This is a genomic window from Polynucleobacter sp. 73C-SIWE (genome assembly GCF_018882465.1).
Lineage (GTDB): Bacteria > Pseudomonadota > Gammaproteobacteria > Burkholderiales > Burkholderiaceae > Polynucleobacter.
The window spans coordinates 1-57,671 of sequence record NZ_JACVOK010000002.1 but is presented as its reverse complement, the minus strand read 5'-3'; the positions used below and the strand labels follow the sequence as shown (position 1 = coordinate 57,671).

Annotated in this window: 57 protein-coding genes and 1 pseudogene (1 of these 58 running past the window's edge); 11 read left to right on the top strand and 47 right to left on the bottom strand. The window is 44.4% G+C overall.

All coding sequences use genetic code 11. The features are described 5' to 3' along the window. The 3 genes in view from ICN17_RS06485 to ICN17_RS06475 are tightly spaced (at most 6 nt apart) and all read left to right on the top strand, a layout consistent with a single transcriptional unit that may run on beyond the window. On the top strand, nt 1–889 hold the 3' portion of the coding sequence (locus ICN17_RS06485; protein ID WP_216236729.1) for a glycosyltransferase family 9 protein. Its footprint begins 371 nt before the window's first position; the window shows 889 of its 1,260 coding nt (coding positions 372–1,260); the start codon falls outside the window, past its left edge; the stop codon is at nt 887–889. Nucleotides 890–894: 5 nt separating this feature from the next. Continuing rightward, nucleotides 895–1,686 (top strand): phosphatase PAP2 family protein, encoded by a 792-nt coding sequence (locus ICN17_RS06480; RefSeq protein ID WP_216236728.1) that lies wholly within the window; start codon nt 895–897, stop codon nt 1,684–1,686. A 6-nt stretch (nt 1,687–1,692) separates the two neighbouring features. Further along, on the top strand, nt 1,693–2,562 hold the full coding sequence (locus ICN17_RS06475) for a 23S rRNA (adenine(2030)-N(6))-methyltransferase RlmJ (protein ID WP_216236727.1): 870 nt from the start codon (nt 1,693–1,695) through the stop codon (nt 2,560–2,562). Between the two features lie 19 nt (nt 2,563–2,581). Here the strand turns inward: ICN17_RS06475 and ICN17_RS06470 are convergent, their stop codons facing one another. The 31 genes from ICN17_RS06470 to bchF form a co-directional block, all read right to left on the bottom strand. After that, nucleotides 2,582–3,148, bottom strand: a complete 567-nt coding sequence (locus ICN17_RS06470) for a heme-binding protein (protein ID WP_216236726.1) — start codon at nt 3,146–3,148, stop codon at nt 2,582–2,584. Between the two features lie 69 nt (nt 3,149–3,217). Further along, the gene (locus ICN17_RS06465; protein ID WP_216236725.1) at nt 3,218–4,162 is read right to left on the bottom strand and encodes an LD-carboxypeptidase; all 945 of its coding nucleotides are present in this window, start codon (nt 4,160–4,162) and stop codon (nt 3,218–3,220) included. After that, nucleotides 4,159–4,617: a tRNA adenosine(34) deaminase TadA gene (gene tadA, locus ICN17_RS06460; RefSeq protein ID WP_216236724.1), complete on the bottom strand. Its 459-nt coding sequence runs from the start codon at nt 4,615–4,617 to the stop codon at nt 4,159–4,161. Before tadA ends, ICN17_RS06465 begins: the two co-directional genes overlap by 4 nt. Continuing rightward, a complete protein-coding gene (gene queD / locus ICN17_RS06455; protein WP_216236723.1) occupies nt 4,618–5,082 on the bottom strand; it encodes a 6-carboxytetrahydropterin synthase QueD in 465 nt (154 codons plus the stop codon). It abuts the gene before it with no gap. A gap of 39 nt (nt 5,083–5,121) precedes the next feature. Further along, complete coding sequence (gene queE / locus ICN17_RS06450) at nt 5,122–5,778, bottom strand: 7-carboxy-7-deazaguanine synthase (RefSeq protein WP_216237561.1); 657 nt, start codon at nt 5,776–5,778, stop codon at nt 5,122–5,124. A 21-nt stretch (nt 5,779–5,799) separates the two neighbouring features. Then, nucleotides 5,800–6,513 (bottom strand): hypothetical protein, encoded by a 714-nt coding sequence (locus tag ICN17_RS06445; protein ID WP_216236722.1) that lies wholly within the window; start codon nt 6,511–6,513, stop codon nt 5,800–5,802. Then, nucleotides 6,513–7,214, bottom strand: a complete 702-nt coding sequence (locus tag ICN17_RS06440) for a hypothetical protein (RefSeq protein ID WP_216236721.1) — start codon at nt 7,212–7,214, stop codon at nt 6,513–6,515. Before ICN17_RS06440 ends, ICN17_RS06445 begins: the two co-directional genes overlap by 1 nt. 22 nt (nt 7,215–7,236) lie before the next feature. After that, complete coding sequence (locus tag ICN17_RS06435) at nt 7,237–8,034, bottom strand: ferritin-like domain-containing protein (protein WP_216236720.1); 798 nt, start codon at nt 8,032–8,034, stop codon at nt 7,237–7,239. A gap of 48 nt (nt 8,035–8,082) precedes the next feature. Further along, on the bottom strand, nt 8,083–9,405 hold the full coding sequence (locus ICN17_RS06430) for an NAD(P)/FAD-dependent oxidoreductase (RefSeq protein ID WP_216236719.1): 1,323 nt from the start codon (nt 9,403–9,405) through the stop codon (nt 8,083–8,085). 14 nt (nt 9,406–9,419) lie between these two features. Further along, the gene (locus ICN17_RS06425) at nt 9,420–10,382 is read right to left on the bottom strand and encodes a B12-binding domain-containing protein (RefSeq protein WP_216236718.1); all 963 of its coding nucleotides are present in this window, start codon (nt 10,380–10,382) and stop codon (nt 9,420–9,422) included. Nucleotides 10,383–10,501: 119 nt separating this feature from the next. Beyond that, nucleotides 10,502–11,719 (bottom strand): Coenzyme F420 hydrogenase/dehydrogenase, beta subunit C-terminal domain, encoded by a 1,218-nt coding sequence (locus ICN17_RS06420; protein WP_216236717.1) that lies wholly within the window; start codon nt 11,717–11,719, stop codon nt 10,502–10,504. Between the two features lie 13 nt (nt 11,720–11,732). Then, nucleotides 11,733–13,610 carry a 1-deoxy-D-xylulose-5-phosphate synthase gene (gene dxs, locus ICN17_RS06415; protein ID WP_216237560.1) on the bottom strand — a complete coding sequence of 626 codons (1,878 nt, stop codon included), beginning with the start codon at nt 13,608–13,610 and terminating at the stop codon, nt 11,733–11,735. Between the two features lie 16 nt (nt 13,611–13,626). Continuing rightward, a complete protein-coding gene (gene hemA / locus ICN17_RS06410) occupies nt 13,627–14,928 on the bottom strand; it encodes a glutamyl-tRNA reductase (RefSeq protein WP_216237559.1) in 1,302 nt (433 codons plus the stop codon). 13 nt (nt 14,929–14,941) lie between these two features. Further along, nucleotides 14,942–15,421 (bottom strand): TspO/MBR family protein, encoded by a 480-nt coding sequence (locus ICN17_RS06405; RefSeq protein WP_216236716.1) that lies wholly within the window; start codon nt 15,419–15,421, stop codon nt 14,942–14,944. Between the two features lie 2 nt (nt 15,422–15,423). Next, nucleotides 15,424–16,629 carry a geranylgeranyl diphosphate reductase gene (locus ICN17_RS06400; RefSeq protein ID WP_216236715.1) on the bottom strand — a complete coding sequence of 402 codons (1,206 nt, stop codon included), beginning with the start codon at nt 16,627–16,629 and terminating at the stop codon, nt 15,424–15,426. Between the two features lie 3 nt (nt 16,630–16,632). Next, nucleotides 16,633–17,961 (bottom strand): BCD family MFS transporter, encoded by a 1,329-nt coding sequence (locus ICN17_RS06395; protein WP_255538340.1) that lies wholly within the window; start codon nt 17,959–17,961, stop codon nt 16,633–16,635. Further along, the gene (gene chlG, locus ICN17_RS06390) at nt 17,958–18,842 is read right to left on the bottom strand and encodes a chlorophyll synthase ChlG (protein WP_216236714.1); all 885 of its coding nucleotides are present in this window, start codon (nt 18,840–18,842) and stop codon (nt 17,958–17,960) included. The genes ICN17_RS06395 and chlG overlap by 4 nt, the downstream gene beginning before the upstream one ends. A gap of 114 nt (nt 18,843–18,956) precedes the next feature. Then, nucleotides 18,957–19,898 (bottom strand): 4-hydroxy-3-methylbut-2-enyl diphosphate reductase, encoded by a 942-nt coding sequence (ispH, locus tag ICN17_RS06385; RefSeq protein ID WP_216236713.1) that lies wholly within the window; start codon nt 19,896–19,898, stop codon nt 18,957–18,959. Nucleotides 19,899–19,911: 13 nt separating this feature from the next. Then, entirely contained in the window at nt 19,912–20,670 is a 759-nt protein-coding gene (gene puhE, locus ICN17_RS06380; protein ID WP_216236712.1) for a putative photosynthetic complex assembly protein PuhE, read from the bottom strand. Between the two features lie 6 nt (nt 20,671–20,676). After that, nucleotides 20,677–21,753 (bottom strand): magnesium-protoporphyrin IX monomethyl ester (oxidative) cyclase, encoded by a 1,077-nt coding sequence (acsF, locus tag ICN17_RS06375; protein ID WP_216236711.1) that lies wholly within the window; start codon nt 21,751–21,753, stop codon nt 20,677–20,679. Continuing rightward, a complete protein-coding gene (locus tag ICN17_RS06370) occupies nt 21,750–22,103 on the bottom strand; it encodes a hypothetical protein (protein ID WP_216236710.1) in 354 nt (117 codons plus the stop codon). Before ICN17_RS06370 ends, acsF begins: the two co-directional genes overlap by 4 nt. Before the next feature lie 2 nt (nt 22,104–22,105). Next, nucleotides 22,106–22,549 (bottom strand): photosynthetic complex assembly protein PuhC, encoded by a 444-nt coding sequence (gene puhC, locus ICN17_RS06365; RefSeq protein WP_216236709.1) that lies wholly within the window; start codon nt 22,547–22,549, stop codon nt 22,106–22,108. Then, a complete protein-coding gene (gene puhB, locus ICN17_RS06360; protein WP_216236708.1) occupies nt 22,546–23,226 on the bottom strand; it encodes a photosynthetic complex putative assembly protein PuhB in 681 nt (226 codons plus the stop codon). Before puhB ends, puhC begins: the two co-directional genes overlap by 4 nt. Then, nucleotides 23,223–23,987, bottom strand: coding sequence for a photosynthetic reaction center subunit H (gene puhA, locus ICN17_RS06355; protein WP_216236707.1), 765 nt, complete (start codon nt 23,985–23,987; stop codon nt 23,223–23,225). The genes puhB and puhA overlap by 4 nt, the downstream gene beginning before the upstream one ends. Before the next feature lie 21 nt (nt 23,988–24,008). Beyond that, nucleotides 24,009–25,439 (bottom strand): BCD family MFS transporter, encoded by a 1,431-nt coding sequence (locus tag ICN17_RS06350; protein WP_216236706.1) that lies wholly within the window; start codon nt 25,437–25,439, stop codon nt 24,009–24,011. Next, a complete protein-coding gene (gene bchM, locus ICN17_RS06345; protein WP_087909644.1) occupies nt 25,436–26,137 on the bottom strand; it encodes a magnesium protoporphyrin IX methyltransferase in 702 nt (233 codons plus the stop codon). The genes ICN17_RS06350 and bchM overlap by 4 nt, the downstream gene beginning before the upstream one ends. Before the next feature lie 2 nt (nt 26,138–26,139). Then, nucleotides 26,140–27,051, bottom strand: a complete 912-nt coding sequence (gene bchL / locus ICN17_RS06340) for a ferredoxin:protochlorophyllide reductase (ATP-dependent) iron-sulfur ATP-binding protein (protein ID WP_216138767.1) — start codon at nt 27,049–27,051, stop codon at nt 26,140–26,142. Beyond that, nucleotides 27,051–30,845 (bottom strand): magnesium chelatase subunit H, encoded by a 3,795-nt coding sequence (locus ICN17_RS06335; protein ID WP_255538339.1) that lies wholly within the window; start codon nt 30,843–30,845, stop codon nt 27,051–27,053. Before ICN17_RS06335 ends, bchL begins: the two co-directional genes overlap by 1 nt. After that, nucleotides 30,835–32,463: a ferredoxin:protochlorophyllide reductase (ATP-dependent) subunit B gene (gene bchB / locus ICN17_RS06330; RefSeq protein ID WP_216236704.1), complete on the bottom strand. Its 1,629-nt coding sequence runs from the start codon at nt 32,461–32,463 to the stop codon at nt 30,835–30,837. The genes ICN17_RS06335 and bchB overlap by 11 nt, the downstream gene beginning before the upstream one ends. 7 nt (nt 32,464–32,470) lie before the next feature. Next, nucleotides 32,471–33,763: a ferredoxin:protochlorophyllide reductase (ATP-dependent) subunit N gene (locus ICN17_RS06325; protein WP_216236703.1), complete on the bottom strand. Its 1,293-nt coding sequence runs from the start codon at nt 33,761–33,763 to the stop codon at nt 32,471–32,473. After that, a complete protein-coding gene (gene bchF / locus ICN17_RS06320; protein WP_216236702.1) occupies nt 33,760–34,233 on the bottom strand; it encodes a 2-vinyl bacteriochlorophyllide hydratase in 474 nt (157 codons plus the stop codon). The genes ICN17_RS06325 and bchF overlap by 4 nt, the downstream gene beginning before the upstream one ends. Nucleotides 34,234–34,434: 201 nt before the next feature. Between bchF and ICN17_RS06315 the strand changes: the two genes are divergently transcribed. From ICN17_RS06315 to ICN17_RS06295, 5 genes are all read left to right on the top strand, one after another. Then, nucleotides 34,435–35,268, top strand: coding sequence for a cobalamin B12-binding domain-containing protein (locus tag ICN17_RS06315; protein WP_216236701.1), 834 nt, complete (start codon nt 34,435–34,437; stop codon nt 35,266–35,268). Between the two features lie 20 nt (nt 35,269–35,288). Further along, entirely contained in the window at nt 35,289–36,713 is a 1,425-nt protein-coding gene (ppsR, locus tag ICN17_RS06310) for a transcriptional regulator PpsR (protein WP_216236700.1), read from the top strand. Between the two features lie 6 nt (nt 36,714–36,719). Then, the gene (locus ICN17_RS06305) at nt 36,720–37,415 is read left to right on the top strand and encodes a spheroidene monooxygenase (protein WP_216236699.1); all 696 of its coding nucleotides are present in this window, start codon (nt 36,720–36,722) and stop codon (nt 37,413–37,415) included. Beyond that, nucleotides 37,399–38,886, top strand: coding sequence for a 1-hydroxycarotenoid 3,4-desaturase CrtD (gene crtD / locus ICN17_RS06300; RefSeq protein WP_216236698.1), 1,488 nt, complete (start codon nt 37,399–37,401; stop codon nt 38,884–38,886). Before ICN17_RS06305 ends, crtD begins: the two co-directional genes overlap by 17 nt. A 197-nt stretch (nt 38,887–39,083) precedes the next feature. Next, the gene (locus ICN17_RS06295; RefSeq protein ID WP_216861820.1) at nt 39,084–39,815 is read left to right on the top strand and encodes a carotenoid 1,2-hydratase; all 732 of its coding nucleotides are present in this window, start codon (nt 39,084–39,086) and stop codon (nt 39,813–39,815) included. Between the two features lie 20 nt (nt 39,816–39,835). Here the strand turns inward: ICN17_RS06295 and ICN17_RS06290 are convergent, their stop codons facing one another. The 14 genes from ICN17_RS06290 to ICN17_RS06225 all read right to left on the bottom strand — a co-directional run bounded on the left by ICN17_RS06290 (nt 39,836) and on the right by ICN17_RS06225 (nt 53,338). Continuing rightward, nucleotides 39,836–40,894 (bottom strand): phytoene/squalene synthase family protein, encoded by a 1,059-nt coding sequence (locus tag ICN17_RS06290; protein ID WP_216236697.1) that lies wholly within the window; start codon nt 40,892–40,894, stop codon nt 39,836–39,838. Beyond that, the gene (locus ICN17_RS06285; RefSeq protein WP_216236696.1) at nt 40,887–42,443 is read right to left on the bottom strand and encodes a phytoene desaturase; all 1,557 of its coding nucleotides are present in this window, start codon (nt 42,441–42,443) and stop codon (nt 40,887–40,889) included. Before ICN17_RS06285 ends, ICN17_RS06290 begins: the two co-directional genes overlap by 8 nt. Nucleotides 42,444–42,500: 57 nt before the next feature. Continuing rightward, on the bottom strand, nt 42,501–43,544 hold the full coding sequence (gene pufC / locus ICN17_RS06280) for a photosynthetic reaction center cytochrome PufC (protein WP_255538338.1): 1,044 nt from the start codon (nt 43,542–43,544) through the stop codon (nt 42,501–42,503). Continuing rightward, entirely contained in the window at nt 43,541–44,542 is a 1,002-nt protein-coding gene (gene pufM / locus ICN17_RS06275; RefSeq protein ID WP_087909631.1) for a photosynthetic reaction center subunit M, read from the bottom strand. The genes pufC and pufM overlap by 4 nt, the downstream gene beginning before the upstream one ends. Before the next feature lie 28 nt (nt 44,543–44,570). Next, on the bottom strand, nt 44,571–45,395 hold the full coding sequence (gene pufL, locus ICN17_RS06270; RefSeq protein WP_087909630.1) for a photosynthetic reaction center subunit L: 825 nt from the start codon (nt 45,393–45,395) through the stop codon (nt 44,571–44,573). A 99-nt stretch (nt 45,396–45,494) separates the two neighbouring features. Next, on the bottom strand, nt 45,495–45,671 hold the full coding sequence (gene pufA, locus ICN17_RS06265; RefSeq protein WP_087909629.1) for a light-harvesting antenna LH1, alpha subunit: 177 nt from the start codon (nt 45,669–45,671) through the stop codon (nt 45,495–45,497). A 10-nt stretch (nt 45,672–45,681) separates the two neighbouring features. Next, a complete protein-coding gene (locus ICN17_RS06260) occupies nt 45,682–45,903 on the bottom strand; it encodes a hypothetical protein (RefSeq protein ID WP_087909628.1) in 222 nt (73 codons plus the stop codon). Nucleotides 45,904–45,952: 49 nt separating this feature from the next. Beyond that, nucleotides 45,953–46,099, bottom strand: coding sequence for a light-harvesting antenna LH1, beta subunit (gene pufB / locus ICN17_RS06255; RefSeq protein WP_087909627.1), 147 nt, complete (start codon nt 46,097–46,099; stop codon nt 45,953–45,955). A 123-nt stretch (nt 46,100–46,222) separates the two neighbouring features. Then, nucleotides 46,223–47,680 (bottom strand): chlorophyllide a reductase subunit Z, encoded by a 1,458-nt coding sequence (gene bchZ, locus ICN17_RS06250; RefSeq protein ID WP_216236695.1) that lies wholly within the window; start codon nt 47,678–47,680, stop codon nt 46,223–46,225. Continuing rightward, entirely contained in the window at nt 47,680–49,203 is a 1,524-nt protein-coding gene (gene bchY, locus ICN17_RS06245) for a chlorophyllide a reductase subunit Y (RefSeq protein WP_370625962.1), read from the bottom strand. Before bchY ends, bchZ begins: the two co-directional genes overlap by 1 nt. A gap of 14 nt (nt 49,204–49,217) precedes the next feature. After that, nucleotides 49,218–50,225 carry a chlorophyllide a reductase iron protein subunit X gene (locus tag ICN17_RS06240; protein ID WP_087909621.1) on the bottom strand — a complete coding sequence of 336 codons (1,008 nt, stop codon included), beginning with the start codon at nt 50,223–50,225 and terminating at the stop codon, nt 49,218–49,220. After that, a complete protein-coding gene (gene bchC / locus ICN17_RS06235) occupies nt 50,222–51,172 on the bottom strand; it encodes a chlorophyll synthesis pathway protein BchC (protein ID WP_087909618.1) in 951 nt (316 codons plus the stop codon). Before bchC ends, ICN17_RS06240 begins: the two co-directional genes overlap by 4 nt. A 79-nt stretch (nt 51,173–51,251) precedes the next feature. Beyond that, a complete protein-coding gene (locus ICN17_RS06230; protein ID WP_216236694.1) occupies nt 51,252–52,415 on the bottom strand; it encodes a methyltransferase in 1,164 nt (387 codons plus the stop codon). A 17-nt stretch (nt 52,416–52,432) separates the two neighbouring features. Further along, the gene (locus ICN17_RS06225; RefSeq protein WP_216236693.1) at nt 52,433–53,338 is read right to left on the bottom strand and encodes a polyprenyl synthetase family protein; all 906 of its coding nucleotides are present in this window, start codon (nt 53,336–53,338) and stop codon (nt 52,433–52,435) included. 143 nt (nt 53,339–53,481) lie between these two features. Between ICN17_RS06225 and ICN17_RS06220 the strand changes: the two genes are divergently transcribed. Then, complete coding sequence (locus ICN17_RS06220) at nt 53,482–54,366, top strand: alpha/beta fold hydrolase (RefSeq protein ID WP_216236692.1); 885 nt, start codon at nt 53,482–53,484, stop codon at nt 54,364–54,366. Continuing rightward, complete coding sequence (locus ICN17_RS10390) at nt 54,350–54,472, top strand: hypothetical protein (protein ID WP_255533998.1); 123 nt, start codon at nt 54,350–54,352, stop codon at nt 54,470–54,472. The genes ICN17_RS06220 and ICN17_RS10390 overlap by 17 nt, the downstream gene beginning before the upstream one ends. Here ICN17_RS10390 and ICN17_RS06215 read toward each other — a convergent pair. Together ICN17_RS06215 and bchI are read right to left on the bottom strand one after the other, a co-directional pair. After that, on the bottom strand, nt 54,469–56,271 hold the full coding sequence (locus ICN17_RS06215) for a magnesium chelatase subunit D (RefSeq protein ID WP_216236691.1): 1,803 nt from the start codon (nt 56,269–56,271) through the stop codon (nt 54,469–54,471). The two genes, ICN17_RS10390 and ICN17_RS06215, sit on opposite strands and share 4 nt — an antisense overlap. Continuing rightward, entirely contained in the window at nt 56,268–57,296 is a 1,029-nt protein-coding gene (gene bchI / locus ICN17_RS06210) for a magnesium chelatase ATPase subunit I (protein WP_216236690.1), read from the bottom strand. The genes ICN17_RS06215 and bchI overlap by 4 nt, the downstream gene beginning before the upstream one ends. 130 nt (nt 57,297–57,426) lie before the next feature. Here bchI and ICN17_RS06205 point away from each other — a divergent pair. Next, nucleotides 57,427–57,671 (top strand): annotated as a pseudogene (locus ICN17_RS06205) (hydroxymethylbilane synthase); the annotation flags it as partial.

Here is a 57,671-nt window from a genome sequence, read left to right as displayed (position 1 = left end):
AATTGATACCGTGATTGATCTCGAGTTATTCTCACGCTTTACCGCCCTTCTCACTGGCCTATGTGGCGCTAGACGCCGCGTGGGTTATCACATCTTTCATGGTGAAGGCTTGTGGCGCGGCTTCATGCTTACCCGTAAAGTGCACTACAACCCGCATATTCATATTACTAAGAACTTTTTATCATTGATTCATGCGGCCTTTGCTAAACATATTGAAGTACCGTTTAGCAAAATTCAGATCCCAGACTCTGAGGTACGCTTAGTCCAAGCTGTCATTGACCCAAAGGCACTTGATAATGTTCGCGAGCGAGTTCAAAAATTGGCTAAGGAAGCTGGGGTTGACTATATTCATGGTAAGAATCGCTTAATTCTAATTAACCCAAATGCCAGCGACTTATTACCGCAGCGCCGCTGGGCGCAACAGCGCTTTTCTGAATTAATTCAAGGTGTTCATCAACAATATCCGCATGATCTGATTTTGATCACAGGCTCACCAACTGAATTTGCATATGTAGAGAAAGTTCGTACAGTAGCTAATATCAAAAATGCTTTGAACTTTGCCGGTCAAGTGAGTTTTGCAGAATTGCCGCCGCTTTACACCCTATCGGATGTCATGGTGACTAATGACTCTGGTCCAGGTCACTTCTCGGCAGTCACACCGCTAAGAACCGTTGTTCTCTTTGGACCGGAAACCCCAGCTCTATATGGCTCCATAGGAAACTCGATTGCAATCACAGCAAACTTAGCATGCTCTCCATGTGTCAGCGCAGCAAATCATCGCAAAACGCCTTGTCACGATAATGTTTGTATGCAAGCAATTACAGTTGCTCAAGTCTTAGAGAAAGTCACTATTCAGCTACAAGATGCAGATAAGGCTAAAGGTCGCTAAGCAGGATGGGCAAAAAAGCTATTCCAGTATTAGCTTGGTTCATTCCAATAGCCCCGTTAGCACTTGCATTTGCAATCTATTTTGGCGAATTCCAAAGTAGTAGCTTTCTATTTCTGAATCAATTAGCCAGATTACTACCAGATACACTTTGGGCATGGCTAACATTTCTGGGGAATGGATGGGGCGTGTTTGCTCTTGCCTTTCCACTTCTCTTGCTAGCGCCTCGCGCTTTTAGTGCAGCAGTTTTTGCTGGTGTTATCAGCGCCCTTACCAGTCCACCGCTAAAAAATTATTTTGATCTACCAAGACCTGCTGGAGTTTTAACGGATGGTAGCTTTTACCGCCTTGGAGAACCTCTTCTTCATAATGCATTCCCCTCTGGCCATACGCTGACAGCTTTTGCTATAGCCACTGCCTTGTATTTTTCTTGTGATCAAAAAAAACGAGTGCCAATGTTGCTTCTCTTTGTTATTGCAGCGCTAGTTGGCTTATCCCGCAGCGCAATTGGAGCGCACTGGTTAACTGATGTATTGGGTGGCGCAGGATTTGGAATGTGGTGCGGTATGTTAGGCGCCTTATTATCTTACGGCATTCCTGAAAAATATCTTTCCCTTCAGGGAGCTTGGCTACGCATTTTGGCGATTGGCGGAGTTGCCGCCATCTATGCCCATCTCACGCAAATCATGGATCATCAGCTCAACCAGCCGCTGCAATATGCCTCCGTGGTCATTTTGCTCATAACCTTAGTTTTATTTATTAAAGCTCAGTTTAATAAATCGCCCACTCGCTCAGAGTAATTCACTATGTTTAGCTACCGACATGCGTTCCACGCCGGCAGTCATGCCGATATTCTGAAGCACCTCACACTGATTCATTTAGTTGAATATCTTCAGGAAAAGCCTGGCGCGCTAACGATTGTTGATACCCATGCCGGTGCTGGTATTTACAGCCTAAAAGATGGTTTTGCTGCTGTGAGCAAGGAAGCAGAGGGTGGAATATTTCGATTGCTCAAATTTATTGAAGCAGGCAATCCAACTGTAGAGAGTATTAGCAAGTATTTGGAGTTTATTTATGCAGAAAATATGGGTGGTGATATTGCCACCTATCCAGGATCTCCTTTTATCTTAGCTCGCTTACTTCGAGCACAGGATCGACTCAAGTTATTTGAACTTCACCCCAAAGAAATCGACATTCTTCGGCACAACGTCGGCGAACTAAGACAAGCTAAGCAAATTGATGTTTACGCTGCAGATAGCTTTAGCAGACTCAAAGGTTTACTTCCTCCGCCCAGTAGACGAGGCCTCGTTCTCATTGATCCCTCTTATGAAGATAAACAAGACTATCGTTATCTTGAAGCGGCGATGGAAGAAGCTCTGCAACGCTTTGCTACTGGCTGTTATGCAATTTGGTATCCCGCCCTCTCCAGGAGAGAATCGGCAGCACTGCCAGATCGTATGAAAAAAATTGCTGCAAGCCATAAACGTTCATGGCTGCATGCGGAGTTAAGAGTTGAGAATGCACCTGGAGAGCGACGTCTTCAGGCAAGCGGAATGTTCATTATTAATCCGCCATGGACCCTAGAAAATCACTTGTCAGAGGCTCTACCTATTCTGACTAAGGCATTAGGAGTAGATGGTGGTGCCCAATTTTTACTAAAGAGTTTTGAAGCTTAAGTAATTTACTGAATAGCTTCTAGTCACGAACATCAATCATGATTTCGTTACGGCGCATAAAGGGTATCGACCAAGGTGGGTTGTAGCGTGCAAACCTCGGCACACCAACTGCTTGAAGATTTTTACTCCGCATCCACTCTTCTAGCTCTAGCGTTTTTTCAGCGACTTTATTCTCGCTATTAAAGCCAGTAAAAACAATCACTGCGCGCTTTACAGCTGGGATCTGACGCAACTGAACTCTTGGATTTAGGGGCTTAGGAAGACTTTCCATGGTGTATTCGGATGGCATCACAAATGAAACCGTCCATTTTCCAGTATTTGATTCAATATTGACGGGTGCAGTCATCGCAATCTTTGCACTCTTGGGTGCCTGCTCTTCAACCGCTACTGGCACGGTCATCGCAATCTTTTCACTGACCTGATTCTGCCCAAAGATATAGCCAGCAATCAGTCGAAATCCCTGGCTTGAGGCCTCGTCTAGATCACCTTCTGTTTGGGCTTCGGCCAATATCATTGGGGCATATGACCTAAGCTCAAATGGTGGATTTTTTTCTAAAACTGAAAATTTAGGCTCTTCGATTGCCATTACTGCCCCCATAAAAGTCAGCGTAATAGTGCTTAGAATAATTCTTATAAAAAGATGTCTTAAAACCATTTACCAGCTTGCTTCAATAGTAAATCTACTGGGGCTGTAATCAAGAGTGGCTTGAGCACCCATTGGTAATGTGAGCTTGTTGGCTTGATGACCAAATGGTAGATCAGTCAAAATAGGAATATTCTCAGGCAAACGCTTGCGGATAGCTTCAATTGCGCGCTCCAATGAATATCCTTTGTCGTTGTCGTACAAACGATAGGCGGAGAAGCCTCCGAGAAGGATGGCCGACTGGTTGCCGAGTATTCCAGCATCTAGCAATTGCATCAGCATCCGCTCTATACGATAAGGATGCTCATTCACATCCTCTAAAAATAAAATGCCATTTTGGGTTTGCTGCTGAGAGGGTAGATAGGGAGTTCCCACTAGACCAGCCAAGACTGTCAGATTACCGCCCCATAACATTCCTGTAATTTTATTACTGCCTGAGTTCGCCAGAAATGACTGCGGTTCGGATACGCTGCAATCGAGTTTTCGCTCTTGAATAGCTGATTGAAAGTGGCTCCACATAAAACTATCGGGCGCAATTGCGTTACCTGCTTCATCGATCTTGCCAAAATCATAGTTCAGCATTGGTCCGGATAAAGTGATGGCACCGGTCTTAGCCAACAAGCCCAATTGAAATGTCGTGAAATCACTATGCCCGCAAATTTGCAATCCGCTAGCAACTGCTTTAGAGATCCCAGCCCAATCGATATTAGAAAGTAAGCGATGAATACCATAACCACCACGCATCGCCATTACTAGAGTCTGAGAATTGAGTATCGCTAGATTGTTGAGTTCATTTAAGCGCACCTCGTCGCTTCCTGCAAAACGCTCATGAACACGCTGCACACATTCTGCATTCGCAATAGCAATACCTTGACGCTTTAGCCAGTCGATCCCAGCTAAAGGGCTTTGATCATCGAGACTTGCTCCAGAAGGGGCAATCAAGTGAATGGCTTTCAACGTCGCTCCTTAAAGAAATCACGCAGCAATTGACCGCACTCCTCACTCATCATTCCGCCTTCAATAACGGTCTGATGATTGATTTGTTTTGATGAGAATACATCTAAAACGCTACCAGCGGCACCGGTTTTGGGATCTGCAGCCCCATAAACAATACGATCTACTCTAGCATGCAACATTGCACCAGCGCACATCGTGCAAGGCTCTAAGGTGACATAAAGAGTGGTACCAGGTAAGCGATAATTTTCTTCAGATAAAGCTGCCTGTCTAAGTGCCAACATTTCGGCATGGGCACTTGGATCATGATTGGTAATGGGCTTATTGAAAGCTTTAGAAAGTACTACTCCATTACGTACGATGACAGCACCCACAGGAACTTCACCAGCAATAGCAGCTAACTGAGCCTGCTCTAAAGCCTGCTCCATAAATTGGCGATCAAGCTCTGCTTGGTTCATTTAAGGGTGATGTACGTCAGCCCAACAATTGGGGGTTTCATATAAACGAAGAGCAGAAAGCTCAAGGCGTCCACCAAAAGCCTTACTGAAGACTGGCTGTAAAATAGCAAAGGCGGCATTGGCTAAATTCTCAACAGTAGGAACTTGCTCCATCACCACCGTTTTATGATTAGGTAATGTTGCTAAAAATGCAACTAAACTTTCATCCTCTTTAGCCACCAAAAATGCATGATCCCAAAGATCAACGATATATTGATTGGTGAGGCGTTTAATATCCCCAAAGTCGAGCACCATACCATCGTCAGCTTTACCGGGATGGTCTGCAACTTCTCCATTGAGAGTAACTTCAATAGCATAGCGGTGCCCATGCAAATGCTTGCATTGCCCGTCATGATTGGGAATGCGGTGTCCTGAGTCAAATTCAAGACGGCGGGTAATTGAAATTGCAGGTTGTTTACTTGTCATTTAGATCTAATCAATACATTACTGGGCTTAGCTAGCGCCTTAGCGAATACCTATGAGTTTATGGGATTGGAGACTCAATCTCCAAAGCGGGCGTTTCTGGCAAAGACTAATGGCTAATTCAGTATTCGTTTTAAGGTTTGGTCCATCCATGGGCTGTAGAAAACGATTGCGGTAGTCCATCTTCTCAAATCGTGCTAATAACTTTTCCAATGAATCCTGCCCCTCTTGAGGAATCACCAACTTGAGTTCATTCGCTTGAAGAACAATTAAGTCAGAGCCTGATTTGGGGCTGACACAAACCCAATCTACCCCTTTGGGAACCTTGATAGTGCCGTTTGTTTCAATTGCAATCTCAAAGCCTTTTTCATGCAACTTTGCAATGAGTTCGTCATCTAATTGTAAAAGTGGTTCGCCGCCTGTAAATACGACATAACGTTGCTGAGGTCCTGCTGAGGTACTTTTCCATGCAGACTCGATTGCATTTGCCAGATCTACGGCAGATTCAAATTTTCCACCGCCGTCACCGTCGCTACCTACAAAATCAGTGTCACAAAATTTGCAGATAGCAGTCGCTCGATCCTCCTCGCGACCACTCCATAAATTACAACCAGCAAAACGGCAAAAAACCGCAGCACGTCCAGTGTGAGTGCCTTCGCCTTGAAGCGTTGGAAAGAGTTCTTTAATGGTATACACAATGAGACTATTTTAAGCGCATTGTTACCTCCAGGAGATTAGCTCCCATTGTAGATAATCTTCCCAGTGAGCCTCGGTCCAAAAATCACCAAGCATTAAGTAACGTCCATACCCCCTGCGTATGACCCAGCGGCCAATTTCAGGAGCAAGCCATACGTCCTCTTGACGATAACTGGTCATTCTAAAGACGTCGTTGCTCTCAAAAGAAGGCATTTCATTGTGGTAATGAAAGGCCAGAAACTTTCCCGCCGGAACTTGAATTTGCTCCCAAGCGGCTCCTGCCATACTGAGCCCCCAATAATAATTTGCGTCTGGATAGTTCAGCACTTGATATCGAGTGTTGTAAAACCGAGACCATCCCACTTGAAACTGCTCTGGCCAAAGAGGGATTCCCTTTTGAAATATCTGCGTAGGATTCCAATGAGGATCTTGCATAATTATTCCCCAAGATGATTGAATCTCATCCGGAAGCTGGCCAGCATTCAGTCCTGACCTTTCAATACGAATTTCACTGCCAACTGAGACCACTCTCTCAGTTACGGTATCAAGAATTTCTTGATTAAATACATTGCGTACCTGATACACCCACTCCTGCCCAACTTTGGGCGCTCTAACGACGGGTGGTGATACTGGCTGGGCTACATTAACCCCCTCAGGAAATGGTTGCGCAGATATGCACCCCGCCAAAATAATTGGGGTGAGCGAAACTAGAAATATTCGTAAGCGGTCTATTTTCATTACTTATAAGAGGTAAGCTGCCACTGATAACTGCCCTCTTGAAACACCGCACCATATGAACCCTGTATTTGATAAGAGCCTGATGCTTCTCTTGCAACCCAACGGCCAATTTGAGGGGCAAACCAAACTGTTTCCCTACGAATGCAATCAACGATGTTGGGATCCGAATTTTCAAAGTTAACCAGATTCTGAAAACGGAGTGCAATAAAGACTCCCGCAGGAACTGTAATCTGCTCCCAACCCTGTACGCTCATATATTCCTGCCAATTCATCCTTGAATCTGAATATCCAGGAATACTGTATTTGGTAGTAAATTGCTTACTCCAACCCGTCGAGAGCTCAAGAGGCCATAAGGGTAATGAGGGGCTAAAGCTCAGTAAGCGCGGCCATTGCGTATCAGTAGCAACCATACCCCAAGAAGTTTGAATCTCGCTGGGCAATATCCCCCCATCTACAGAGTTGCGATCAATGACAATACTTGAGTCAATCTTCGAGATACGCTCCGTAATGATCCCGAGAGTCTTTCCATTAAAGACATCTTTCTTGATATATGTCCACTCCTGACCAATCTGTGGCGGCCGAATATTAGGCGTAGGCTTCGGAGCAGCGACAGGAATACCTTTTTCATAAGAAAGAGGCACGCCACATGCTACTGGAGCTAATGCGGCTGACGTAATGAATGTTCGACGAGATAAATTCATAAATTCTCCAGATATTTGCTAATTATGTCCCAAGAAGACTTAATTCTTCAGCAGTAAATCCCGCTTGTTTGCGAGCCTCTAAATTGAATGGCCCCTTTAACACTGGCGCACGATAGGCTTTGGCTAAGTCCTGATATGTCTTGATTGGAGATAAACCTTCCTTGGCACATAAGAAATTAAACCATTGATTGCCAATCAATACATGCCCTACCTCATCCCTGAGGATAATTTCTAAAATTTCAACAACCTTAGCATCCTTGATCTGTTTAAAGCGATCACGAATGGCAGGTACTGCATCCAAGCCTCTAGCCTCCATGGTTCTGGGGACCAGGGCCATTCTGGCAATGACTGCATCGGCAGTTCTCTCAACCATCTCCCACAGACTGTTGTGAGCAGGAAAATCTCCATAAGCAACGCCAACAGACTGCAAATGATCCTCTATCAAATTAAAGTGGTAAGACTCTTCTTTTGCAACCTTTAACCAATCTGCATAGTATTGGATTGGCATATCAGCAAATCGCCAGATTGCATCCAATGCAAGATTCATAGCATTAAATTCAATGTGGGCCAGTGAGTGCAGCAAAGAAAGTCTGCCTTCAACGGTATCCATCCTTCTTTTGGGGACTGTTAATGGCGGGACTAATTCCGGCTTATGAGGGCGTCCAGGAAGAGAGAGTTCTTTTGAATCTAAAGTAGCAGAAACGTCTAGAGCAATGTGCTGTTGATCATAATCATCAAATAATTTCTGAACCCGATCAACCTTCGTTTTCGGATCTGTGATGACTAGTATTTCAAGGGCGGTTTGACGTAACTCCAGCATTTACTACAGAGATCTCAGTTCAATGGAAAAATACTTGCACAAGTCTAACTAGTGCAATTTTACAATTGAATGTGTTCTACGGTGAATCAATCGACTTAAAGTATCTAGAAAAACCTTAAACCAACCGTGTAAAGCTAATTGGTGTAGCTTGTACAGGCTTATATACATTAATTTTGCAAAAAGTCCCTCCACCATCAGACTTCCGCCAATCAGGCCGCCCATCATGCTACCCACACTGCTGTATTCCCCAAGAGAAACTAAAGAACCAAAGTCTCGATACTGATAGGGCTTCAAGGGTTGATGATGAATGATTCGGTTAATTTGTTTGTATAGATGCGAGGCTTGCTGATGGGCTGCCTGGGCTCGAGGCGGCACAATGCCTCCCTTGCCGTTGTTTGCCTCAGGCCAAGGGCATGCAGCGCAGTCACCGATAGCAAATATATTTTGATCTAAAGTAGTTTGCAGTGTTGGTAAAACTAAAAGTTGATTGACGTGATTAGTCTCCAAGCCGCCTATACCTTTTAGAAAATCGGGTGCCTTTACTCCTGCAGCCCAAACAATCAACTCAGCTGGAATTTCTTGGCCATCGGCAAGCACTACTTTATCAGCTTGAACTTTTTGTACCTTGGCATTTGTCATCACCTTCACGCCAAGATCAGTCAATAATTTCTCGGCCGCTAGCGAGATCCGTTCTGAAAGTGCTGGCAAAATTTTAGGAGCGGCTTCGATGAGGACTACTTTCAAATCTTTTTCAGGGTCAACTCTATCCATTCCGAAAGAAATGATGGCACGCGTTGTGCGATGTAACTCGGCCGCAAGCTCAACGCCAGTTGCCCCTGCTCCAATAATCGCAACCTTTAATTGATGTGGAGCCAATGCACTAGTTTGAGCTTGCGCTCTTAGGCAAGCATTCACCAGACGTAGATGAAAACGTTTAGCGTCCCCCAAGGACTCCAGTCTTTGAGCATATTGCTCAACACCCTGAGTTCCAAAGTCATTGGTGAGGCTGCCAATTGAAATGACTAGTATGTCATAAGGAATAGCTTGGGTTGGCGTAACTAACTCACCCGACTCATCTATATAGGGGGCAACCTGAATTTCTTTCTTTTCTCTATCGATGCCAACTAGCTCACCCAATCGAAACCTGAAGTGGTGCCAATGGGCTTGAGCAATGTAATCTAGCTCTTGATCGGCAAGATCCATCGATCCCGCCGCTACTTCATGTAGCTTTGGTTTCCAGATATGTGTTCTATTTTTATCAACTAGGGTGACAGCTATCTTATCGGCACTATAGCTATCGCCCAGCTTGGTGGCTAATTCAAGCCCGCCTGCCCCACCACCTACAATCACTATTCGATGCGCACGAGACATATTAAGATTTTGAACTAGCGCAATCGCTCTACGTAAAAAGTTGCTTTTTCCAGCGCATCCTCAGCATCCATTCCCACCATATCTGCGCCTAGATCATCGACGAGCTCAGGAAACTGATTAAATACCGGGCTGCCAATGATGACACCTACATTGGGATTTTTTGATTTAGCCTTGATGCTCTTAATCAACTCTTTGAGCTGCGGAAATTGCTCCCGAACGCTGGCTGATAAACCCACAACATCAAACCATTCATTGGCAGCCATCTGAATAATGTCATCTTCTGTCGCAGCTAACTCACCCCAAATACGCCATCCAGCTTTGGCAAAGAATTCGGAAACCATGAACAGGCCTAAGTTGTGCTGAGAACCAGGCAACGGTACCAACATAATGCTAGAGCCCATTTTATTTTGCTCAGCATACTGTTGAAATATCGGACTTAAGTCATACATCAACTGCTTAATGCGCCAAAGCGCAATAGTTACTTCCGTAAAACTGGATTCATCTTCCTCCCACATTTTCCCTAGCTTTCGAGCAACTGGGGTTAGCAAGAGCAAATAAATATCTTCTAAGCTTGTTCCTGAGGCATGAATCTCTTTTACAAAATCAACTGAGACGCGCGCATCCTCCTGGAGAACTAGAGTGGTTAATTGAAGGATATTGTTTTCATCAATGGTTGCTTTTGCCAGCAAGTCTTCCGGAATAGAAGACTCGAGGTGCTGCTCAATAATATGGGGCAGTATTTTCCCCTCGATTGTCTTTACCAGGGACTCGAGGTACTCAGCTTCTGTACAAGCTTTTTCAAGTGGATGGGTATCTTGTTCTTTTTTAAAAGTCGCCTGCGATGGCGCATTAGATACCAGACAATCTTCCCACATCCCGTCTGATGACTTAGATGACTGTTGTTGGTCCAACTTAAAGTCATCCTGCTTGGATTTCTTTTTAAATCCTGCAATGCTCACCAGCCTAGATAAATTCATGAACATCACCAGATCAAGTCACGGTATCAAAAAGACTTTTGAAAAGTACCGTGGCTGCCTAAGAGCCTCTTAATTAGAATCCTTACGTTATAAATTCTTTCCGGGAAATTCACAAACACTTAACTGTAGGTGCTTTCCCTAGAGTCCTTGATTTCATCGTTTCGAGGCTCTAATCCATACTTTCGGACAACTTGCCAGACATGATTTGGCACCATGTTCTTAATTTTGTGCGGCGCAGTATTGCGTAAATGAATGACGGACTCAATTGCCTTCATCTCAACCCTCGCTTTTGCAAACTCCAGGCCACGAGGTCCAAATCTGGGCATTACCCAGGCAAAAATACTTCTCATAAAATTCGGCATTCGCTGCAGGGGTAAGCCTCCAGCAGCCAACTCGACATTCTTCATAAAGCCTTTTACTGGCCCCAAACGATTTCCAGCGGACTGCAAAGCTTCAATATGGATTTCCGGGTCCAGCAATTTGGCAAGCTCCTGGCCTCGGGCATTCCGCACAATTAACCATTGCTCTCCTGTGCCAGCCATATACCCGACCGTAATATCTGAAAGTGAATTGACGTAGTCAACACAGGTCTTACAAGTAGTCGGGAAAAAATCACCTGGCAAATCTGAAAGTGGCAGCTTCAAGAAAGGAATCTCTTGAATACGTCCATCTGCAAAACGTAACTCGACGTGGTAATCGGCTCTAAATTCTAAGTAAGTGATTTCTTCTGGCTTTTGAGATAGCAAGCCTAAAAAATGATGGAAATTTTCTGTGCTTGTGTTGTCTGAGCAGGGTGAGCCAATAATGAATAGTTTTTCAAAGCCCAGTTCTTTCTCAAGCGCTCTGGCGGCGTAAACCTGACAAGGTATGCCAACCATCGCAACCCTTTGATGACCCAGCTCTTTGGCTTGCTCGAGGTATTGAACAATGGGTGCGTAACCCATTTTCATTCCCCTACAAAGCTTCATATCCTGAGCGTGATTAATAATTACTGGCTGAGGACGCCACTTATCCTCCGGATCAGATGCCATCGTAATCACCGCATCCACAAGGCCCTGCTCTAACAATAGCTCACATAATCGAGTAATGATTCCAGTCCACTGAGCGCCTTCCAAAGGTTGCTTTAATCGGGCCCTATACATCTGTAGATAAGCACCAAAGAAGGCTTCGTCTGAGTCGCCTATGTTACGGACTCTGCCGTGTGTAGAGATTTCAAATTGTGGGTAGTTCGGTTGAATGAATTGACAGGCGGTAGCACAACGCTTGGGTTGTTTTGTTCTAGATACTCCACAATCAGTACACAACTCGCGAAATGGGGCAATCTCAATAGACTCCATTGTCGATTGATTCCTAGAGGAATCGCGCTGCAACTCTTTGCTTCATTTTCTCGGATGAGAGCCCATAGAGATCTAATAAGAAATTGACATCGCCATGCTCAACATACTCATCAGGCAACCCCATTTGCAAAGATTCAATTTGAATGTTTTGATCAGCTAGAACCTCAAGACAGGCACTACCTGCTCCACCCTTCACGGCGCTGTCCTCGACGAACACTAAGGCATCGTGGGTCCGAGCAATATCGCACAGCAATTCCTCGTCCAAAGGCTTCACGAAGCGCATATCAACAACGGTTGCATTAATCTCTTCAGCGACTGACAGCGCGTTATATAGCAGTGGCCCAAAGCAAATCAAAGCAATCTTTTTCTGAGGGGGAAGTTGTTCAGCTATTGATCTGATAACGAGGCCCTTACCAATTGGCAAAGACGCTAATGCTTGGCCAGTAGTCTCAAGTCCAATGCCAGATCCGCGAGGATAACGAACGGCCGCAGGACCATCATGTTTGAAGGCAGTAGTGAGCATTGCTCTGCACTCTTGCTCATTCGCAGGTGTCATGAGAACCAAGTTAGGCAAGCAACGTAAGAATGCGACGTCAAATGCGCCAGCATGGGTTGCGCCATCAGCACCAACAAGACCAGCACGATCAATTGCAAATACTACCGGTAGATTTTGCAAAGTCACATCATGGATTAGCTGGTCGTAGCCTCGCTGTAAAAAAGTCGAGTAAATAGCAACGACTGGCTTTAATCCTTCACAAGCAATGCCCGCAGCGAATGTCACAGCGTGTTGCTCTGCAATACCAACATCAAAATATCGTTCAGGAAAGCGCTTTTCAAATTCCACCAATCCAGAGCCTTCGCGCATCGCTGGAGTAATTGCCATTAATCGCTCATCCGCCTCACCCATATCGCACAACCATTCTCCAAAAATTTGGGTATAGGTTTTTTTACTGGCAGGCTTGGCTTGTATACCCACGATTGGATTAAATGGACTCGGGCCATGGTAGGTAATAGGATCAGCCTCAGCTAGTGCATAGCCTTTACCCTTCTTGGTAATCACATGAAGAAATTGTGGTCCTTCTGTTTGAGCAAGAACCTTAATGTTTTGTAAGGTCGATACCAATACATCCAAATTATGGCCATCGATCGGACCGTAGTAATCAAATCCAAACTCTTCAAAAATCGTTGCTGGTCCGAGCATACCTTTTGTGTGGCCCTCTAGCCTTTTGGCAAATTCACGAATCGGTGGAGCTACAGAAAGAACTTTATCCAACCCTCTCTTAGTAGCAGCGTACATAGAGCCAGAAATTAATTTCACCAAATAGCGATTCAATGCTCCCACCGCTGGGGAAATCGACATCTCGTTGTCATTAAGGATCACAATGAGGGGAACTTTTTTATTGATGCCAGCATTATTCATAGCCTCAAACGCCATACCGGCACTCATTGCGCCATCGCCAATAATAGCTACGACATTGCGCTGCTCATTCTTATTTTTTGCAGCTACAGCCATCCCCAAGGCAGCCGAGATACTGGTGGATGAGTGGGCTGTACCAAATGCATCGTACTCACTCTCACTTCTTTTAGGAAACCCAGAAATACCGTCAAACTGGCGCAGTCCTGACATTGCCTCGCGGCGACCCGTCAATATTTTATGAGCATAACTTTGATGGCCCACATCCCAAACCAAACGATCATAGGGCGTATCAAATACATAGTGAAGCGCTAGCGCCAATTCCACAGTGCCCAAATTGGATGAGAGATGGCCGCCCGTACCTGAGACAGAAGTTAATATGAAATTGCGTAGTTCTTGAGCAATTTGGGGTAGCTTGGAAACCTCCAACCCCCTTAATTCATCGGGGGCTGATATGGTCTCAAGGAAGTTTGTCATTTTTAACATAGCAACCTCACTTCGACGAGTAGATTTTGGAAATAATTTTTTTGTACTCTTCTAAATTTTCATCAGAAGACTGCTTCAAAGCATGAATCGGGGCATGCATAAACTTATTAGCAAGCGCTATAGCCATATGGGAGAGAACTACCATCGGATCATCACCGTTTGCAATTCTTCTGCTAGCCTTTTCCAACTCAATCTTTTGATATTGCTCACCTACATCTTGGATTGACCTAATAATCGGCACTACCGCCCTCTTCTCTAGGGTTTCATAAAACTCTATGACCCCTTTTTCAATAATCTTTTCTGCTTCACCGATTGATTCAAGTCGATTAGCCTTTCCAGCATTGACGATTTCACCGAGATCATCGATGGAGTAGAGGTATGCATTTTTTAAACTCTTAATTTCAGGCTCAAAATCTCTTGGCACCGCTAAGTCAATAAGCGCTATGGGGCGAGACTGCCGAGCTTTCAGTGCCGTTTTCACCATCCCCATACCCACAATCGGCAAAGAGCTCGCTGTACAGGAGACCACGACATCATATTGATGTAGATGTTTAGGCAACTCAGCCAAAGGGAAGACTTCAGTCTGTAAATTTTGACTTGCAAATGCCCGAATTAATTCACTACCACGATCAATAGTGCGGTTCGAGATTGCAATCTTTTTAGGATTTTTACCTGCAAAATGATTTGCACACAGACCTATCATCTCACCAGCGCCAATGAATAAAACATTGCATTCGCTGATTGGCCCAAAGATACGCTCAACCAACTTGATAGAGGCGCCTGCCATTGAAACAGAATTCGAACCTATTTGCGTATTTCCGCGAACCACTTTTGCTACAGAGAAAGTCTTATCAAATAGAGGCTTTAAATAAGTTCCTAAGGTGCCTACTTGGTTTGCGTTCTCAATCGCTTTTTTCATTTGACCTAGGATTTGAGTTTCACCTAAGACCATCGAATCTAAGCCGCTACCTACCCTAAAGGCATGCTTGACTGCATCGCTCTCCTTGGCAGAGTAAATGTAAGGACGCAGTTCATTTTTATGGACATTATTCTGAGCAGCCAACCATTCAAACGCACGGCTCTCTAAATGATGACCCTCGTAATCAACATCATTGGCAGCACAATAGATTTCCATACGATTACAAGTAGAGAGAATGGCCACCTCTGGCTGGTGTTCTGCATTGTCTCTGTGCAAGTACTTACGTAAGTCAATTAAAGAATCTTGCAAAACCTCAGGCGCAACTGCCACACTCTCCCGAATATCAATTGGGGCAGTATGATGATTCACACCGAGATTGAGCAGTTTCATGCTTGGCATATGCTTAGTAGGCCCCGGGATTCAGAACCAGCGTTTCCCAATTGAGACGCATAGCAATCGTTACCCAAATTAAATACGGCAACATCAGATATGCAGCAAGTCTACGGATTGGCCACATCACCAAAATAATAGCGAGCACAGATCCCCAGAGGAAAAATGCTTCTATCATTGACCAATCAGGATGCTGCAACCGAAAATACAGGACGCTCCAAAGCACATTAAAAAAGCCATTCAACCAAAAAAGCATGGTGATTTTATTTTTCTGAGACTGACTCGCGCCGCCATTGAAGGCAACCATCCATGCCAATGCAGAGAGAATAAAAATAGTGGTCCAGACAATACCAAAGGCCCAATCTGGTGGTTTCCAAGGTGGCTGAATCAAGGAAAAGTACCAAGGCCCCAACTTAGTGGCCAAGCCACCCAAGACTGAAGTGGTCACCATCCAAGCTGCAATTAGCCAGAGATACTTCTGTTGAAAAAACATCTTCATACTTTAGCTAGGCCCAATAGGTGCCCCATATCCTTAATAAATATTTTGAGATGTGCCATTGGCTTCTTGCGAACAAGCTTTTTGTTCATATAAGACTCAAATGTGAGTTTTTGAACGTCTTTGTCCTCACACATCTTTACGAAACTCTCACGCCTTTTATCGGTTGAGTACCAAAAATATTGCATGATGCCCAAAACAATAAAGGTCATCCGATGCTCTTTCATGAAGCGCTTGCGAGCCAACTTCAGTTTTGCTGGATCATTGCTTTCTACAAACTCAGCAACAGCTTCACCAGCTAATTGACCGCCCAGCATCGCATAATAAATACCTTCGCCAGATGCTGGGGCAACTACTCCAGCTGCATCACCTGCTAAAACTACTTGCTGGCCATCATCCCATTTTTTTAAAGGCTTCATTGGTAGTGGCGCCCCTTCATGCCGAATTAATTCAGCGCCTTCTAAGCCAATATCAGCACGTAACTTTGCCACTGCATTTCTCAGAGAGAAACCTTTATCAGCACTTCCAGTACCAATACTGATAGTGTCACCATGAGGAAAGACCCAGCCATAAAAATCAGGGGAAACTGGCTTTTGATATAAAACATCGCAGCGACTTGCATCAAAAGAATTTGGTGCATTAGGTGGAGTTTTAATAATCTCGTGATAGGCAAACACATAATTTGCCTCAGCGCATCCCTGCACGCCTGCACTTCTTCCGACCTGGGATTTAGCGCCATCGGCACCAATGACTGCTTTTGTCAAAACACTCTTTAAGCTGCCATGGTCGCCATCGCGAGCACCTCGTGTGCGATAGTAAATACGCGCATACGGACCTTCTCTGGTGAGGTTCTCGAATAAGCCATCCTCACGTGTAGCTCCTGCCGCAACGGCACGCTGTCTTAACCACTCATCAAAGTGAGATCGATCGACCATTCCTACAAAGCCGTTCTCAATGGGTATATCTACTGTTTTGCCTAATGGCGACACCATGCGGGCAGATTTTGCTTTTGCTACCAGCAACTCATCTGGAATCTGAAAGTCTTTGATTAAACGCGGAGGAATTGCTCCGCCACAGGGCTTAATACGCCCGCGCTTATCTAAAAGCAAGACTTGCTTCCCTTTTTGGGCAAGCGTTTGAGCAGCTGTGGCTCCGGCAGGACCACCACCAACAACTACTGCGTCATAAATAAATTCAGTTGTCATGTTTCACCTCACTCCACTAGAACTACCAGTTTTGCTCTCAACTTGAGATGCCATATATGCAGAAGCAACAAACAGAATTGCTTCAATGAAAAAAACAGATGCGTATGCGTATGCAGGGCTTGTAAAAATAGATCGCGCAAGATCACTAGCGCCAGCGCCTAAAAGACCACCTAAGCCAAAAGCAATTGCTTGAGCTCCACCCCAAAGGCCAATCCTGACGCCCTCTTTTCCGCCTCCACCCACAACTGCCAAACGCATCATTGAAGCGATAGCAGCAATAGAGAAAGCACCATTCGCTAACCCCAAAATAAATACATTGAGTTTTAATGGCCAATTGCCTTCCAAGATTCCAGCAATCACTAAACCAAACATTGCCAGTGCAGAAGCGAGGCAACCATAAATCATCCAAGATCTCAGGGATCCAAAGTAAGGCCGCAATCTGCTGGAACCACAAACTGCCACTAATAACATGCCGGTGAGTACGCCTGAGTGCTGAATGCCAGATAGACTCGTTGTCTCACCTAAGGAATAGTTAAAAATCATTCCGGCAAAAGGTTCTAAAATCAAATCCTGTGCACTAAATGCAAACATCGATAAGAAAATAAAGATGGTGAATTTCTTAGTATCAGGATCGGCCAAAATATCGCTTAGCGCCTCTCTAAAGGGCACCTTTTGAGCGTTGCTTGCTAAGGTATTTTGCAGTTCGCACCCCTCTAATCTATAGAGCGCTATCACTGTAAGAAAGCATGCTATCGATGAAATAATTCCTGAAATGAGGATGACTTTTTCTGGCGAGTAAGGGTCAAGAAATTTACCTGCAATACCACTCGTCAGAGCAAAGCCAAAAATCATCATGAGCCATACCGTGGTTGCTGCTGCAGCCCTTCTCTCATCGCTAACGCCCTTTGCTAACAGCGCTAGTAAAGAAGTACCACTCATGCTTACGCCGATACCAATGAAGAAGAAGGCGACGATTGCTGCTGCAATACCAAGGCTTAAGTGAATACCCATGAGTGATGTAGCAATGGCTGCACCAAATCCACCCAAGGCCAGTAAACCTACACCGCCAATAATCCATGGGGTTCTTTTGGCTCCGCTATCAGACTCAAATCCCATCCGCGGTCTAATCACTTGCACAAAATAATGAATTGCTACTAATAAGCCAGGCAGACTGGCAGGCAATGCTAACTCAACCACCATGATGCGATTTAAAGTGGAGGTCGTCATCACAACTATGGCGCCGATGCATGCTTGCACTAAGCCAAGGCGCACAATACTGAGCCAACCAAAGGTTGACGACTGATAGAGTGACTGTGTCATTGCAATACTCATGACTCAATCCCCATACTATTGACTGCAAATGCGGCCACCATCATTCCAGAGACCAAGATTGGAACGCCAAAGCCGCTGTAAAAGAGTGCTTTCTCAACTGGTCTTTTCAGAAAATCTCTTAATAAAACGATTTGTCCTAATATCAATCCAGTAATCACCATTGCGTAGATAGGCTTACCCCACATCAGTAGCAAAGCCAATACGATCACTTGTGGGATCAACATAAAGGCTGCAGATACTTGAGCTGCTTTCATTGCGCCGAGTTGCACGGGTAAAGATCGCACACCCATTTGTCGATCACCTTCAATCGCCTTAAAATCGTTCAAGGTCATGATTCCATGTGCACTAGCGCTATATAAACCAGCAAGTAAGAGTGATGGTTTGCTTGGCAGAACTCCTCCTGAGAGTAAGGTTGCTCCAGTAATCCAAGCTAAACCTTCATAACTCACACCGCATGCAAGATTGCCAAGCCAACCGTTATTTTTAAAACGCATTGGTGGCATGCTGTAAAACCATGCCAACACTAAAGCGAGCAAGGTAGCTAGAAACCCAATGGGGCCCAAGTAACTTCCCACCCACAATGAAATCAATGACCACAGTATTGCAATATAGAGACCCCATCGACCAGGAATACGTCCTGAAGGAATGGGTCGATTAGGTTCGTTAATCGCATCAACATGTCTGTCATACCAATCATTTACCGCTTGACTGGAAGCACATACAAGGGGCCCAGTAAGCAATAAGCCGAGGAAAAAGATTGGCAGATTTTCAGTAATCTTGTCAGTGCCAGTGATAGATCCGCAGGCAAACGCCCACATTGGCGGAAACCAAGTGATCGGCTTTAAAAGCGTCAAAATTGCTCGTGGTTCTGGCAGATTCATGTAAATGATTTTGTCATTGACATATTAAAGTGTCAATTAAATTTGACACTTTTAAGCCTGATTTTTACCAGTGAAAACCCTTATATATCAAGGGAAAAGACGAATTTCGGGGGTTTAGGCTGCTTCCAGCAAACCCTTAGGGAGAGAAAAATTCACGGTTTCCTCAATCCCGGGCATCGGGACTACTGAACCCCGATAAAGGCCGTTGATTGCCTCAATGATCTGAGCCGTCAAAGCCTCGGGTGCAGATGCACCCGCTGTGACCCCAACGCTATTCATCGATTGAAACCACTCGGCCTGAATCTGCCTTGGATCATCAACTAAATAAGCCGGTACATTCATGCTGCTTGCCAATTCTTGTAGTCGCTTTGAGTTGGAGCTATTTTGACTACCAACCACGATCACCACATCTACATGGGGAAGCATCGCCTTAACAGCATCCTGTCGATTCTGAGTGGCGTAACAAATATCCTGACGCTTAGGCGCATGAATCTGTGGATACTTCCTCACCAGAGCAGTGGTAATTTCTTGTGTCTCATCAACAGATAATGTTGTTTGAGTGACATAAGCAATCAGTTCATTCTCTTTAAAAGAAAGTTTATCGACATCTTGTACATGCTCTATCAGATGGATTGAGGAATCCACTTGCCCCATGGTGCCCTCCACCTCTGGATGGCCACGATGTCCAATCATGATGATCTGATAGCCACGCTCTTTTAAACGAACGACTTCTGCATGCACTTTGGCTACCAATGGGCAAGTAGCATCAAAGACCTGAAACTCGCGTTCATCTGCTTCAAATCGAACAGCCTTGGATACACCATGCGCACTAAAAATCAGAATTGCACCCTGAGGCACTGTATCTAACTCGTTGATAAAGATGACACCACGCGACTCAAAATCTTTCACGACATAGGCATTGTGAATAATTTCATGTCTGACAAAAATTGGAGTGCCATATTTTTTAAGCGCTTCTTCAACGATGAGAATGGCCCTTTCTACTCCTGCACAAAAGCCGCGCGGCTGGGCTAGATAGATGGTTTTATTCGAACGCATAGATTCAGGTTATTCAACGATGGTTCTTATAACCCCACTTCCACAATAGCTCACTGGGAAATGGCATGATCAGAAACAAGTGCTCTAACAATCCAAGCGCCAACAGCGTACCAAGTAATGCCGATGAGGTCATCTCATAGACCGATGACTCAGACGCTGCATGCAACCAAATAGGCACTAAAAAAATGATTGAAACCAAAATAGAGAATGGCATTAACAAGTTCATTGCCTTCCGTCTGAAATACGTAATGAGGTATTTCAAATGCTGAGGCAGGAAGGCTTCATTGAAATTCAAGACGCCTAAGAAGATATTAATCTTTGTGCTTTGTCTCATTCCCCAGAGGATGATGTAAGTCCAAAAACCAGTCTGATTGACAGCCTCTAGATTCATCAAGAACAAGACAATACCGAGACTGAGCAAAGTCATCTCATGATAATTAATCGTTTGGAATGCATACCAAGCGCGCCTCATTCCACTCAGGCCATGAGGGCAATCCGAACGTCTTGATCCAGTAATGTAGCCCAGTAAAAAAGCAAGTTCTTGCCAACCCCAAATCACAATCGCACAAGTAAAGGAGCAATAGGCCCCTGCAACCGTAGCTTGCTGACTCGAGATTTGTAATCCCCAAAATGCCATCAATAAGACGCCGATGGAAAGAACAAAGATTGCCTTGAAGTAATGTTTCGGTAAGCTATTAATTTTGAGAATAAGGCCCGTACTAAACCACCACACAAAGATGGTAAAGATTAAGGGGCTTATCCAAAAATACATGAAGAATTACCAAACAGGCACTAAGCGAATATCTGTTGGCAGCTCATTTGGAACCACTGGCAATAGATAAATACGTAAGAAGGTGGTAGCCGCAGCAACCGCTAATCCACCACGCTTAATCGTAGACAGAACTCCGCCCTTCTGCTTTAGCTCTTCTACCTCATCCGATACCCTTCTCAGTTTTTCAAAGCCCTCCCAAACCCTTGGATCATCTAAGTTGATAGTGAAAGGGAATACTTGCTTAGAAATATCAGAAGTAATTTGCAGAACTTGGCGGTCATAGTCCGTTGGAGAAACGCCTAATGCCTTATGAAATTCTGGTCTGGAATGATCGCGAACATACATCGTTGCGTAAACAGCGATCAGGAAAAAACGAATCCACAGACGATTCACGCCACTGAGCAACTTTGGATTAGAGCGCATTAGTAGTGCAAATGCTTCGCCATGGCGGAATTCATCATTGCACCATTTTTCAAACCACAAAAATATCGGGTGAAAACGTAACTCAGGTTTCTTTTGAATAATGCGATAAATCATGATGTAGCGTGCGTAACCTATCTTCTCGGAAAGGTAGGTAGCATAAAAAATAAACTTGGGCTTAAAGAAAGTATATTTTTTGGTTCTTGCTAAAAATCCTAAATCCACACCGATACCGAAATCCTTAAGCCATTGATTGATGAAGCCAGCATGTCTGCTCTCATCGCGGGCCATATAGGTAAATAGGCTTTTAAGCTCTGGATTATTGATGGATTTCTTAATTTCTGAATAGAGAACACAGCCCGAGAATTCAGAAGTAATCGAGCTAATTAAAAAGTCTAGGAATTCTTGATATAGACCCTCTGGAAGATGCGAGTAGTCTTTAGACATATCTTCAGGACGCTGAAAATGGGCTTGATTGATATCTTGGTCAAATTCCTGCATTAAGCGATCCCACTCTGGCTTCACAGAGGAGATATCAAAACGGTCCATTTCGTCAAAGTCCGTTGTATAAAAGCGCGGGCTCAGAATGGTATTTTCAAGAGCCCGGTCAGTTGACTCGTTAATGGGACGTCCCATTGGCATGGTTGGCGCGTTTGCACTCATACCTTCACTCCTTCATTCAAAATAATTGGGGCAATCTCTTGACTAGGTGCCGGACGGGGATATTTCTTAGTCTTACTAAATCGAGTGGTCGAGAAACTCACCTCATACAGCATAGTGACCTCTAATCTTGCAGTGAGATACACCCAAAGACGTGAAAAGATACCTGCTTTAGAAACAGTGGCGGTTCGGTCGTAACTCAATACTTCACCAAATGAGATATCGGTAATAGGGTCATGAACCAGAACCTCATCTCCTGGCCCTACTTGAACCCCATTCAAGTCTACGTGAGCGTATAGAAACTCAGAGGTATTCGACATATCAACGTGACATTGAACCTTTTGCTTTGACATAGTTATCTCGCGCTAGTTAAAAAAGCAGCAAACTCAGCTGCGTTATCTTTTCCGAATGATTCCAAATCAATTCGATTATTCGTTGCTAAATCGATCAAGGTCAACCTTCCATCGGAGCGACTGACTAATTCAAATGCATCATCACTAGAGATCTGACGAATCCGACGATCACGAGCTAATGCTCTCAAAATTCCCCTCACAAAGCCAGCTTGACCTTCAACCTGGGCAATCATTTGCCCATTATCTGCAGAAATTACGCCAACTGCGCCATTCGGAAGGTCTCTAAAGTGCAGAGTTTTCTTGGTAATTACAGCAGCATCAACTTGAGGCTCTACCTTTCCAGACTGAACATAATTTGCGATCAACAGAATGATTGCCATCAACAATGAAGCAATAAACAATGCAATATAGTTTTGCATCTGAGTGGCATTCATGCGCAGAATCATGCTGTTTCAATCCCTGAATAAGGGTTCTTTGCATTCACTTCTTTTGACTCATTCTTCTGCACTGTACGAGCAATAACATTATTTTGAGCTGCCCATGCATCTACCAAGATTTGAGCTACTTCAGAGCAATTTTTAATACTTCTAAAGGTCGGCTGAGGGACGGCCCACTTACCTGGTCTTGCATGAGGCCATAAGTGAAAAATTGCAATTTTGGTGCCCCTGCTTAACTTCAGGTATATATCGCCAGAGCCCTGCTTGGCGACACCACAATCCGCCGATTCAATCATCTTGAGCGGAAAATTAAAGGTCATATTAAGCACAATTCCAATACGCATCACAACGCGCTTATTGGTAATCGTATAAATCGCTGTTGAAGCCATTAAATAGGCTATGAGTGCAACTAAACCCAAGCCCAAGCCTGAAAGAGCCACAATATTGAGTGCGGCAAACAGAATTTCAGTGAAGGCCTCGCCCTCACTGAAGCCAGTTATCAAGCGATAAGCCAATAGCAGACCAAAATAGATCACTAACATTTTGAAATGAAAGACTCTAAACAAGAGCGCCTTAGTATCGGGCGATCCTTGCCACAAAATACGCTCTCCCTGCGGCAATCTTTCGGGAAGGCCTAGCTCAGGTTCGAACTCATGCTCTGGACTGTTATGGATATCGAGACTCATGCCAATGGCTCCTGACGCTCAGGTGTGGCATACAAGGTACCTGCTCCAAAGTAAGCCATGATTTTTTCTTCTTCCAGCAAAGTTACCTCTTCTGGATGCTTGGTTTTTGGTACCAGCGCAAATTGGTCTGACAAGATCGATTGCACCTGAATGTCATGCTTACCAATACGTGAGAAGTTAATTGGTAACAGCACCTTATTGCCATTAGCATCAAGCTCAAGATAACGAATCATCATTTCCATATGGTCTACCCATACGTCAGTTACCTTACCGCCTTTATTGCCATCCGCACCGATAACATCCAGACCAATCGGATTGATATCGATGGTTGAGATAGCAATATGCGGAAGCTTGCGCAATGGTCGAATACGCGCATGACCCTCTAAGTCGTAATCCACATGATCAGCACGATTCGCATAGGAACCAGGACCAACACCCGCTAACAGCGGATTACCGACTGGAGACAAAGGTGCGCCATTCCATGGATGAATAGGAACTGCAGAGACTTTTTCTGGTTCTGGAGGAGTTTGAAGTGGGGCATAGTATGTCTTGCCAAACTCCGTCACAAATTTTTTCACTCTTGGCATACCTAAAATGCCGTCTTCACGACGCACTTGGCCATAACGCTCGGTTTCCAATGGAAATCCCTCGCGCTTACTTTCTAGTGTTAGATAGATAACCAATCCAACAAAGAAAAGTAAAAATATATAAAAAACGACTTGAGCTACGTCGATATATTGTGTAATTGCACCCGTACCCATATTTCTCCCCTTCCTTAAAAACTAGCCTGGAAAATCAGCTAGGCCAAACTTACCGATTTTTGAAACTTCTAAACTTGTCCTTCTAGCAACCAAAGGACCTAATGCAATCAGAGTAATGAACAACAAATAAATCTCAATGTGATAAACAAAGCTATAACCAATTGCTGGGCTCATTAAGGCGGAGCCGATTGCTCCACTCGTTGCCAATTGACCGACGAGATCCCTAATTCCACCACCCAAGGACATGCCAATACCTGAACAAGTGGCAGTTACGGCACCCCAAGCGCCTATTACCATGCCACTCATATTGTCTTGTTCCATACTCATTGCAATCGTTAGAGTACTGACAGCAAATAAGCCTCCACTAAATCCAATCAAGAGTGCGCCCAATCTAAATAGATTTGGGGAGCCTAGTGGCTCAGAAAAAATCACCATACTAAATGCGATTAAACCGAGCAATAAACCTAATGCTGCAATTCTGTGGGCGTTATGGCCACGGCTTAACCATCTTGCCGAAAGCGAAAAAGCCAATAAAGATCCAAATGCAATAAGGGCTGTTAAGAAACTGGTTGCAGAAACATCAAGCTGCAATATCTCACCACCATAAGGCTCCAAAATAATGTCTTGCATGCTAAAGGCAGTTGTCCCGAGACCCAGCATGACTAAAAAGCGGCGTACGTGCGGCTTTCTGATGAACTCATGCCAGCTCTGAGTAAATTTAGGCTGCGGAATTTCGGGAGAGGTATTTCTTGGCTGCCGAGCTTCTTGTTTCCACAAAGCAAAGAGATTGAGCAATAAAGTGAGGATGGCCACGCCCTGTATCACCCTGATTAATTGCATAGGACTAAAGGGATTCAAAAATACACTGAACAAAATTCCACTAAACACCATGCCCACCAGCAACATTACATACATCATGGCAACAACGCGTGGTCTATTTTTCTCATCCGCCAAATCAGTGGCTAAGGCCAGACCAGCAGTTTGAGTGGTTTGCATACCTGCACCAACTAGCAAAAACGCCAAGGTGCTACCAAGATAACTGAACCAGATAGGCCAGTGGGTGTCGCCAGATAACAAGATGAGTGCAAATGGCATGATGGCAAGACCACCAAACTGCAGCCAGGTACCAATCCAGATATAAGGAACCCTTCTCCAGCCCAATATCGAGCGGTGAGTATCAGACTTATGGCCAATCAAAGCTCTAAAAGGGGCAAAGACCAAAGGTAAAGCCACCATTAAGGCTACTATCCATGCTTCTATATTCATCTCAACAATCATGACTCGATTGAGAGTGCCAACTAGCAATGAGGTGGCCATACCAACAGACACCTGAAACAAAGATAGTCTGAGCAGGCGCCCCAAAGGCAAGTTAGGAGTCGCCACATCAGCAAAAGGCAAATAGCGAGGATTAATCCTCGTCCATGCTTTGGCGATCTTAAACATGCCCATCATGATTTCTTTTGCAGCTCCATTAATTGAGATTTATAAAACCCACTAGAAACTAAATGTGTAAAGGGTACTTCCCAATCAACAAACCAAGGGGACTCTTTGATTGCTTGATGCAGCCTGGTTTGACTAATAGGCTCAATGAATGGAGCTCTATCTCTTCTTGGGAATAAGCGGCCAACCCGAATCATGAGCTCAAGCGGCAATGTGCTTGGGGCAAAGGTAAAGAGAATTTTTTCACTAACGCGCGAAGATAGTTTTTCTAGCACTACTAACATGTCCTTGGCGCAGTAATGAATCATGGAATCCATACCGATGACATAATCAAAGTCACCATAAGCCTCATCCAACATATCACCAGCATAGAACTGAATGTTCTGGCGATCGGATTCAGGAATTCTACTTTTTGCAAGCTCAATGAGATTAGGCGACAGATCAACTGCGGTAACTAAAGCTCCCTTATTAGCAAGCTCAAGCGCTACAGCACCTGTTCCACAACCTGCATCTAAGACTCTTTTGCCGGTGAGATTTTCTGGTAATCGGCTAATAATGCTATTGCGCATTTGGTCGCGCCCCGCTCTCACAGTTGCTCGAATACCGCTCACCGGAGCATCTGATGTCAGTTTTGCCCAAGCATCATTAGCAGTCCGATCAAAATAGTCCTGCAGCTTACTGCGTCTATCTAAATAGGAAATAGCATCCATGATTAATCAAATCCTAATAAGTCAAAGATTTCACGATCTTTTAGAGATTCCATCAACAAAGGATCATCATCTAAAAGTAGGCTAGCCGCTAAGCGGAGATACTCCTCTTTCACCGCCTCAATTTCAGGCGTAGATTCCATTTCAAATATCGTGCATTTCTTTAAACGGCTCTTACGAATAGCATCTAGATCAGGGAAATGAGCCATTTTCTTCAGACCAACTCGATCATTGAATTTATCGATCTGATCCGTATCTTGGCTGCGATTAGCAATCACGCCACCTAAGCGAACGTTATAGTTTTTTGCTTTTGCGCTAATCGCTTGAACGATACGATTCATTGCAAAGATGGAGTCAAAGTCATTTGCAGCCACAATCAGTGCACGGTCAGCATGCTGTAATGGAGCTGCAAAACCACCGCACACAACGTCACCTAGCACATCAAAAATGACAATGTCGGTGTCCTCTAGTAAATGATGCTCTTTTAAGAGCTTTACAGTTTGACCGACTACATAACCACCGCAGCCAGTTCCTGCTGGAGGTCCACCAGCCTCAACACACATTACACCGTTAAAGCCTTCGTAGACAAAATCTTCTACGCGCAATTCTTCAGAGTGAAAATCGACTGACTCAAGAATATCAATCACTGTTGGAACTAACTTTTTAGTGAGCGTAAAGGTAGAGTCATGCTTTGGATCGCAACCAATCTGAATCACTCGTTTTCCTAATAAGGAAAAGGCTGCGGAGAGATTAGAAGAAGTTGTACTTTTCCCGATTCCCCCTTTGCCATAGATCGCGAATACTTTCGCATTGCCAATTTTCTCGTTTGGATCAAGGTGAACTTGCAAACTACCCTCACCGTCCAATGGCTTACTTCGAGAATTAATTGAAGAAATTGGTACGTTAACCGTTTCCATTAAATAGGTACTCCCTCATATACACCTTCAAGTCGATCTTCAAAGTCATAGGCAACGCGACGTAATGTCTCTAATACCGATGGCTCTGGCTTCCAATAATTTCTTTCTGATGCTTCTAATAAACGGCTTGCTACTTTCGCTGATGATGCAGGGTTAAGACTCATTAAACGCTCACGCATTTCTGGATCTAATATGAATGTCTGGGTAAGGTGTTGATATACCCAAGGCTCTACTTGACCGGTGGTTGCAGACCAACCTACCGTATTTGTGAGATGACTCTCTAACTGGCGCACGCCTTCGTAACCATGCTTCAACATGCCCTCATACCATTTAGGGTTGAGCATGCGTGAGCGAGTTTCTAATGAAACCTGCTCATTGAGGGTCCGAACTACTGCGTCACCCTTGGTTTGATCGCCGATATATACCGGTGCTGCCTTGCCACCCTTTGCCCTGCGTACAGCACGACTCACGCCACCTAAGGTATCAAAGTAGGTATCAATCGTTGTTACGCCTAATTCAATTGAATCGAGATTTTGATAGGTCAACTCGACGTCTGCAAGAATGGAATTTAATAATTCACTTTGCACCACTGGCCTACCAGATCTTCCATAAGCAAAGCTTTTACGACGGGTATAGGTTTCCGCTAATTCATTTTCGTCTTGCCATAAGCCGTTATCAATCATCATATTGACGTTGGCACCATAGGCGCTCTCAGCATTACCAAATACACGTAATGCAGCTGTCTCAAGATCGCAGCCATTACTAGCTTGATAAGCGAGGGCATGCTTACGAATGAAATTCTGCTCAACTGGCTCATCAGCTGCCGCTGCTAAGTAAGCAGCCTCAGCCAGAATCTTGATTTGTAATGGCATGAGATCTCTGAAGATTCCAGAAATTGACACCATCACGTCGATCCGTGGACGTCCTAACTCTTCTAGCGACACAAGTTGAGCGCCTGCTAGTCTACCGAAGCTATCAAAACGTGGTTGTGCGCCCATTAAGGCAAAGATTTGCGCAATTGGGCCGCCCTCTGTTTTTAGGTTATCAGTACCCCACAGCACCATGGCGATCGATTCTGGCAATGGATTTCCATCGGCTTGATATCTTTCCAAAATTTTATTGGCTTGGTATTCGCCATCCTTCATCGCAAACTTACTAGGAATACGGAATGGATCAAAGCCATGAACATTTCTGCCGGTAGGAAGTACTTGAGGATTTCTGAGTACATCGCCACCTGGCGCAGGACGGATATAGCGACCCTCCAGCGCTTTCAGAATGCCTTGCATTTCGCTATCGGAATGTAGTTCACGATGCATATTCAATGCCTGGTTTAGCTCCTCTTGCAAGCTAGACGTCAAGGTAAGCTTTTGCTCTTTAGCAAACTGCTCAATATTTTGGCAGTGAATCAGCGCACTCATCGACTCTCTAGACAAATCTTGAATCTGCCCTTCCTGAACAGACGCATAGCTCATCAACATATCCAGGCTTTGCTCTTCACTCATTTGGCCGCCCAATATATGCAAGCCATACGGAATCAATGTGTACTCTAATTCCAAGATTTGCTCGCTTAAATGCATCACTGCTTTATTGACTGTGTCTGCATCCAAAGTCTTCCATACCGGCTCTGCAGATACAAACTCCAATTCGACCGCCTGTGCTTGGAGAGAATCCAACAGTTCCTGTGCATTAGCATCCCAAACTTGAGTATTGGCTTGATCATCGTCCTTAGGCACTGCTTTACGCCAATGTTCGACAGCCTCTTTAAGCTCTAACAAGCCTTGATACAGGCCTGCCTGAGAAACCGGTGGAGTTAAGTAACTGATGAGTGTTGCACCAGCACGCCTCTTTGCAATCGCACCTTCAGAGGGATTGTTTGAGGCATAAATATATAAATTCGGTAAATCATGAATGAGGCGATCTGGCCAGCAAGAACCGGACATACCAGATTGCTTACCTGGCATAAACTCAAGCGCACCATGAGTACCAAAATGCAAGACTGCTGAAGCAGCAAAATCTTCTCTGAGATAACGATAAAAGGCTGAGAATGCATGAGTAGGCGCAAATCCTTTTTCATAAAGCAATCGCATTGGATCGCCTTCATACCCGAAGCCAGGCTGAAGCGCCACAAAAACATTGCCAAATTGCTTGCCCAGGACAAAAATGGATGATCCATTGGTGAGGAGTTTGCCTGGAGCTGGGCCCCATTGAGCTTCAATCTCTTTTAACCAAGGCTCGCGCTTAATATGATCATCGGTGCTAATTTGGCTATGCACATTGGCATCTGTGCCAAATTGCTTGGCATTTCCGATGAGGATCTGATCCCTGAATTCGTCTAAAGAGTTGGGAATATCAACTGTATAGCCCTCTGCTTTCAAGCTCTTCAGAGTATTAAAGACAGATTCAAATACGCTCAAATGAGCAGCTGTACCAACCCTTCCCGCATTGGGTGGGAAATTAAACATTACTAAAGCTACCTTGCGATTAGCGCGCTCAGATTTCCGTAATGCAATGAGTTTGCTGACACGTGCCGCCAACATCGCAGTACGCTCCACACAAGTATGCATATCGTGGCGATTAATACTGGCTTCAAATACGCATGCTTTATGGCATCCAGTGCACTGCACATCTGCTTCACCAGCACGACCACCAAATACCATTGGGACAATCGCGCCATCCAGCTCCGGAATCGCGATCATGAGAGTGTTCTCAACTGGCAATAAGCCGCGATCTGAACCACCCCAATCATTTAAAGTTTGGAACTCGAGAGGTTGCGCAGCAAGATATGGAACATCAAGGGATGCCAACACCTCTTCTGCCGCCTTCGCATCGTTGTAAGCAGGGCCGCCTACTAGAGAAAAGCCGGTCAAGGAGACCACAGCATCTACTGTATTTTTTCCGTTTTGGAAAAAGAATTGTTCAATCGCTGGTCTTGCGTCTAGGCCAACTGCAAAAATCGGCAGCACTTGTAAGCCTTGTGCCTCTAAGGCAGCAATAGCTGAATCATAGTGAAGAGTATTACCAGCCAAGATATAAGATCTGAGTAGCAACAGGCCTACTCGGCCTTTGGATTTCTGATCACTTACGAGTTTTGGTAAATCAGCTATCGATTCACTCATGCGACCCTGAAGCCGCGGATGATAAATACCATTGTCTGGATAGATTACTGGCTCAACCAACTTCTCTTTAGTTTTAAATACCTCACGCTCACCAGTAGCGTAACGATTCACTAAATTCTTAACCATGTGGTAAAGATTCTCTTCGGAGCCACCCAACCAATATTGCAAGGTTAAGAAATAGGCCCTGACATCTTGAGCACCACCAGGAATAAAACGTAGAATTTTTGGCAAACGACGCAACATTCTCATTTGCGCTGCACCGCCGGTCTGAGATTTTTCTTTATTACCTCTGAGGCGCTTGAGCAAACCAAGAAGTCCACTAGCAGGTTTACCCATATCAAAGCCACCCATCCGGGTTAGACTTACCACCTCGCCTGCTGACATTGCACAAACCATTGCATCACAATGGTCACGCCTTGCTTTGAGAGCTTCGATCACTGGTTTAAAGTGGTCTTCCATAAACAGCATGGTCACAATCAAGATATCAGCTGATTCAATATCCTCAATACAGCTTGCCAAAGCTTTGCTGTCTACTGTCCAGCTTGATGCCGCATGAATTGTTAATTCCAGACCAGGCATTTTCTTTTTGAGTGCGTAGCGAGCCCGCTCGGTCGCGCTAGCCAAGTGCGTATCCATAGTCACGATAGTGACTCTCATTGAAGTACGCTTATCTGCCATAGTGAGCCTTTGCGTCATAGAGAGTTTCGATCGTAATTTGACTAATGCCATGCTCTACCGCAAATTTTTCAGTATTACGTCGCGCCTTACCTCTCACAAAGAATGGAATCTTTCCCAATTCTTTTTCAGCAGCAGCATCCCAAAGATTGGCTGGATTAGCGCCATTAAAAACTTCAGCATTAACTTGAGCTGATTGAGCGGGAACTGCATCGTTAGTATTCGCTACAGCCGGAGCATGCTCTTTTGCACTAGGGCTTCCATGGCCCAAGTGAGACGGCGCTGCTTTAGCAGTAAATTCAAAGTCATCCCGGAACATCATGATGAGATGCTCTTCTAGCCCCATCATGAGTGGATGAATCCAGGTGTCAAATAAAACATTGGCACCCTCAAAACCCATTTGAGGGGAGTAGCGTGCAGGGAAATCTTGCACGTGTACTGGAGCTGAAATCACTGCGCAAGGAACACCTAATCTCTTGGCAATATGGCGTTCCATCTGAGTTCCCAAAACTAAGTCTGGACTTAACTCAGCAACTTTTTGCTCGACTTCTAAATAGTCATCAGTAATCAGCGCTTCAACATCATAAGATTTTGCAGCCTCACGGACTTCACGTGCAAATTCACGGCTATACGTTCCCAGACCGACTACTTTGAAACCAATTTCTTCTGCGGCAACCTTTGCTGCAGCGATCGCATGGCTGGCATCGCCAAAGATGAATACTCGCTTATCAGTTAAATAGGTTGAGTCTACCGACTTGGCATACCAGTGCGCTCTTTCTTCTTGAGCTGCTAAGGTAGCTTCAGGATTGAGATTAGCAAGCTGTGCTACCTCTTGAATAAATGCTTTAGTTGCCTTGGTGCCAATCGGAATAGTCTTTGTGAATGGCTGGCCGAAAGTTTTAGTGAGCCAAGTACAAGTCAGTTGGCTAATTTCAGGATAAAGCGATACGTTGAAGTCAGCTTCTGTGATCTTAGCGAGATCAGATACCGATGCATTTAATGGTGCTACTACCCTCACCTCGATGCCCATGGATTCGAGTAGACCTCGAATCTCCTGCACATCATCACGATTCCTAAAGCCTAAGGCTGTTGGGCCCAAGATATTGCAGCTGGGTTTTTGACCTTCCTGTTTACTCGCAGCACGCTTCTCTTGATACTGTTGTGCTGAAATGGATTTATCAACACTCACTAAGCCACGAACAATGTGATAGAAAGTTTCTGATGCTCCCCAGTTTTCTTTTTTCTGATACGAAGGCAACTCCAAAGGAATAACTGGAATAGGCAGACTCAATGCTCTTGCCAAACCACCTGGATCATCTTGAATCAATTCAGCAGTACATGAGGCGCCAACAATCATTGCCTTTGGTTGAAAACGCTGATACGCATCATTCACGGAGTCTTGGAATAATTGCGCTGTATCACCACCCAAGTCTCTTGCCTGAAAGGTAGTGTAAGTAACTGGAGGACGCTTGCGTGAACGTCCAATCATCGTAAATAACAGATCTGCGTAGGTATCTCCTTGAGGGGAGTGCAGAACATAATGCATATCTGTCATTGAAGTTGCGATGCGCATTGCTCCAATGTGAGGAGGGCCTTCATATGTCCACAGAGTTAATTGCATAGGATCCTTAAGCAGCCAATCTCATACTGCGGTTTAAAGGACGTGCAAATAGCTCTGCTAAGTCTGCAGCCTGCTCATAGCCATGCACGGGACTAAACACCAACTCAATCGACCACTTGGTTGTAATGCCCTCTGCTTCCAGTGGATTGGCCAGACCTAGACCACAAACCACAATATCGGGCTTATCGCTACGACATCTATCTAATTGCTTCTCGACATCTTGGCCTTCCACAATTCTGGAATGCTCAGGCAACAATTCCAACTCCGCCTCAAGATGCTGCTTATGCAGATAAGGCGTTCCAATTTCTAGCACTTTCATACCGCATTCTTGTGACAAAAAACGTGCCAATGGAATCTCTAATTGAGAGTCTGGGAAGAAAGAGATACTTTTGTTTTCCAACATTGGTAAATAGCGCGCCAAACTCTTTCTAGCGCGTTCGATTCTTGCTTGTGTGACCTGTTCGAAATGAGATGAGCTAATACCCCACTCATTCACTGCAGCCTTTAACCAAGCTGTAGTTCCCTCAACACCAAATGGGAATGGTGCAGAAATTCTTTTAGCGCCACGCTCTTCAATTAATCTGGCTGTTTCAGCCAAGAATGGCTGTGCAAGCAAGTATTGAGTGTTGCCATCAATTTCGATTTTTTGTTGAGAGTTCTTAGGTGGGAAAAATGAAACTTGACCGATGCCAAGCTCAGTAAAAAGACGCTGAAATTGATCTTCCACAACATCTGGTAAACAACCGACAACTAATAGCTTTTTCTCACCCACTACTGTTGGCTTTGGAATCTCATTCACCAAAGAGGCCAGGCATGCATCCTCTCCCTGGGTGAAAGTAGTTTCAATACCGCTACCTGAGTAACTCAAGATGCGACAGTGATTCAAAAACTCTTTATTTAATCGCTGCGCAGCTCTCGAAAGGTCTAACTTAATGACTTCAGAAGGGCATGAACCTACTAAAAACAGCATTTTGATATCAGGACGACGTGCAAGTAATGCCTTCACAACCCGATCTAATTCTTCATGAGCATCCGCAATTCCTGCAAGATCACGATCATCAATAATGGCAGTAGCAAAACGTGGCTCTGCAAATATCATCACGCCAGCAGCAGATTGAACCAAATGAGCACAGGTGCGAGAGCCGACCACTAAAAAGAATGCGTCTTGTATTTTGCGATGCAGCCAAATAATTCCGGTAAGTCCACAAAACACTTCTCTTTGTCCGCGCTCTTTATAGATGGGAATATTTTTGCCCACTAAGCCTGCGTGATCTTTTGGCAAGTCTACGATGGCATTCATGCGGCAACCCCTTTATTCATCTGCAAACGAGCGATGCGTAGTTTGTAAATGAATTGCCCTGCATTAATAAAGTAAGAGGCGTAGGCTGCCAAAGCAAGATACATCAAACCACGCTGCCCCATATCTCCTAAGATGAGGAAGTAGAGATACAGGGTATGCAGAAAAATAACCAACATACTAAAAACATCTTCCCAGAAGAAGCTTTCTGCAAAAAGATATTTTCCAAAAACTACTTTTTCCCAAATACTTCCTGTAAGCATGATTAAGTAGAGAAACATGGTCTTAATCACTACAGAAATGGTTGCCAATTCATAACCATTACCTGTTACGAGATATCTGAGCACCAAACAAAGACTCACAAGGCAAACCAAAAACTGAATTGGGGCCAGAATTCCCTGAACTAATGTCCATACAGTGGCATCGCGTCTTGCGCGTTGTTCTGAGTTGTAAAGAGGCTTACTGGTCTTCATTTTTTGAGGCTGCCTTGTTGGCTATGTGTAAACAAAACTTTACGCCAAATTTGTCTTACAAAAACTAGTACTTACCCTGATATTTATAGGTATAAACCCTATTTATAGCAAAATAATTGCCTTATTCTGATTACAAGTGTAATAATTATTTTACATTTTCATTATCGCTCATGACGCAATTACTATCCTAAGGGCTATTTAGTGAATACATTAGCTAAGAAAGAACTCATCAGGGAAGTTGTCAGCACTCAATTACCAGTGTTAATTGAGGAGATTGAACGCAAAGTAGACGACTCAGCGTCTAGGACCTCCTCAAATCAAAATTGGCTTCAGACCCCACGAAATAAGGAAGGTAAAGCTACCAATGCTCTCGATAAAGAAGAGATTGATAGAATCGCCAACCTTTTGCTCAATGCTGAAGAAGGCGCATTTGAACTTGCGATCACAAGCCATAAAGCCCATGGAATAGCAATTGACTACATCGTTTTAGAGTTGATACCAGAGCTTGCCCGAAAACTAGGTAAGCACTGGGAGGAAGACAGCCTTAGCTTTGCGGATGTATCTATTGGTGTTAATAAGCTTGAAAGAGTCATCTACAAACTAGATTACCTCTTTCAGGCAAATCAGCTAGAGCGACAACAAAATAAATCCATCTTCATCTCTGGCTGCCCTGGTTCGCAACACTCACTTGGCACACTCATCTTTGCTAACTTTTTAACATTTTCCGGTTGGCAGGTGCATCGACCCAGTAAAGTCAATATTGACTCCATGGTTGAAGGTGTTGAGTCAAAAATGCATCAGGCAGTTGCGATTTCAGTTTCGACAAATGAGCAACTTGAAGAACTTCCAAACTTGATAAATTTACTCCGACAAAAATCAAAGAACCCAGAAATCGTTGTTCTCATTGGGGGGCCGCTCTATAATAGGGCGCCCGATGCTTTTGACCATATTCAGGCAGATGTTAAGGCGTTTAGTCCTGAGGGGTCCGTTCAACAACTTGAGCAGTATCTCAGCCAATTAGAACAAAAAACTTAGAAGAATAAGTAGAAGACACTGTGACCAAAATTTATCATTCAGATTCTTCAAAACTAAATAATATCGATATTCATTTAGCAGCCGAGCTGCTTGCCTACTCAGTTGACATTGCACTCATCATCGATAAAGCCGGTGTGATTGAAAAAGTCATTGATGGTGCCAAACCCATCTCTAGTAATACAGCGTCTTTAACCAAAAAAAAATGGTTAGATACTGTTGCGATTGACAGCCAACCAAAAATCAATGCCCTTCTCAAAACCAACGAAGATCGTGATGAGCAAAAATGGCGTCAAGTAAATCAAGAGATAGATGGATCCAATTCCATTCCCATTCAATACAGCACCATCTTTTTCCCCAAGGAAACTAAGTTAGTTGCGATTGGCAAAGATCTCAGTAGCATCTCTACTCTGCAGCAAAAATTAGTTGAGTCCCAACAAGAGATTGAGCGTGATTATGCAAATCTTCATGCGATCCAGAATCGTTACCTACAGCTTTTCAATAGTATTGATCAAGCCTATTTAATTGTAGATAGCCAGACCTTAAAAATTATTGAAGTCAATAAATCGGCAGGTTTCTTGGTGGGTGATCTGAAGAAAATTCAGGGCAAACTCTTCGTCAATTTATTTCCTACAAAAGATCATGAAGCGATTCAAAACTACCTTCTGGAATCCAAGTCCGGGATATTGCAATCCTCGATTCAAACAACACTTGAGAATCTAAAAGAGAATGTAGAAATTTCGAGCGCGCTTCTGCGCGAGGGAAATCAAAATATATGCCTCGTATCCATTAAGCCAAAATCTCAAGCTGCCCATCTTGGGACGGTCAATGAGCAGGCAACATTACTTGCCCAAGCAATGGAAGATTTTCAAGACGGCTTTATCGTTTGCAGTACCAATGGGGTCGTGCTTACCACCAACAACACGTTTGTGTCGATGTCCCAATCTACCCAAAAAGAGAGCATCTTAGGTAAGTCACTAGAAATTTGGCTTGGAAGAGCTAGTATTGATCTCAAGATTATCCTGGGTACAGTTCGTGAATACGGCTCCATCAAAGATTATGCAAGTACGATTACTGCGGATGATGGCAGCTCGCCTTTAGATGTCCGCATTTCTGCTGTAGGCTTTAATAGCGGGAAACTGTCACTCGTTGCAATTGGCATCCATCAAGTTTCTAAGGCCTCGAATCAGCCAACTGATAAGCCAGAAAATCTTGGCAAGAACGCCAAAGAATTAACTCAATTAGTTGGCAAGGTGCCACTCAAACAAATCGTTACCGAGACCACCGACATCATTGAAAAACTCTGTATTTTGGCTGCGCTCGACCTCACCATGACAAATAGAGCATCGGCAGCTGAGTTACTCGGCTTATCACGCCAGGGTCTGTACATCAAAATGAGACGTTTTGGTATTGTTGACAGCAATGCCAACGATGATGCTGACGCCTAAGATCGAATGAATGAGCAGACAGCAGTATTAGGCTTAATTGATATTGCTTCCAATGCCAGAGGATGGGGATTTTCTCGGTACATCTTAGGTAAGCGCCCTTTTAATCACATTCCTGGTTTGCAATTTTGTAAAGTACTGGGCTCTGGTTTGAATGGTGGATTTAGCACCACACCTAGCCTTACTAAACAAGGCTTCTTCTGTGTCTTTGATTCTGCGCAAAATGCCGCACGGTTTGAAGAGTCATCATCGATTCTGAAGGCATATCAAGATCATGCTAAAGAGTTTTTTCTGGCTACTGTTCAGCCCTACTCCAGTCGTGGCTCCTGGTCTGGCTTCACCTTATCATGCTCAGACCCAAACCCTCCGAAGCTAGGTCCCATTGCATCCTTGACCAGAGCTTCTATTAGGCCAAGTAAAGCAATGCAATTTTGGGCAAAGGCAAAACCAGCAGAAGATGCAATTAATCTTGCTTCAGGAAAGATTCTAATAGCGGGAATTGGTGAGGCTCCCTACTTTCGTCAGGCTACCTTCACTATTTGGGATAACGCTCAGTCACTTGATCAATATGCTCAGCAAGGCGCGCACTTATCTGCAATTAAAGCGGCCTACGGACAGGCGTATTTTTCTGAATCAATGTTTACGAGATTCAGAGTAATTAAGGCGCAAGGTATTTGGCAAGGTAAACATGTCCAAATCCCCTAAGATCCTTGTTGTTGGGGCAGGTATTGGTGGACTCACTGCCGCACTTGAGCTTGCGCATCGCGGGCTTGATGTCACTGTATTGGAAAAAAGTAATGCTCCCGGAGGAAAGATTCGGGCCATTAAAGTAGATGATGCACCGATTGATTCTGGGCCCACCGTATTTACGATGTGCTGGATCTTCGAACAACTATTTGCTGACTGCGGTGAAAGTTTTGATGCAGAGTTTGAGCTGGAGGCGCTGGATATTCTGGCTCGGCATAGCTGGGGAGATGAGCCACTTGATCTCTATGCGGATACTCAAAAAAGTGCCGATGCCATTGCTCAATTCTCCAGCCCTAAGCAAGCTCAGTTATTTTTAGAGTTTTGCAAGACAGCGAAAAAAGTGTATGAGTCACTAAAAGATCCATTTATTGAATCTCCTCGCCCAAATTTACTCGGCATGATGTCTGCACTAGGCGTCCAAAAGAGCAAAGTACTTTGGGATATTGGGCCGTTTAGCAATCTTTGGTCTGCGCTTGCAAACTATTTTCCAGATCCGCGCTTACACCAATTATTTGGTCGTTATGCAACCTACTGTGGCTCATCTCCCTACCTGGCACCAGCTACCCTCATGCTCATTGCTGAGGTAGAAATGAAAGGGGTATGGTCCATTAAAGGTGGCATGACCAAAATCCCGGAGGTTATAGCCCGCCTGGCACAAAAAAAAGGGTGTCATTTTCAATATGGGGCTGAGGTTCAATCACTCCAATTTTCGGGATCCAAGATAAGCGGCGTTCAACTCACTTCTGGCGAGGTCATTGAATGCGATTATTTGATATTTAATGGCGATATCAACGCCCTGCAACATGGCTTACTGGGTAAGCAGGCAAATGCTGCCATTCCCCAAAACTTAAAGCAAACCGATTCACTTTCAGCGGTAACCTGGTCTATGCGTGTCAAGGCATCAGGCTTTCCATTGGTAAGACATAACGTATTCTTTAATCAGCCTTACCAAAGTGAATTTACCGATATATTTGAAAAGAAAAAATTACCTAGCAATCCCACTGTCTATATTTGTGCTCAAGACAGAACTGACTTTCCAAGTCAAAATAATGACTATGAAAGAATTTTTTGCTTAGTCAATGCACCTGCCAATGGCGATATTCAATCTGATGATGAGGAAATAGAACAATGCGAACAAAAAGCTTTTTCACTCATGCGCCAGTATGGCCTTCAACTGCAGGATGCACAGATCACGCGAACCTCACCCCAGCAATTTGCCAAACTATTTCCGGGGCGAGGCGGGGCTCTTTATGGCCAAGCAACTCACGGCTGGATGAGCTCCTTTCAACGGCTAGGTTCTCAATCTCAAATTCAGAACCTACTTCTAGCGGGGGGCAGCGCTCATCCGGGTCCGGGAGTGCCAATGGCAGCTATGTCAGGACGACTGGCGGCCGCAACCCTGATGGAACGCCTCGGTTTGATCAAGTAGTAGATCCTGGCAACTACCTCTGGTGGTATATCGACGGCCTCAGCGATGATGGGCTCTATGGATTTAGCATTATTGCTTTTGTAGGCAGTGTCTTTTCACCCTACTATGCTTGGGCTAACAAAACAAAACTAGCGCCTGCAGATGATTACTGCGCAATTAATGTAGCACTCTATACCCCCACAAAAAAATACTGGACCATGACTGAACGTGGTCAAAATGCGATTGAGAGAACAGCTCATCAATTTACTGTTGGGCCTAGTCATTTGCGCTGGGAAAATGATGTTCTAACTATTCAGATTGATGAGCGTGTTCCTCTATTAGGGACAAAAGTTCAGGGAAGTATCAAAGTATTCCCCGAGCAACTCTTTCATCATGTTGTAGCACTCGATGATCATCAAAAGCATCGCTGGGGCCCTATCGCGCCGTTAGCAAGAGTGGAGGTTTCCTTCATAAATCCTTCTCTTCAATGGCGAGGAAATGCCTATTTTGATTCGAATGAGGGTGATGAGGCTATTAGCAAACCTTTCAGCGAATGGGATTGGTCAAGAGCCCATCTCAAAGATGGCAGTACAGCAGTCATCTACGATGTCAGACAAAAGAATGGCAATGAGCGCATCATTGCAAGCAAATTTAATCTTAACGGAACTGTGGAGCCCTTCACGCCACCAGAAAGAGTATTACTTCGAAAAACGGGTTGGGGCATTAAACGCAATATGCGTTCCGAACAACATGGAGGAGAACCTAGTGTTACCCTCCTGAATACCTATGAGGACACACCCTTTTATGCACGCTCAATGATTCAATCCCACTTACTGGGTGAAGAGGTCGTTTCAATGCATGAGACGCTCAATGTCAAGCGCTTAGAGTCTAGTATTGTGCAATTGATGCTGCCCTGGAGAATGCCAAGAAACCCAACTCGCCTGTTTTAATTAGCAGTTCGAGAATATTGTTAATGCTGGGCCAGAGAGTTGAAAGACTGTACTTTGCGGCGCTCAATCTTTTCCATAAGCCCAACAACCCAAATCAACCGATCTTCCACTGAACCACTGTAGTGAGCATAAGGCGCTTCAGGCTCAACCGCATCCACTAGAAATTGAATTGACGGAATTTTACTGAGGCTATGATTTAATTTTGAGCTATAGATAGTCGATTGCAAAGACTTTAGCAATAGCAATATTTTTTTCCGCTTAGAAACCACTGCTCTATTGCTAATACTATCAAGCCCTTGCCGCTCAATTTGTCGACTAATCTCAGAGTAAATTAAGCTGGCAGCAGAAATAGCAGAGCGACAGTTGCGTGGCAAGCCAACAATGCCATATGAAGCGCGTTTATACATGTCATCTGCATGAGATATGAGTCTTTGAATTACTCTGGAGATCGCATCATTGAACACTGGATTTTGTAACCAAGCATCTGGATCAATGTTCTCAGCCTCAAGCCACTCTCTAGGTAAATATAAACGTTGATTTCTGGCATCTTCGCCTACATCACGAGCAATATTGGTGAGCTGCATTGCTAAGCCCAGCTCACATGCACGCTCTAAGATATCGCGGTCGCGTACACCCATGATGAGGGTCATCATTGCGCCTACTGTCGAGGCAACTCTTGCGGCATAGTCACACAGCTCACCAATTGTTTGATACTGACGTCCGGTGCGATCCCATCTAAAGCCCTCTACCAAGGCCTCTAATATGTCACGGGGAATTAAAAACCGTGAGACCACAATCGCCAAAGCTCTATCAGCTGGTATATCTACTGGATTTTGTTCATAGATACGATCAAGACGATACTCAATTTGCTTAATCACATCTTCAGGGGCATGTTGATCATCCACCATATCATCAAGCATGCGACAAAAAGCATACAAAGCTATGGCTGAATCACGAATCTTCGTTGGCAGTATTCTGGCTGCGGAAAAAAAGGATTTAGAACCATCACGCATCAGATTCTCGCAAGTTTCGAGATCTATCTGAAATCCGTATTCAGAGGTAATGGCTCTATCAAGCATGATTGGATACCATTTTTGCTGGGGTAATGAGTGAATCTAGTGCTTTTGCAGAGGACAAGACTCCCGGAATGCCAGCGCCTGGATGCGTACTTGCACCAACCATATAGAGGCCTTCAATATCTTCGCTGCGATTATGGGGCCTGAACCAAGCGCTCTGCGTCAAGAGTGGCTCAAGGCCAAACGCAGCACCTTTATATGAAAGTAATCGATCCTGAAAGTCTTGTGGTGTCATCACAAATGACTCCACCAGATTTTCTTCTAAGCCAGGTAAAACAGTTTCGCCTAACATCTTGGCAATCGCTTTTCTATATGATTCAGCCTCTTCGCGCCAATCAGTTCCGCTATCTAAATGTGGCACCGGTGACAAGACGTAGAAAGTATCGCAACCTTCTGGAGCCAAACTGGGGTCTGTAGCAGTAGGACGATGTAAATAAAGACTAAAGTCTTTAGCTAAATGATGGCGCTTAAAGATATCCTCTAATAGCTCTTTATAGCGTTCACCCAATAGCATCATATGGTGCGGCACTTGAGGATATTGCTTTTTAGTCCCGAAGTACCAAACAAATAAACTCATTGAGTACTTACCGTTTTCAATTTTTTTATCTGTCCACACTTTACGATACTCTGGATCAATGAGATTTTTATAGGTCCAAGCGGTATCAGCGTTGGAAACCACTTTATTAGCGTATAAAACGTCGCCATTTTCCAAAGTCACGCCGGTAACTTTATTGTCAACAATATTGATTTTCTTGACGGTACTTGCATAACGGATGCTTACGCCTAAGCCGTTTAATAAACCAACCATTCCTTTAATGATGGAGCCCGTCCCACCCATGGCGGAATGAACCCCCCATTTACGCTCTAGAGAGTTAATCAGTGCATAAGCAGAGCTGACAGAAAAAGGATTTCCGCCAATCAATAGAGGATGAAAACTCATTACTTCACGTAATTGCGGGTCTTTAATATACTTTGCTACCACGCTATACAAACTCTTCCAAGCGCGCATCTTAATGAGATTAGGCATGGCTTTTACCAAGTCCTGAACATTATCAAATGCAACGTCGCCTAGGTCTTCAAAGGCCAGCTTGTAACAACTCTCAGCTTCATCTAAAAATCGTAGATAGCCCGGTAGATCTTTGGGACTAAATTTAGCGACTTCTACTTTCATGCGCTCCAAGTCGCCGGTGTAGTTAAAAATACGTCCATCAGCAAAACGAATTTGGTAAAAAGGATCCATTGCCCGAAGGTCAACATCATCCGACATCTTTTTGCCGCACATATCCCATAGTTCTTCTAATAAGAATGGTGCAGTAATGATGGTTGGACCCGCATCGAATGTAAAACCATGTCGACGATGAACATATGCGCGCCCACCTGCGCTACCAAGTCTTTCAAGGACCTGAACATCATATCCTTTGAGTGCCAATCGAATAGCTACTGCAAGGCCGCCAAATCCTGCGCCAATCACCAAAGCGCGCTCAGAATTATTGACGTGGCTATACGCCACTACATTTTCTGGAATCTTAAAGTGATCGACCTTTTGGTCCATCAAGCACCCTTTAAATTAAATCCCCATCGATCAGATTGATTGATGGGGATTTGGTCATTAGTTCTTAGCAAGTTGATTGCCATCTTTTGGCTTGTTATTACTTGGAGCCAAGAATGGATAATCTGGCAACATACTCTTGCCTAATAGTGGTTTATTAACTCCCTGGTGACAAGTTGCACAGTTTGCTTTGCCAACATCTCCATCAGGGCCCTTCCGGTGCGCAGGCGATATGGAGGCCAAAGGACTAATAAAGGTCGTATTGACATCTTTCAGCATCTGAATTCCTTGCCAAGCCTGAATACGCTGTGGAGTACTCTCCTCCCAACTATTAAATGCACGACTGTTATGGCAATAGGTGCAATTTACCCCCAGCGAATGGGACATATGTGACATCACACCATAAATATTCTCGGTGCTTTGCAGGGAGCCTTTATTACCTGTAGGCAATGCAGTATCCCCAATGATGCGAGCTGCGCCAGCATTGGCTACAAAGTAACTGGCGAAGGGTTGATTCGGCAATGAAGAATAGCCATTTGTTTTTTGCGGATCGTTTTGACCATTGGCATTACCCAGCATATTGCCACCCCGTTTTTCAACAGGATTAAACCAAACGTTTTGCGGAACATTATTGCCGCGGTGACAGGTGTAGCAGGTTACTCCGGTAGTCTTAACGTGATCACCCCAATTACCATTGATCGCCTGATTCATCTGAATCATTCTTCTAGCAACATTTTTGGTGTAAAGCGAGTCATCAGCAAAATTTTGGACGTTATGACAGTAAGCACAGCCCTCATTAGGCGCAACCCAAGCAGTCATTGAAACCATAAAGGTACTAAATTGAGCAGCACTCAGATTATTCAAGACCTTTACATTCTTATAGACCGCGCCCGCCTTTGGACCATCCGGCGATGAAGGTAGTGCGGCTGGCATCTCATTGATCTTGGCCAGCTGTTCATCAGTACGTGGATTATTGATTTGATCCATGCCGGTTCCACGATAGCCTGTTTGCTTTGCGTCTATCGGCGGTCTTTCGCAGGCCGTCAATGTCACCATTGCAAAGATACTCAATGCAATCGAAATTTTTTGAGTCAAATTTTTCATTTTTTGTCCCCTTTAGCTACTGGGGCTGCCGGTGCTTTTAAGGCTGGGTCAGCTACAGTCCCATAAATCGCTGGATAGGCAGGAGCAATATTATGTTTCACTCCCCATAAATACCAGTTCTCCACTACCGTACCGGTTAACAAGATTCCAATACCGCCAGTTAATGGAGTTAAGACTGCAAACCACCAAGCCCAACGATGGATAGATTCCATGGTTGCATTAAAGCCCATCGTCCATCTCCAGAACAACGCAGCTCTTTCAGATGCGGTTCCGCGATCAACAATCTGTTCAATCTCTCGTTCACCACCAAAGCGGCTTACCGCAAGAATGGTTGCACCGTGCATTGCAAACAACAGCACTGAACCATAGAGGAAAACGATTGAGAGCATGTGAAATGGGTTGTAAAACAGATTTCCATAACGAATGGACAAAGCAGATGTCCAATCTAGGTGAGAGAAAATTCCAAAAGGAACGCCTTCGCTCCAGCTTCCCATCAATACTGGACGGAATAAGCCTAGCACTAGAAACAACCAAATGGCAGAAGCAAATGCCCAAGGTACGTGGGTACCCATTCCCAATGCTTGCGCCCTACGGAAGGTACGCAACCACCACAACATAATGGATATTGTGGTGAATAAGCCCACAATTAACCACCAGCCACCTTCATTCAATGGCGGAAATGTCAGCCCATATTTAGGTGCTGGTGCATCAAGAGATAACCAGAATAGTTTTTTAACAAACTGCAGTGGATTCCAGTTCACTTGCGCCAGCATATTCATGCCAATAATGAAAAAGGCAGTCATACCAAACATCAATGATGCGACACCAAGACGCCCAAGGTAGATTGGGCCTAGTTGCGCATTACCTAGTCGTCCCATGAGATGACTAAAGCCAATGGTTTTAGTTCTTTCACGCATATCGTATGCGTTAATAGGAACGCCATGACTAGCGGGGCCGGTTACTTGCGTTTGTGTAAATAGGTTTTGATATTCCATCATGCTCTCCGCATTTTCAATTGAGCTAAAACTATCCCCAGATTGGTAAATTCAACCACCATGTCCACCACTCCGGCCATCCTTTAGTCCAAAATGGTCCGCTAATGACGATACATACTGCGCTCCAAAATACTGCTGCTAGAGCTAGAAATAAACCTAAGCGATGGATACCCAAGGTTCCAACGGAGTAACCCACAATATCTCTAAAGAATGTGTCTTCGTGCTCTGGTGTTCTAACTGTATGTCCAGGTTGTGGATTGGTTGATGACAAAATCAATGCGCCATGCAATGACAGCGCCAGTGTTGTTGTAAAGAACAATGTCACTGCAATCATATGTGCAGGGTTGTAATGAAAGTGTAGATACTGATAACCAGTATTCGACACCCAATCTAAGTGACTTAGGATTCCATACGGAAAACCAAAATGCCATGCACCCATCAAAATGGGTCTGATGACCACTAGAGTGAAGTAAGCAAAGATCGCCATACTAAAAGCAGCGGGTACATGTAAGCCCATGCCCAGTTTGCGCGAGATCTCTACCTCGCGCATCGCCCAGGATCCAAAAGCACCTAAGGCACAGATGGTGATGAGTTGCCACAATCCGCCCTCCATTAATGGCGCTACACCAAGTCCATATTTAAGGTCTGGCGGAGCAATATTGATTTGCCAGATATTCCACACCCCCATCTGAGAAGTACCCCATAAAATCATCGCGGTACCTAAGAATGCGAAAAATATGGTTGTTACACCAAAAAATCCAACATAAAAAGGACCTACCCAGAAATCAAAAAGATCTCCACCAATGAGGGTTCCACCGCGAACGCGGTATTTCTTTTCAAAGTTGAGCATGGCCATTTTGTGCTCCTAACATAATGAGAATTTTTCTCAAAATAAATTAATCGTACGTAGACGAATGGCTATTTCTAGATATTCGTCTACGGTTTTCACTTCTAATTACTTCTTCGCTGCTGAGATTGCTGCTTTGTACTGCTCTTGACTCATTCCATCCAACCATTTGTATTGAACTGTGCTCAATAAAATGAGATGAATCATGGCCGCCAAAGCAAAAAGAAAAACGCCCTGTGCAACCATCGCACGTAACGGGTCGTATAACTTCCATACTCTCCACATAATATTTCTCCTAATTTAAGTAAGACATAAAGCTGTAAACACCTGACTCAACTGACTTTAAAAATGATGCACCGTCAGATTCAGAAAATAACCAACTTTTCTGAGAGGAAGGCAACACAACCAAAATGAGGGCAACGATAAAGATCACCACATAACTAACTAAGAAAATGAACTTGAAGGACATGGTGTCCTGAAAATCATTTTTATTGATTAAATCTGTATTGGTCTTCATATTCACTACTCCTTTTAGCTGCGCTATTTACTATGTACTTACTACTGCATCAAAAGAACCATGGACGCCATGCCCATACAAGTATGTGCGCGACGACTGCGATAGCAACAAACCCTAAAAGACCTTGCACATAAAATGCATGGAATTCTTGAGCCTCTGCATCGGTAAGCCCAGATATAGATCTGTTTTCACTCATGATGACAACTCCTTGAAACTGACCTTGCGGTCTTTTCTACATCACCCCTGTAGATTTGAGGATATGACCTGGAAAAGTCATATTGGTTTAACCCTTGGTCAGGGTAATTTCTTTGTGCTGAGCTCATACAACCTCTCCCGCTGTAATGGAGAACGATGACTTCTGCACACAATCTACTGTGACTCTTTCGATATTCTGTTTGCGTGCCTCAAGCTCTGCCTCATCTCGCATTCTTTTCGCCGCAGAGATTTGAGTAAGTACAGGTTGATTACTAATTAACTTATTGAGCAGAGCTTGCGCTTCTTGCTCCCAAGGCATTGTCTTAATTGAGCTCTGTACTTTGGCAGGCGTTTTATCAACCTTATCCATCTCAGAGCCTAGCGGGAGAATATTGAATAAGGCATCAAACAGAGAGTTACAAACTTCTTGGATCAAGTAGACGGAACCTGCATAGCCCATGAAGGGGGTGCCGGTATGTCTACGAATAATTGCCCCAGGGAATGAAGCAGGAATGTAGGAGAAACGTGCGCCGATTTCACTGCCATACATTCGCTCGTTATAACTTCCAAACATCACTAGCGGTGTTTTCTTCTGCACTAGCTCACGAATCTCAACATTATTCGTTTTATTGCCTGGCATTCTAGGAACTGCGAAATTACAAGGAAGTCCCATCTCCTCTTCTAAGAAATTTCGAATTCCTCGGGTATAGGTTTCATTAGCAACAATAGCAAAACTGGCGGTACCAAAAAAGTCTTGAGTAACAGAGCGCCACAAATCCCAAATAGGCTTGAGTGTGGTGTGTTTTTCTTTTTCAATAAACTCATCTACATCGAGTTCACAGAGCTCGCCCAACTTTCTCAAGAAAGCCGTTGTGGATTGCATACCAATTGGGGCTTGTAGATAAGGGCGCTCTAAAGTTTCACAAAGTAAACGTCCATATTCGCGATACATACAAACATTGACATCGGCATCAGCTAGCTTGGGAACATCGGCAAGATGAGATCCAAGCGGGAATACCATATTGACTTCTGCGCCGATGCCCTCAATCAAGCGTCGTATTTCGGCTAAGTCACTGTATAAGTTAAAGCTGCCATAGCAAGGGCCAATAATATTGACTCTCGGCTTTTCGCCGGCAACTCTTTTACGTTCTGGGATTTTTTTAAGACCGTACTCTGTCCATAACCAATTCATGGCACGGTTTGCGCATTGCCACTGGTCTTCATCAATTGTTCTTGGTAAGAAGCGCTTAATCCCTGTGCCCTCTGGAGTCACGCCGCCGCCAATCATTTCAGCGATCGATCCTGTGACTACTACCGCAGGCAAATCCGGATCCAATACTTTATGGGCACGCTTCATTGACTCTTCTGTGCCCTCTCTACCTAACTGCTCCTCAGCTAAACCTGTTACTACGATAGGAAGCTCATGGGGAGGTAAAGCATCGGTGTAATGCAATACGGATGTCACAGGTAAGTTTTCGCAGCCAACAGGGCCGTCAATCACGACCTGCAAACCCTTCACAGCAGTGAAAACATATACTGCGCCCCAATAGCCGCCAGCGCGATCGTGATCAAGAACTAGCATTAGCCCATCTCCTCAGCTTTTTGCTTGGCCTTCGCTTTTTCCATGCGACGCCTTACATCCGCTTTAAATTCAGGACGATCAACGGGCACAGACTCCCAAACACCCGTTGCATGATCTTTACCAACACCTTCAAAGAATGAGTTCATCGCATCAAAGCGATTTTGATTTGCTAAGGCAGCATTGATTACTTGAGCTAATGAGCCAGCACCAGCTGCGCCCATTAATGGTCTTGCAGAAATCAAGTTTGTGAAATACAGAGAAGGAATTGCCAATTCTTTAGCCTTTTGTACAACCGGGGTTGTACCGATCACTAGATCTGGCTCAAACTCTTTCATAGCAGCAAGATCTTGCTCAAGAGAGGCGCGATACTCTACATGCACACCATGCTGCTCTAACCAATCTAAGTCGCTACTACTCCAAACTGTTTTTGGACATGCGCTACCAACATAACGAACATCTGCACCACTCTCAACTAATAAACGGGCTACCAATAACTCTGAACCTTCGTAGCCACTAAGAGTGATCCTACCTTTGATCGGCTTTGCCTTGAGCGCTGCTTGGATCATTGGTAAAAACTTGTCTTTTGCATTCCCGATTTTTGCTGCGCTTACACCAGAGGCAGCTCCGATATTCTCGAGCCATTGCGCTGTACCTTCATATCCAATTGGTGCCGATCCGACGATTGCGCGACCAGCACTTTCAAACTCACGAATGCTAGCGGTATAGAAAGGATGTATTGCAGCTACTACTTTGGAATCCATGGCTTGATAGAGTTCACGCCATTCTCTAGTTGGCACTACAGGACCAACTGCTAAATCCATTGGCTCTAACATCATGCCGATACTGATTGGATCAACTGGGAACATCTCACCTAACAGAGTGATGGTAGGCTTATCCGAAACTCCATTGCGTGGCGCAGAAACTGGGCCGCTTTCAATTTCTGTACGGGCATAGCGCAACATGGCACTTGCTAAAACATCTTTTGCTTCTGCATGGGTTGGCACACCGAAGCCAGGAACATCGATGCCGATAATGCGTACGCCATTAATTTCTTTAGGTAATAGCTGTAATGGAACTCCACTAGCAGTTGGAACACATAGATTGATGATGACAATCGCGTCATAAAGCTCTGGATTCGCTTCCTTGTATACCGCATCTCGAATATCTTCGAAGAGTTTTCCGGTAACCAATGACTCGGAGTTAAATGGTACATAGCCAACACTTCGGCGCGCACCATAAAAATGAGAAGTAAAGGTCAAACCGTATACGCAACAGGCAGATCCCGAAAGGATTGTTGCTGTCCGACGCATTCTCAAGCCAACGCGCAGTGATCCAAATGCTGGGCACATACTTTGCGGCTGATCATGTGGGCCTTTTGGATAGTCTTTGGCGTACTGACCTAAGATTTCACTCTTATTGGCTGATTTAGCGGCCGCTAATAAATCCTCCGCCCCCGAGTGGCAGGAAATCCCAGACGTATTGTTTGTCTGGTCTTGTATCGGGATGACTTTATTGGATTTCACGATGAGTTCGCTCTTTACGCTTTGTCGTAAATCACTTCGAGGGTTGGCTTAATGACTTCATTTTTGCCAACCATGTCAAAAATCGTTGCAGGCTCAAGAACCACATCTCTACCGACTTGATTAGCTGCAAATAAACCCAGTAAGTCATCTGGAGTCATTGGCTTAGGTCTAACAGGCGGTGCCGCAGCAACATTGCTTGCTAAACCTTCGAAAAGAGGTCCCCACTGAGAATCAGGCTTGCCAATAATTTCATAGCTAGCACTCTTTCTGCGAATGTCATCATTTGCAGGGATCACCGAAAGGACTGGAATACCAACTTGCTCTGCAAAGGCTGTTGCCTCACCAGTTCCGTCATCTCTATTGATGACCATACCTGCTACACCCACATTGCCGCCCAATTTGCGGAAATATTCGACTGCAGAGCAAACGTTATTAGCAACATATAAGGATTGCAGGTCGTTACTAGCTACGACAATCACCTTTTGACACATATCTCTGGCGATAGGTAATCCAAAGCCGCCGCAGACTACGTCACCCAAGAAGTCGAGCAAGACATAATCAAAGCCCCAATCATGGAAGCCTAGTTTTTCTAAGGTTTCAAAACCGTGGATGATTCCGCGACCACCACAGCCCCTACCCACTTCTGGGCCACCAAGCTCCATGGCATACACGCCATCTCGCTTAAAGCAAACATCCCCAATCTTGACTTCTTCTCCAGCCAATTTCTTTTTAGAGGAGGTCTCAATAATGGTTGGGCAGGCTTTTCCACCAAAGAGTAATGAGGTGGTGTCGCTTTTTGGGTCGCAACCAATGAGCAGTACTTTCTTGCCCTGTTGAGCCATCATGTAGGATAAGTTGGCAAGCGTAAAACTCTTACCAATTCCGCCCTTGCCATAAATGGCAATGATCTGAGTCTCTTTTTTGATTTCGCCGGTGTGAACCTTATCAGGTTCAATTGCAGCCTCTTTTTTCAATTGTGCAAATTGAATTGTGATTTCTTTTGGGACATTTGGCGCATTCATAATGCTTCTCTCCAATCAACAACCATTTTGAGACAGCTAGGATCTTCAAATGCAGTCCGATAGACTTCATCAATTGAAGACGGCTTGCGATGATGGGTAATTAAGCCACTGAGGCTTAACTTTCCATGTGCAATAAGTTGTTTTACATCCAGTAAATCTTGAGGTGCCCACTGTGCAGCAATTCGGAATTTAGCTTCCTTCATAAATGCTTTGGGGAAATTAAACTGAATATCTTTGTCGTAAAAACCTGCGAGAGTAATCTCGCCACCAAATTGCAATTGACTAATTAATTTATTCAAGACGCTTACTTGTCCGCTTGCATCACAAATATTTTTGTATTTGTTTTCTTGATCATCGCAAGGATGCAGAACGGTGTAACCCTCTGCACCGCCCATACGATCTGTGTCGATCTCCCAGACTACAGGCTTATGCCCCAATAGCACGGCGATTCTGGCAATGAGTCTTCCCAGCACACCATGTCCGACTATGAGATCCGGCTGCAATGCTTTTTTACCTTGAGTGACGTGATAGGCTGTAGCTGCTAGCGCCAACAACACGCCCTCTTCACCAATAGCTTCTGGGAGCGCAACTACTCTGTCACCTGGCACAACAACATGAGATGCAGCTCCACCAAATAAGCCTTTTACATCTCCAAAACATTTCGCGCCGGGAACAAAAACTCGTTGATGAAGATCTAACTTAGAATTTTTTCCAGCTCGAGTCACTCTTCCAACGGATTCATACCCGGGCACTAAGGGGTAACCCATTCCTGGAAAATCTGGCATCGTTCCATTCCACAGCATCTTTTCAGTTCCTGTGCTGATGCCACTCCATTCAATTTGCACGACTACATCTGCATCTGTTGGTTCATCCAACAAAAGACGTTTGAGCCTGAGTTCCCGGGGGGACTCAAGCAAAACGGCGGTTGAATGTAGTTGACTCAGCATATGTATATTTTAATTTACTCTCTTTATGTAAACTAATTTATACACTAATAGAGTTCTAGTCATTAGTAATTACCCTGATTTATTTACTAATTAGTAAAACTTGGGCATTAATTGGCATACTGCAGCGCAATACTTCTACACCCTTAAATCCAGCATGTGCCGCTAAGTTGCTAATTTCTTGAATGGTTCTGGGTCTACCCCTGCCCATAGCCAGTAAATAGAAGCCAAAATAGGCATGCCCCATGGCGGGGTGTTCAGGCGTATCGGCCATCGGCTCTGCTACTAGTAACTTGCCACCCGCTGGTAATGCCTGGAATATTGACCTTAATAGAATTTTGACTCGCTCGTCATCGTGATCAAAAATCACACGTATTAAGGTAATCAAATCTGCGCCGGTTGGCAGCGAGTCTTTGAAAAAATCTCCTGAGTACACCTCAATACTCTGATGATCGGGAGCAACTAAAAAATTATCTTTAGCCAGGTTAGCAACACCTGGAAGGTCAAATAGCTTTCTTTGCAGTTGTGGAGCGCTTGAGAAAACCCGCTTTAGAAATGTTCCTTGTCCACCACCAACATCCATCAAGCATTGATGCTGAGAAAAATCATACGCATCTACTACTTGGTCCGCCACTAAAGGCAAAGAGGCTGACATCAAATCAGAATAATTTTTAACGCGCTCTTTATCCTTCAATGCTTCTTGATCTTGCTGGTCAGGAGAAACATAAGGCCAAAACTTCTCCATCTTCTTAATTTCAACATCACCAGATAGAAGCAGCAGTGGATCACGTAGATCCTCATAGAGAACGGTATGGTGTTCGATCATGGCTGATAGTGCAGTGTTACCCACCATCGGTGCACCTAATGTACCTAAGCCATATCGTTGCTGCGAACGCATCTCTAATAATTGAATCGAGACAGCGGCATCCAATAATTTTTTTAAAGGGATCGCATCAAGACTGCAACTCTTTTTGATATCTGCTAAATCTAATGGGCCATCTTTTAAAAGATTAAAGAGATTTAAGCGTACGCATGAGAGAAGTATTTGTGTGTACACAAATCCAGCCATAACATCAAATAATTGATTAGCCCTTTTCTTGGCAATATTTTTTAAGAAAGGAATTTTTGCAACACGATTTTGAAATCGAGTGTCTGCAATCAACCGATCTCGAAGAATACAAAGTCTCTCCCAAAGACTGTAGTCGTGTTGACTATCTGGAATCGACAGAGATTGAGTTTGAGTCATTCTTACAAAGTACTTGTTTAGGCTGCTTGTCTTTGAACGGCAATTGCAACTTGTCTTTCTCCACGCTCAAACCAAGAGGAAGGTAATAATCTTTCGGCTTCAAAAGTAACCAGTTTCTTAAGATAGCCATCACCTGGACAATTAGGAATGGAGCCAATTGCCTTGCTAACGAGATGATCAAAATGTTCAACGGCGCCATTTAAGCCCAGCTCTTTAGCTGAACTTGGGCGATGATGTTCTTGGTCTTGCCCAGAAGGTTTTCCAAGAAACTGTGCATCACCGAGTACATCACGAATGTCATCTGCAACCTGGTATGCCTCTCCAAGCCACTCACCTAAGCCTTTCCATGTCTCAGCGTCTGAACCTGCTGCTTGAGCACCAGCTGCCGTTGCCGCAGAAAATAACGCGCCAGTTTTTGCTCTCTGATAATCACTGAGAACTGCTTGATTCTCACACTCCCAAGCCTGTCCAGCGATGATTCCAAATGGAGCGCCGACACCTTGTGAAATGGTTTGAATGATCGGCGCTAAGCGTTGTGAAGATCTTCTTGAGGCTGCGGCAATCGTTTGATACGCCATCACAATGAGCGCATCACCGGTGAGCACCGCCAATCTCTCTCCATATTCCTTATGGACAGAAGTTTGACCGCGACGCATATCTGCGTCATCAAAACAAGGTAAGTCATCATGTACCAGAGACGCGCAATGAATCATCTCCACCGCAATCGCACTAGCCATCGATAACTGTGGATCATCATTGCCACAAGCTTGGGCTACTGCTAAAGTGAGTTGAGGTCGAATGCGCGCACCTCCCGGAAATACAGCGTGCCGAATTGCTTTGCTCAGTAGCGCCGGACCCTTATCTGACTCATGAGATTTCAAGGCGTGCTCAAGAGCTCTCTCTAAATGCTTGATGGGTGACATGGCTTTTACCCCTTTAAAAGAAATAGGTTTCTTTGTCTAATTTAAAATACAATTTACTATGTAAAAAAATATAGACACTATTTCTGTCACTGTCAAACCAAAATGCAAGGGTTTACCCTGATTAAGAATAGTTTTTAAAGAAGATGATTACTGGAATACCAGAAAATTGGCCCAATAGATCCTTCAGCCGCAATATTCAGACTGGAGATTTATCTTGGCACGTGCAAATTGCAGGCAACTCACCTGTTCATGTCCTTCTTCTTCATGGCACTGGATCCTCCGCTCATACCTGGGGAAATTTATTTACCGAGCTGGCAAAAAATTACACTGTAATTGCGCCAGACCTACCGGGTCATGGATTCACCAAAAATCATGGCAAGAAAGATCTCAACCTAGATGCTCTAGCCGACAAACTCTCAGAACTCAGAGAGGCTCTCAAGATTGAGTATTTCGACCACATCATCGGTCACTCAGCAGGAGCTACCTTAGCTCTGAGTTACACGCTCAAAAACAAGCAGGCAAAAACCATTGTGGGCCTAAATCCATCGCTCATTAGTTTGCCGAGTTTTTATCATAAATTTGTCGCGCCATTTTTAAATCCGATAGTGACTTCCTCATTCTTTACTGCAGTGCTAAGTGATCTTCTACCCCATACCAAAATGATCGATAGCTTGATTGACTCAACCAATACCAAGCTCGATGCTGAGAAGCGAGAGAGATACAAAACCTTATTTAAGAATGCCCATCATCTCAATGGATCTATGAGCTTTATGGCGGGCACGGATATACCAGGCTTGCTTGAGCAATGCAGTCAAATTAAGTCTGAGCTGACTTTTATCTTGACCGAAGATGATGGCTGGATTCCAGCGCCAGCTTTACGTCAAGTGATTCAGGAGTCTTTCAATCACGCAAAGATGATTGAAATTAAAGGAGGGCATATGTTTCATGAAGGGAATGAAAAACTTGCCCTTGAATTAATTAAAGAAGCTTTACATGAACAAGGAGGAAGCCATGTCCACAGTAGTTAATATCTTGTTGGGTTTAGGTGTTCTTGCTGGCTTAGGACTTTTTGCCAATGCTTATTTCAGAGGTCAAAAAGTTCTTAAAAAATTATCGCAAAAGAAAATACATTAATAATTTGCTAGCTGAATAGCTGCCTGCGATATTTTTTTACCAGAACTAGTAAATGGCAATGGAAAATATTGTGCAGCCATAGCACTAGATAATTCTTGAGCTAACACCTCGGGCTGAGGCGAGGTATCGACAAACAAGAGTCGATGGTTTTTAATGCGTAATTCTTTGGCCGCCATCAAAGCGTCACTGTGAGCGCCAGCCCTTCCACCAACACCATTGAGATTTACATTGGCCTTGCCATCACTCATGATGACAATAATGGGCGTTAAACCTTTGCGCTCAAGTGAAATAGCCATCTCATTAGCAGCCCGAAAACCTGCAGCCAGGGGTGTGCCACCTCCACCTGGAAGGGTTGCTAAATTTCTTTTAGCCCTAGCAAGTGATCGCGTGGGCGGTAGAACAATTTCTGCCTTAGCACCTCGCATTGAAACCATGGCAACCTCATCGCGCCGGATATAGCACTCGGCCAACAACTCTTCTAATGCACCTTTAGCTTCAGCCAAGCGCTGCGTAGCAGAAGATCCAGAAGCATCAACCAAGAAAATAGTGACCGTTCCTCGCCTCCTTAAATACTGCTTAATGTGGAGGTCTTCTGATCTAAAGACGATCTTGCTTCGGACTGTATTCTGCTGAATATCACCAGGCACCATGCCTCGTAATCGCTGCCAAGGTATAGCCGCTCTAATGCTTTTGAGAATATCGAGACGCCTGCCATCATTGGGCCTACCCTTAGAGGAACTGAGTGGCCTTCCACTGAAGAAGCTTTTCTGAACGGCTCCCGACTTTCCCGAGCTGTTTGAGGCAGACTTACCAGACCGTGTACTTTGCTTAGCTTGACGTAAAAGCTGAGGCGGAATTGAAGCCTTAATGGCCTCCACAATAATGTCTTCTAGATCCTCTTTAGACGGCTGCTCCTGATTCTGCTCATCCGATGTTTCTGGCTCGTTTTGGGAATCTTCAGGTTGATTATTCGAATCGTGGTCATCTTGATGATCATCAGCATTTTGATCCGCCTGATCGTTCTGCTCCATCTCGGGAGGAATTTGCATACGTTTAGAGGGGGTGTATACCAAACGTGCAGCATCAATCACTTCACTCTGACCAACCTCCTGCAAACCTCTCAATGCAGCCAAGGTTTTTGCCGTCTCTAGTGCAAATAGATTGGCCCTTAAGGAGATCACGCCAAGACTAAGACCTGCTTTTGTCATTACCTCGACATACTCGTCATCACACTTGACTAAAGGCAAAAGTTTTCTTGCCTCATGAATATCTTGCGCATCAACCTCAAGAGATTGACTGATATCAGCCATCGAAAATTGGTCTAAGTAAAGCTCAAAGGCTAGCCTATCCAAGAGTCGTGGACTAATAAGCTCATCCGCACTATCTGACTCATCAAATGCAATGACTCCAAAATGGGTGGCAGCATCAACCGTATTTTTTTCATCAAGGGCTTGGGAGATCAGCGCAATTGCCTGTAAATCCATGCGCTCTACCATGGGGAGCAAAAGGAGATTGCCTTCCACTCTCTCTAAAAGACCCTTACTCATGATTAATGAGCCTGCCTGTAGGCTGGCCTCAATATCCAATGCACCCATGAGTTGCTCAGCCGAAATATTGGCGGGAGCTTTGAGTATTTGCATGCCGCATGCTGCAGATAAATCCTTTGCATACCCAAGCCATGCATCTCTTATTGGGCCAAATTGACTTTTGACCGTAACTCCCTTGAGACCTCTAGGATTAATTGCCATCAAAATGGCAATTAAATTTGCATCAAACCAAGCTGTCTGATCTGATTTCACTTTGTTGCAAAGAACTCTTGCATAGCACGATCAATACGTGCTCCTGAAGAACTATCATCAAGTGGATTACGTCGTAATCGATGACCGAGAGCAAGGGGAGCAATTTTTTTCAGGTGATCGAGATTGGCTTTCTTCTTGCCCTCAAACGCAGCTAAGGCTCTAACACCTCTTAATAGCGTCAACTCACCTCTTGAGCCATCAGTTCCTAAATGGGCGCAAAGCTTGGTAGCAACCTCCAGCAAGCCATCACCTACCTCCACCTTGTCTAAGAGTTTTTGAGACTTCAGAATTTTTTTCTTGAACTCTTCTTCTGCTTTACTCCACTTAGCAATAAAGAGTTCTGGATTTTTTTCAAATTCATCACGTCTTTTAATGATCTCTACTCGCTCTTTAAAGTCGCTAGGCGTTCTTACTTCGGTAGATAGACCAAAGCGATCAAGCATCTGCGGGCGCAACTCACCCTCTTCAGGGTTACCGCTGCCAATCAATACAAAGCGCGCAGGATGACGAATACTTAAACCCTCACGCTCAATAATATTTTCACCGGAAGCGGCTACGTCAATCAATAGATCAACCAAATGATCTTCGAGTAGATTGACTTCATCGATGTATAAATAACCACGATTGGCTTTTGCAAGTAATCCTGGCTCAAAAGATTTAATGCCTTGTGTCAGGGCTTTTTCAATATCCAATGCGCCGACTACCCTGTCTTCTGTCGCACCAAGTGGTAAGTCCACAACTGGCACAGCAATGTTCTCTACCTTTAACTTGATACCCTGCACTTTTTTTGCTTCACACTCGGTACAAAGATTTTTTGATTCTGGGTTGCAGTGGTACTGGCATCCAGTAATTGATTTCATGGAAGGCAATAGTGCCGCCAGGGAGCGAATAGTGGTGGACTTTCCAGTTCCGCGATCGCCAAAGATCAGAACACCACCGATCAAGGGATCGATTGTGCACAGCGTAATCGCTAGCTTCATTTCTGCTTGTGAAACAATTGCTGTAAAAGGAAAGTTCAGGGGCATTGCTATTCCAAGACAAATTAATATTGAAGATCAAATTTAGTTTAGTCTAACTAAATGTTAATGTTTCACTTACTTATTAGTAATATCCTCTAGATTTATAGAAAAAATTAGTGATATTTATTTCAATGCTATGTCCCAAACCCTAAATTCCCCCTCTGGTACTACCCCTGCGGCCCCCAAGCGCCTCGTCATTGCCTCCCGCGAATCTCGCCTAGCCATGTGGCAGGCGCAGCACCTACAAGCTTGCCTGCAAAAGCTCTATCCGGGCTGTGATGTCCAGATTCTGGGGATGACCACCCGGGGGGATCAGATTTTGGATAAGGCCTTATCTAAAGTGGGCGGTAAGGGTCTGTTTGTCAAAGAGCTCGAAACGGC

Bases quoted from the DNA above. Each gene is read 5' to 3' on its own strand.
- ICN17_RS06480 (WP_216236728.1), top strand. From the start codon at position 895: ATGGGCAAAAAAGCTATTCCAGTATTAGCTTGGTTCATTCCAATAGCC.
- ICN17_RS06475 (WP_216236727.1), top strand. From the start codon at position 1,693: ATGTTTAGCTACCGACATGCGTTCCACGCCGGCAGTCATGCCGATATT.
- ICN17_RS06470 (WP_216236726.1), bottom strand. From the start codon at position 3,148: ATGGCAATCGAAGAGCCTAAATTTTCAGTTTTAGAAAAAAATCCACCA.
- tadA (WP_216236724.1), bottom strand. From the start codon at position 4,617: ATGAACCAAGCAGAGCTTGATCGCCAATTTATGGAGCAGGCTTTAGAG.
- queD (WP_216236723.1), bottom strand. From the start codon at position 5,082: ATGACAAGTAAACAACCTGCAATTTCAATTACCCGCCGTCTTGAATTT.
- ICN17_RS06445 (WP_216236722.1), bottom strand. From the start codon at position 6,513: ATGAAAATAGACCGCTTACGAATATTTCTAGTTTCGCTCACCCCAATT.
- ICN17_RS06440 (WP_216236721.1), bottom strand. From the start codon at position 7,214: ATGAATTTATCTCGTCGAACATTCATTACGTCAGCCGCATTAGCTCCA.
- ICN17_RS06435 (WP_216236720.1), bottom strand. From the start codon at position 8,034: ATGCTGGAGTTACGTCAAACCGCCCTTGAAATACTAGTCATCACAGAT.
- ICN17_RS06430 (WP_216236719.1), bottom strand. From the start codon at position 9,405: ATGTCTCGTGCGCATCGAATAGTGATTGTAGGTGGTGGGGCAGGCGGG.
- ICN17_RS06425 (WP_216236718.1), bottom strand. From the start codon at position 10,382: ATGAATTTATCTAGGCTGGTGAGCATTGCAGGATTTAAAAAGAAATCC.
- ICN17_RS06420 (WP_216236717.1), bottom strand. From the start codon at position 11,719: ATGGAGTCTATTGAGATTGCCCCATTTCGCGAGTTGTGTACTGATTGT.
- dxs (WP_216237560.1), bottom strand. From the start codon at position 13,610: ATGACAAACTTCCTTGAGACCATATCAGCCCCCGATGAATTAAGGGGG.
- hemA (WP_216237559.1), bottom strand. From the start codon at position 14,928: ATGAAACTGCTCAATCTCGGTGTGAATCATCATACTGCCCCAATTGAT.
- ICN17_RS06405 (WP_216236716.1), bottom strand. From the start codon at position 15,421: ATGTTTTTTCAACAGAAGTATCTCTGGCTAATTGCAGCTTGGATGGTG.
- ICN17_RS06400 (WP_216236715.1), bottom strand. From the start codon at position 16,629: ATGACAACTGAATTTATTTATGACGCAGTAGTTGTTGGTGGTGGTCCT.
- ICN17_RS06395 (WP_255538340.1), bottom strand. From the start codon at position 17,961: ATGAGTATTGCAATGACACAGTCACTCTATCAGTCGTCAACCTTTGGT.
- chlG (WP_216236714.1), bottom strand. From the start codon at position 18,842: ATGAATCTGCCAGAACCACGAGCAATTTTGACGCTTTTAAAGCCGATC.
- ispH (WP_216236713.1), bottom strand. From the start codon at position 19,898: ATGCGTTCGAATAAAACCATCTATCTAGCCCAGCCGCGCGGCTTTTGT.
- puhE (WP_216236712.1), bottom strand. From the start codon at position 20,670: ATGTATTTTTGGATAAGCCCCTTAATCTTTACCATCTTTGTGTGGTGG.
- acsF (WP_216236711.1), bottom strand. From the start codon at position 21,753: ATGAGTGCAAACGCGCCAACCATGCCAATGGGACGTCCCATTAACGAG.
- ICN17_RS06370 (WP_216236710.1), bottom strand. From the start codon at position 22,103: ATGTCAAAGCAAAAGGTTCAATGTCACGTTGATATGTCGAATACCTCT.
- puhC (WP_216236709.1), bottom strand. From the start codon at position 22,549: ATGATTCTGCGCATGAATGCCACTCAGATGCAAAACTATATTGCATTG.
- puhB (WP_216236708.1), bottom strand. From the start codon at position 23,226: ATGAGTCTCGATATCCATAACAGTCCAGAGCATGAGTTCGAACCTGAG.
- puhA (WP_216236707.1), bottom strand. From the start codon at position 23,987: ATGGGTACGGGTGCAATTACACAATATATCGACGTAGCTCAAGTCGTT.
- ICN17_RS06350 (WP_216236706.1), bottom strand. From the start codon at position 25,439: ATGATGGGCATGTTTAAGATCGCCAAAGCATGGACGAGGATTAATCCT.
- bchM (WP_087909644.1), bottom strand. From the start codon at position 26,137: ATGGATGCTATTTCCTATTTAGATAGACGCAGTAAGCTGCAGGACTAT.
- bchL (WP_216138767.1), bottom strand. From the start codon at position 27,051: ATGGAAACGGTTAACGTACCAATTTCTTCAATTAATTCTCGAAGTAAG.
- ICN17_RS06335 (WP_255538339.1), bottom strand. From the start codon at position 30,845: ATGGCAGATAAGCGTACTTCAATGAGAGTCACTATCGTGACTATGGAT.
- bchB (WP_216236704.1), bottom strand. From the start codon at position 32,463: ATGCAATTAACTCTGTGGACATATGAAGGCCCTCCTCACATTGGAGCA.
- ICN17_RS06325 (WP_216236703.1), bottom strand. From the start codon at position 33,763: ATGAATGCCATCGTAGACTTGCCAAAAGATCACGCAGGCTTAGTGGGC.
- bchF (WP_216236702.1), bottom strand. From the start codon at position 34,233: ATGAAGACCAGTAAGCCTCTTTACAACTCAGAACAACGCGCAAGACGC.
- ICN17_RS06305 (WP_216236699.1), top strand. From the start codon at position 36,720: ATGAATGAGCAGACAGCAGTATTAGGCTTAATTGATATTGCTTCCAAT.
- crtD (WP_216236698.1), top strand. From the start codon at position 37,399: ATGTCCAAATCCCCTAAGATCCTTGTTGTTGGGGCAGGTATTGGTGGA.
- ICN17_RS06295 (WP_216861820.1), top strand. From the start codon at position 39,084: ATGACTGAACGTGGTCAAAATGCGATTGAGAGAACAGCTCATCAATTT.
- ICN17_RS06290 (WP_216236697.1), bottom strand. From the start codon at position 40,894: ATGCTTGATAGAGCCATTACCTCTGAATACGGATTTCAGATAGATCTC.
- ICN17_RS06285 (WP_216236696.1), bottom strand. From the start codon at position 42,443: ATGGACCAAAAGGTCGATCACTTTAAGATTCCAGAAAATGTAGTGGCG.
- pufC (WP_255538338.1), bottom strand. From the start codon at position 43,544: ATGAAAAATTTGACTCAAAAAATTTCGATTGCATTGAGTATCTTTGCA.
- pufM (WP_087909631.1), bottom strand. From the start codon at position 44,542: ATGATGGAATATCAAAACCTATTTACACAAACGCAAGTAACCGGCCCC.
- pufL (WP_087909630.1), bottom strand. From the start codon at position 45,395: ATGGCCATGCTCAACTTTGAAAAGAAATACCGCGTTCGCGGTGGAACC.
- pufA (WP_087909629.1), bottom strand. From the start codon at position 45,671: ATGTGGAGAGTATGGAAGTTATACGACCCGTTACGTGCGATGGTTGCA.
- ICN17_RS06260 (WP_087909628.1), bottom strand. From the start codon at position 45,903: ATGAAGACCAATACAGATTTAATCAATAAAAATGATTTTCAGGACACC.
- pufB (WP_087909627.1), bottom strand. From the start codon at position 46,099: ATGAGTGAAAACAGATCTATATCTGGGCTTACCGATGCAGAGGCTCAA.
- bchZ (WP_216236695.1), bottom strand. From the start codon at position 47,680: ATGCTAGTTCTTGATCACGATCGCGCTGGCGGCTATTGGGGCGCAGTA.
- ICN17_RS06240 (WP_087909621.1), bottom strand. From the start codon at position 50,225: ATGAATGCGCCAAATGTCCCAAAAGAAATCACAATTCAATTTGCACAA.
- bchC (WP_087909618.1), bottom strand. From the start codon at position 51,172: ATGCTGAGTCAACTACATTCAACCGCCGTTTTGCTTGAGTCCCCCCGG.
- ICN17_RS06230 (WP_216236694.1), bottom strand. From the start codon at position 52,415: ATGACTCAAACTCAATCTCTGTCGATTCCAGATAGTCAACACGACTAC.
- ICN17_RS06225 (WP_216236693.1), bottom strand. From the start codon at position 53,338: ATGTCACCCATCAAGCATTTAGAGAGAGCTCTTGAGCACGCCTTGAAA.
- ICN17_RS06220 (WP_216236692.1), top strand. From the start codon at position 53,482: ATGATTACTGGAATACCAGAAAATTGGCCCAATAGATCCTTCAGCCGC.
- ICN17_RS10390 (WP_255533998.1), top strand. From the start codon at position 54,350: ATGTCCACAGTAGTTAATATCTTGTTGGGTTTAGGTGTTCTTGCTGGC.
- bchI (WP_216236690.1), bottom strand. From the start codon at position 57,296: ATGCCCCTGAACTTTCCTTTTACAGCAATTGTTTCACAAGCAGAAATG.